The sequence below is a fragment of the Eikenella sp. NML99-0057 genome, assembly GCF_001648535.1.
Lineage (GTDB): Bacteria > Pseudomonadota > Gammaproteobacteria > Burkholderiales > Neisseriaceae > Eikenella > Eikenella exigua.
Genome location: NZ_LXST01000002.1, coordinates 112,952 through 169,640, shown reverse-complemented (window position 1 = coordinate 169,640; position 56,689 = coordinate 112,952). Strand labels below are relative to the sequence as shown.

The window sequence follows — 56,689 nt, the reverse complement described above, 5'->3', positions numbered from 1 at the left end:
TCGAGGTCGTTGGACGGTTCGTCCAGCAGCAACACATTGCCGCCGCTCAACAAGGTTTTCGCCAAGTGCAAACGCCCGCGTTCGCCGCCGGAGAGCTGCCCCGCGATTTTGCTTTGGTCGCTGCCTTTGAAGTTGAAGCGTCCCAAATATTGGCGGGCGGGGATTTCAAATTGCCCAACCTGCAAAATATCGCGGCCTTCGGCGATGTTGTCGAACACGGTTTTGTCGTTTTGCAAACCTTCGCGGCTTTGATCGATCAGGCTCATTTTCACGGTTTGCCCGATTTTCACTTCGCCGGAATCAGGCTGCTCTTTGCCCGCAATCATTTTGAACAGCGTCGATTTACCCGCGCCGTTCGGGCCGATGATACCGACAATCGCGCCCGCAGGCACTTTGAAGCTCAAATCGTCAATCAGCACTTTATCGCCGAACGATTTGGAAACGTTCACAAATTCAATCACTTCATTACCCAAACGCTCGGCGACGGGAATAAAGATTTCCTGCGTTTCATTGCGTTTTTGGTATTCGTAGTTGCTCATTTCCTCAAAACGCGCCAGACGCGCTTTGGACTTGGCTTGGCGGCCTTTGGCATTTTGGCGCACCCATTCCAATTCCTGCTTCATCGCTTTCACGCGCGCGGCTTCGGATTTCGCCTCGTTTTCCAAACGCTTTTCTTTCTGCTCCAGCCAAGACGAGTAATTGCCTTTCCACGGAATACCGTAGCCGCGGTCGAGTTCCAAAATCCATTCGGCGGCGTTGTCCAAGAAGTAGCGGTCGTGTGTTACCGCGACGACTGTACCGGGGAAGCGCACCAAGAATTGCTCCAGCCATTCCACCGATTCCGCATCCAAGTGGTTGGTCGGCTCGTCCAGCAGCAGCATGTCGGGCTTGCTCAATAAGAGTTTGCACAAAGCGACGCGGCGTTTTTCACCGCCGGACAGATTGCCGATTTTGGCATCCCATTCAGGTAGCCTCAACGCATCGGCAGCGATTTCCAATTCGTGTTCCGCACCGCCGCCGGTGGACGAACCCGCTGCGATAATCGCTTCCAAGCGGCCCTGCTCTTCCGCCAACGCGTCAAAATCCGCATCGGGATTGGCGTACTCGGCATACACTTCTTCCAAACGTTTCTGCGCGGCTGCCACTTCGCCCAAACCGCTTTCCACTTCCTCACGTACGGTTTTCTCAGGATCAAGCTCCGGCTCTTGCGGCAAATAGCCGATTTTGATACCGCTCATCGGTACGGCTTCGCCCTCAAATTCCTTATCCATGCCCGCCATAATCCGCAGCACGGTGGATTTGCCTGCGCCGTTCAAACCGAGCAGGCCGATTTTCGCGCCGGGGAAGAAAGAAAGGGAAATATCTTTAATGATAGTTTTCTGCGGCGGCACAACCTTGCTCACGCGCAACATGGAATAGACGTATTGCGACATAACAACTCCTCGAAAATAGGGGAAACAGGCAAATAGGTAAATGCCGCCGATTCTAACCGAAAAAAGCATTTCAAGCAGCCGAAAGGCTACCTGAAAATACGGAGTAACAGCGTTTCTAAGAAAAAGAAACTTTCAGGTAGCCTCTAGCCCCTCTGAGGCTACCTGAAAAATTGCATCATCTAACCGGCGGCAAAAAACGGCGTTTGCAGCGCGGTTTGCACGCAGCCCTTTCAGCCCGCCCCCTCTTGCCTTACAATGCCGCCCGTTCTTTTTATTTGCGGTTTCCCCATGCTTGCCAGCCTGATTGATTTTGTTCTGCATATCGACCAACACCTCATCGAGCTCACTCAAACCTACGGCTTGTGGATTTATGCCATCCTGTTTCTCATCGTGTTTTGCGAAACCGGGCTGGTGGTTACGCCCTTTCTGCCGGGCGATTCGCTCTTGTTTGCCGCCGGCGCGGTGGCGGCACTGGGCGGGATGAATGTGCATATAGCGGCCACGCTGCTCTTGGTGGCGGCAGTGATTGGCGATGCGGTAAACTTCGCCATCGGCAAGTATTTCGGCGAAAAGCTGTTTGCCAAACCGGATTCGCGCGTGTTCAAACGCGAGTATCTGGATAAAACCCATGCTTTCTACGAAAAATACGGCGGCAAAACGATTATCCTGGCGCGATTCGTGCCGATTGTGCGCACCTTTGCGCCTTTTGTGGCGGGCATGGGCAATATGCATTACGGCCGCTTTATCCGCTACAATATCATCGGTGCGCTGATGTGGGTGGGGCTGCTCACTTATGCGGGCTACTTCTTCGGCGAACTGCCGGTGGTGAAAAACAATTTCGGGCTGGTGGTGATCGGCATCATCGCGGTGTCCGTGCTGCCGATGGCGGTGGAAATCGCCAAAGCCAAATGGGGGAAGAAGGCGTAGTGCCGTCCCTGCTTCGTTTTCAGGTAGCCTCTTGCCATAGCGGATTAACATGGCGGCGAACCCACGCCGTAGCAGTCTTATTTTCATTCACTCCATTTTTAAACGGCCAATCTCTTTTCAGGTAGCCTTCACGTTTTCCTATGATTTATCCTTGGCATGAATCCGCTTGGCGGCAGTTGGCTGCCCAATGGAGCAACCGCCCCAACGCTTGGTTGCTTACCGGCCGGCGCGATACCGGCAAAACCGCGTTTGCCCACCATCTGGCGCAGGCGCTGTTGTGCGAACAGCCGCAGGCCGAACACCAGCCCTGCGGTAGCTGCCCTTCCTGCCATCTGTTCGCCCAAGGCAGCCATCCGGACTACTACGAACTCGCGCCCGAGTTGCCTGCCGAAGGCGAAAGCGCGCGCAAGCTGCTGCAAATCAAAATCGATGCCGTGCGTGCCGTGCTATCGCCACTGCTGCAAAGCTCCGTGCGCGGCGGGCTACGCGTGGTGCTGGTGCAGCCGGCAGAAACCATGAATACCCAAGCCGCCAACGCGCTGTTGAAAATGCTGGAAGAGCCGCCTGCATCGGTGGTATTCCTTTTGGTGACCCACAACAAAGACCGCCTGCTGCCCACCATTAAAAGCCGCTGCCGCCCCTTCCTGCTGCCCGCCCCAAGCGCCGAAGAAGCCTTAGGCTACCTGAAAATGCAAAACACCCCTCAAGCCGAAGCCCTACTTGCCTTCCACAGCGGCGCCCCACTGTTTGCAGCCGAACCGGAACAAGACACCATGCGCGAAGAGCTGTGCCAACTGCTGGCCAAACCGCGCCTGTTGGCCATGCTGGATTACGCCGCCGCCTTCGACAAACAAAAATGGCCGCTGGCCGTGTTTCTCGACTGGCTGCACAAATGGCTGGCCGATATCGCGCTCGCCCAACAAAACCTGCCCCCGCTCTACTACCCGCAACACCAAGCCGCCATTTTTCAGGTAGCCTCCCGCACCCAGGGGACAACCTTATTCCAACTGGTACACACCCTAAACCGCCTCAGCCCTTACGGCCGGCACACCTTAAGTGTTAGAATGCAGATTGAAAATTTGTTAACCAGTTATCTTGCCTTTTGGCAAAACAAACCACTTTAAGAAAATAACCGCCAAACCACCATTTGGCATTGGCTGAGGCAATAAGCAATTTAGCTATATTTGGCCTTCACTCTACTTACTCACAACAAGGACATACCAATGAGCACCCCCTCCGACAGCGCCCCCGGCCGCATGATGAGCGTTAGCCTCAAAGACAAACCCATCGCCTACTACAGCTACATGCCGTTTCTGGAACATGGCGGCATTTTTGTGCCCACCAACGACGAATTCAAAATGGGCGAAGAAGTGCTGTTGGTATTGGAACTGTTTGACAATCCAGAAAAATTCTTCCTGCGCACCCGCGTAGTGTGGATCAACCTCAGCCGTACCACCAACGGCCAGCCGCAAGGCGTAGGCCTCGCTTTCGGCGACGACGAAACCGGCATCAAATGTAAAAACTACATCGAAGACCAACTGCCCGGCCTGCTGCATACCGACCGTGCCACCTACACCATGTAGCCATGCTGATCGATTCGCACTGCCACCTCAACTTCCCCGACCTCGCCCAAAGGCTACCTGAAGTCCTCGCCAACATGGCCGAGGCCGGTGTGGATAAAGCCATTGCCATCAGCGTGAGCCGGCAGAGTTTCGAAGAAGTGTACGCCATCGCCCAAAATCACCCCAACATCTACGCCACTGTCGGCATCCACCCCGACGATCCAGAAGCCGAAGAATTCAGCCTGGAAGAACTGCTGGAACGCGCCGCCCTGCCCAAAGTGGTGGGCATCGGCGAAACCGGCTTGGATTATCATTGGTGCAAAGGCAATTTGGCCTGGCAGCACCAACGCTTCGCCCTGCATATCGAAGCTGCCAACCGCAGCGGCTTGCCACTTGTTGTCCACACCCGCGATGCTGCTGCCGATACCATGCGCCTGCTGCGCGAACATCAAGCCCACGCCGGCGTTATCCACTGCTTTACCGAAGACGTACACGCCGCCAAACTAGCCTTGGATTTAGGCTTCTACATCTCCTTCTCCGGCATCGTCACCTTCAAAAACGCCACCGCCATCCAAGAAGCCGCCCGCTACGTGCCGCTCGACAGGCTGCTGGTGGAAACCGACGCTCCCTACCTCGCACCCGTGCCAAAACGCGGCAAACCCAATGAGCCCGCCTACGTACGCCATACCGCCGCCTTCGTTGCCCAATTGCGTGATGACAGCTTGGAAAACATTATCCAAGCCACCACCACCAACTGCCTGCGGCTGTTCCACAAAATTAGCATAGCGGCTTGAAACCTGTTTGGTACACGCTGCTTCTACTAAAAATCCGCTGCACCCGTATGGTTTAGTCGTTCTAAATCGGCAAATCTAAGCAGCACCGTATCATTCCTAATTGAAAATGGAATAAAAAGCTACCTGAAATCTTTCAGGTAGCCTTTGCTGATTTTGCATTGGAGATATATAACTGTAAAACTTCACTTCATATAAGGAGGTGAACCGAAGATAGTACAGGCATACGGCAAGGCGAACCAATGCCGTATGAATCAAAGAGTTTTAGCTATTTTCATCGAAACCAAAGCACCCCTCTCCTTTCAGGTAGCCTTAAAATATCAAATGAGCAAAAACCTGCCTCGAAAGAGGCAGGTTTTATTAAGAACCAAACTGGGCTTAATCAGCCTGGCGGCGGATCACCGCCGGAATTTCGAAATCGTCCAACACAGACTGGTTGGCAAAATCAGAAGCAGCCAAATTCATGGTACGGGCAGTGCGGCCGGAGCGGATAACGCTGTCGATTTCCGGGAATGCGCCGTCTGTGCCGGTGGCTTGAGCAGATTTCACCATACGCAGGTTGCTGCTCTGGCTGTTATCGCCCTGCTCTTTCAGGCCGGTGGCAATGATAGTAACGCGGATTTCGCCTTCCTGCATGGCAGCATCTTCGGCTGTACCGTATTTCAATTCGGCATCAGGATGAGCATATTCGCTCACTACCGACATGATTTCTTTGTACTCTTTCATGGTCAGACCATCGGGGGCGGTAGTGATGTTCACCAACACGCCACGCGCGCCTTCCAGCGTTACATTGTCCAGCAGCGGGCTGGCAATTGCCTGCTCGGTAGCCAAACGGGCACGGTCGATGCCTTGTGCGAAACCAGAACCCATCATGGCCATGCCCATGATACCCATTACATTACGTACGTCAGCGAAGTCCAAGTTGATCATACCGGGGCAGGTAATCACTTCGGCAATACCGGCCACCGCGTTGCGCAACACGTTATCGGCGGCACGAAATGCCTGGCGCACAGTTACATCTTCGCCTAGGGCGGTCATCAGCTTGTCGTTCGGGATAACAATGAGCGAGTCTACTTGGTTTTTCAGGGTTTCCAAGCCGTCTTTGGCGATCTGGATACGTTTGCCTTCGTGTTCGAACGGGCGGGTAACCACAGCCACGGTCAGGATACCCAGCTCGCGAGCGATTTCGGCCACCACCGGAGCAGCACCAGTGCCGGTACCACCACCCATACCAGTGGTGATGAACAGCATATTGGCGCCTTGGATGGCATCCGCAATAGTTTCACGATCTTCCAACGCAGCATTGCGGCCGGTTTCCGGATTGGCGCCGGCACCCAAACCTTTGGTCAAGTTAGTACCCAACTGGATACGTTTAGGCGCTTTGCTGCCCTGTAAAGATTGGGCATCGGTGTTGGCACTAATAAACTCAACGCCTTGTACCGTGTTGTCTATCATATTGTTAATAGCATTACAGCCACCGCCACCAATACCGATAACTTTAATGACCGCCGGACTGGCTGCGGATTCGACAACATCATAAACCAACTGCATTTAACACTCCTTTTGCGCCCCGGAAGGCTACCTGAAAACTGAAATCGCCCGTATTATAAAGGTTTGAACGGATTTTGTGTGCAAGAATAAGCAAAAAGCTTAGAAATTGTTTTTCAGCCACTCTTTGAGACGGTAGAAAATAGAATCGCCGTCTGCGGCCTGCCTTACGATGTTGTGCGCGCCATGTTGATTACTGTACTCGGCAGCGGTTTGCAGAAGGCCGATGGCGGTAGCATAGCGCGGATTGCGGATACGCTCTGACAAGCCGCCCATTTCCTGTGGCACTCCAATGCGGGCGGGCAGGTTGAACACGTCTTCGGCTAGTTCCACCACGCCGGAGAGCAAAGATGCACCGCCGGTGAGTACCACGCCCGAGGTGAGCACTTCTTCGGGGAAGCCGGAACGGTGCAGCTCATTGCGGGTTAGCTCCAAAATTTCTTCCACACGCGGGCCGATAACGCTGGCCAACACACGGCGTGAAATCTGGCGCGGGCTGCGATCGCCCACGCTGGGCACTTCAATCATTTCATCCAAACCATCACCAGTAGCCAAGGCCACGCCATGGTTGATTTTGATGTATTCGGCAGCGTTATAAGGGGTGCGCAGGGCTTGCGCCAAATCACGGGTAATCAAGTCTCCGGCCACCGGAATCACAGCAGTATGGCGAATAGCACCGTTGGTGTACACGGCGATATCGGTCGTACCACCGCCGATATCGATGACGCACACGCCCAGTTCTTTCTCGTCTTCAGTCAGCACAGCACGGCCGCTGGCCAAGGGCTGCAGAATCATATTGTCGATGTGCAGGCCGCAGCGTTCGATACATTTTTGAATGTTCTGCATGGCAGTAACCGCGCCGGTTACGATATGGATGCGTGTATCCAGCCGCACACCGCTCATACCGATGGGCTCGCGCACACCGGGCTGGTTATCAATGATGTACTCCTGTACCACAGTGTGCAAAATCTGGTGATCTGGCGGGATATTTACAGCCTTGGCGGTTTCGATGGCACGATCGATATCGGCCTGCATCACCTCGCCTTCCTTAATTTTCACTACGCCCTGCGAATTCATGCTACGGATATGGTTGCCGGCAATACCGGTTACCACACTGCCGATTTGGCAGTCGGCCATCAGCTGGGCTTCTTCCATGGCCTGGGTGATGGCTTGGGCGGTGGCATCGATATTGGTCACCATGCCGGCCTTCAGGCCGTGCGACGGCGTCTGGCCGAAGCCGATAATATGGATTTCGTCGTCGTTTTGCACTTCGCCGATTAAAACGATGGTTTTCGAGGTGCCGATGTCCAGCGCGCCCACCAGTTGTTTGTTGTTTGACATAACTCTGTCTCGCTTATTGTTGAAATGGTTGTTTATAGCTAAAGCACTTATTTCTTCCTACTACATTGGCCCGACTTGCCATATTACTCAATACTGTTTGCAGCTCGCCGCCTGGTAGGAAAAAAATAATTGTTTCAGCCATGCCCGCCCGATTGCGGTTGTTGGTTGCTGTTGTTGTCTTCATCTGCTGTGTCCTGTTTGTAGCGCACAGCGAAACCGTCTTTATAGCGTAAATCCACGTATTGCACGTCTGCTGCGCGTTCTTTCAAAATCTCATGCCACGCCTGCACAAAGCGGCGCAAACGGTTTGGCGCGTCGACGCGGCCAAGATGCAGCCGGATGCCGTTTTCCAAAGTCAGCTCCCGTGAGGAGCGCGAGCTGTAGTCCATGCGGCTGATTTTCAAATTAGTCGGCGCCAAGATGGCTTGGAACTCAAGAAATTCCTCCACCATAATTTTACGCATTCCCGGCGTGCCTGCAAATACGGGAAAGTTTTCATCGGTGGGGGCATCAAAGCCTTTGCCTTCGCTATCTACCAACCCGCCGCCTTCCCAGCGCGCCACAGGCTGCCGCTCTTCCACCCGGATTTGCACCGTATCCGGCCAGATTCGGCGCACCTCCGCCTTGGCCACCCAAGGCAGCGTTTCAAACGCCTGCCGTGCTTCGTTCAAATCGGCTTTGAATATATTGCCGCGGATGTGGAGATGGGCGGTTTGTTGCAGCTGGGCGGCACTTAAGCGGTGCAGGTCGCCGTCGATTTTCACCAGTTTCACCGGGAAATATGGCGAATTCATCATCCACATCACCACCACCGCAATCAGGCCGACGCCAGCCAGAAGATAGAGGCTGCTGTAGATGCGTTTGAGCGCGCCGGCATTATCCCAAAATCGCATGGCTCAATACTTCAACGCATAAGTCGGCAAAATTCAAGCCGGTTTGCGATGCAGCTTTCGGCACTAAGCTGTGGCTAGTCATGCCCGGCACTGTATTGATTTCCAACAAATAAAGCTTTCCGCTTCGGCTGCGCAGGAAATCCACCCTACCCCAGCCGCGCCCACCGATGGCTTCAAAGCCCGCTTTGGCCAAGCGGCGGATTTCCTCCTCACCAGCTTCGTCCAGATCGCTGGGACATTGGTACACCGTGTCGTCGCGGAAATACTTGGCATCGTAATCGTAAAACTCAGTGGCCGGGATGATGCGGATGCTGGGTAGCGCCTGTTGGCCGAGCACGGCACAGGTGTATTCGCCGCCGTCGATAAAGCGTTCGGCGATGATTTCGCCGTGCAGGCGGCGTTCGTGCAGCTCACTGTATGCTTTAGGTAACTCACCAGGCTGTTTCACTTTCACCACACCCACGCTGCTGCCCTCAGCGGCGGGCTTCACAAACATCGGCAGGCCGAGTTCGGCTTCCACGGCGGCAAAATCGGTATCATCGTGCAACACGGCGAAATCGGGTACAGGCAGGCCGAGCGCCTGCCAAATCAGTTTGCAGCGGTATTTGTCCATGCCCAGTGCGGAGGCAGCCATGCCGCAGCCGGTGTAGGGGATGCCGATGGAATCGAGTAGCGCCTGCACGGTGCCGTCTTCGCCATAAGTGCCGTGCAGCACATTGAAGGCTACCTGAAAACCCTGCGCTTTCAGTTGCAGGATATCTTGCTCTTTCGGGTCGAACCGGTGGGCATCGATGCCCCGGCTCTGCAAGGCGGCCAATACGGCCGCGCCGCTATCGAGCGACACTTCGCGCTCGCTGGAGAATCCGCCGTTCAATACGGCCACCTTGCCAAACTGCTTGTTCATTTGCTTTGCTTCTTTCTTGCTTCTACTTTCAGGTAGCCTCATCAAACGCCCGTCTGAAAGGCTACCTGAAAACTTAAAACCGGTAATGCCGCCAGCTCGGGTCGTATTCGCACGCAGCCTGCGGCTTGAGCTCGGCAAACTGCTCGCACAGTGCCTGCGCTTTTTCCATGAGGCGCTCCGGCTCGCCGGTAGCGGCAAATATGGTGCGCTCACCCCGCGTGAGGTTGGTTACGGCAATCGTACCGATGCCTTGCTGCTGGTGGCAGGCTTCGGCGTCGAATTCGTCTTGCAGCCGGTAGGCTGCCATCAACGCGTCTTCGCCGTTGATTTCGCAGCGCACGGAAACGCACCAGCCCATATCCGCCCGGCCCAGCAGGCCATTGGCCGATTCATTACGCAGCAGCACCAGGGCATCTTGTTCATGTTCTTCGTCTTCATCGCGCTGATAGGCAGTATACTGCCATTCCGGCTCGGGATAGAGCGCATCACGCCCCAAGGCTTTCCATACTTCGTCTAATTTTTCAGGTAGCCTGTGCAGCGGCACGGCTTCCGGCAGCGCGGTATCCACAAAATCCAGTGCGCCCACTTTCACCACCGCATCCCACTCGCCCAATACATGGTCGAGCATAATCAGCGCCAGACGCTGCGCGACTTCCAAATCTTCTGCCTTGGGCGGCTTGGCAAAAGCCACGTCCAGCGCGGGCAGGCCGCGCCATTCTTCGCAGCGTACCAAAATATCCGCCGCCTGCATTTCCACGCCGCCCATGCGGATGGCGAACTGCTCCGACGAGCCCAGCCGCTGGCGGAAACACAGTACCGAACGCTCGGTGGATTCCGCTGCCGTGGCAATCAGCGTCAGCACTTGCGGAAAGTGTTCCAAATCGCCGTTGGCGCTGAACACCAGCGCGCCGTCGGCCGGCTGTCCTTCCAACTCCACCACCACTCCGGGGCAGTATTCGTGCAGCAGGCTGTTGGCCTCGGTAACGAAAGCTACCGGGGCTTCCAACGCTGCAAGCCGCGCCTCTTCGCACCGCCACACCGTCCAGAAACAATGGGCATTATCTTGCCATTCGCTCAGGCTGCGCTGGCCTGCGGCTTCGTTGGTATCTGATTTTGTCATCTTTTATCCTTGCAGGCGGTAATGCCGCCATGACGGGTCAAACACACAGTTGGCCCGTGCGTCCAGCCGCTCATAACGTGCGGTGATTTCCCGCACCTTTTCCCACAATCCTTCCGGCTCGGTCACCATGGCAAAGGCGATGTATTCGCCTTTTTCCGCATCAGCCAGCATGGCGGTGAGGATACCCTGCTCGTGCTGCCCGACGCAGCCGGAAAACTCGTGTGCCAATTCCTGCGCCAGAGCCTGGCTCATGTCGTCGTACACTTCACAGCGCACGCTCAAACACCAGGCCAAATCGGCACGCCCCAACAGCGAAGCAGCCGATTCGTTGCGCACCAAAATCTTGGCCGGCTCGCCATCATCGTTTTCCGCGCCATACACGCGGAACTCAGCCTCGCCGCTCGGATACACGCCGTTGTGCCCCAGCTGGGCACGCCACAACTTATCAAAAGCAGCGGGCAGCCTGGCCAGCGGCAGCGCACCCCGAGGCGGTTGCTCCACCAGCTCCACATAGCCGGTTTTCACGTTTAAATCCCACTGCCCCAAGGCCTGCGCCAAAAGCAGCCACACCGCCAGCCGGCGGTCGTCGGCATCCGTGCCAACAGGATTATCGTTCACAAAAACCTGCAAATGCACCAGGCCATCGCTGCCTGGTGCGCAGGCTACCTGAAACTGGCTGCCGGAAAGCTGCGTTTTGCCGAAACCGGCCTTGCGCTGCGGCAGTTCGTCAGCCCGGCAGCGCCGCAGCAGCGCCTGCACGCCGAAAGGCAAACCCGGTGGCGCAGCCTCGGCCAGCAATACCGCGTCGGTCATCGGCTCCAACCGCCCGCCGCTGCTGAAGGCTACCTGAAACTTCGAACCAGCATCAACAGCATAATCCGAAACGGTCTGCAAAAATACGCCGGGGAAATAGTGGTGCAGCAGGTAGTTGCCGCTGTTCACCAACGCCACGCCACCGCCAGACTGCCAGAACTGTTCCCACTGCCAGCTCTGCCAAAAAGCAGCGGCACGCTGCCGCGCCTCTTGGCGGCGTTTCAGGAAATTATCCATACGCCGCCAAATCCTGCAAGGCCTGCGGTACTTTGTTGATGCTGCCTGCGCCCATATTCAGCAGCAGGTCGCCATCTTGCAGCATATTGAGCAGGGTGGCGGGCATATCAGCCACGTCGGCGCAGTAAATCGGCTCCAGTTTGCCAGCCACACGCAGGGCACGAGTGAGTGCACGGCTGTCGGCGGCCACGATCGGCTCTTCGCCGGCGGCGTATACATCGGTGAGCACCACTGCATCTGCGGTGTTCAGCACGCGTACGAAGTCTTCAAACAAATCGCGGGTGCGGGTATAGCGGTGCGGCTGGAATGCCAACACCAGGTGGCGTTCGGGATAAGCGCCGCGTGCGGCGGAGAGCGTGGCAGCCATTTCCACCGGATGGTGGCCGTAGTCGTCGACCACCAAGGCGCTGCCGCCTTGCGGCAGCTTGATTTCGCCGTAGCTCTGAAAGCGCCGTCCCACGCCGCCGAAACCGGCCAGGCCGCGCTGGATGGCTTCCACATCCGCACCACACTCCAGCGCCACACCGATAGCAGCCAGCGCATTGAGCACATTGTGCCGCCCCGGCGCATTCAGCCGCACTTCAAACGGCGCGATCAGGCGTTTGTTCAGGTGCACGGTAAAGCACATCTGCGCGCCTTCGCTGTGCACATTATCGGCGTAAATATCGGCGGTTTCGTCTAAACCATAGGTGGCAAACGGTTTCTGGATCTCCGGCAGGATGGCGCGCACATGCTCGCTGTCGATACATAAAAATGCCTTGCCGTAGAACGGCATACGGTGCACAAATTCCACAAAGGCCTGGTGCAGCTTGTCCACACTGTGGTCGTAGGTGTCCATGTGGTCGGTGTCGATATTGGTCACCACAGTAATCACAGGCGTGAGATACAGGAATGAGGCGTCTGATTCGTCGGCCTCGGCCACAATATACTGCCCGCCACCAAGCTTGGCGTTGGTGCCGGCAGCGGTAAGCTTACCGCCAATAACGAAGGTCGGATCGAGGCCGGCAGCAGTGAGGATGGAGGCAGTGAGACTGGTGGTGGTGGTCTTGCCGTGCGTGCCGGCAATGGCGATGCCCTGGCCGAAGCGCATAATCTCCGCCAGCATCATGGCGCGCGGAATTACCGGAATGCTTGCCTCGCGGGCAGCCAACACTTCCGGATTATCCGGCTTGATGGCGGTGGAGGTAACCACCACGTCCACGCCTTCGATATGCTCTGCCGCATGGCCGTGAAACACCTTGATGCCCATATCGGCCAGCTGGCGCGTTACCGCGCTTTGTGCCTGATCCGAGCCGGATACGTCGAATTCTTTATACAGCACCTCGGCCAGGCCGCACATGCCCGAGCCACCGATACCGACGAAATGAATGCGTTTTACTCGTTGCTTCATATTTATCACTTTTATCACTGCTTCCCGGGCAGCCATTGCAGACAAAATTGTTATTGTATAGCGGATAAACATTTTTTGATACAACACGAGCGGGAGAAAAGCCCATATTGCTGCTGAGGCTACCTGAAAATAGCCGCCCGGAGCACAAACCAAGCAAAGCCTTTAAGCCATCTACCATGCCAATCATCAAGCAGGCTTGCCAATAGCACATTCAATTGCCCGGTTTGGCAGCGGCTTTTGCTTTTCAAGCAATCGAACATTGGGTTCCATTTGTTATTTGAGGCTACCTGAATCTTCAAAACCGCTTTTCAGGTAGCCTCAACCAATCATCCGCCCACCGCCGCCAGTGCCGCTTCCGCCACCTTGGCCGCACTGTCCGGTTTGGCCACCTGGCGGGCGTTTTGCGCCCATTGGCGGCAAATGTCGCGGTTTAGGCCCAAGAGTACGGAAGCCAGCTTCTCGGCAGTCAGCTCGCTCTGTGGCAAGAGCAGCCCGGCCTCGCTGGCAGCCACGAAGCAGGCATTAGCGGTTTGATGGTCGTCCACCGCATAGGGATAGGGTACAAGCAGCGCACCCACGCCGGCAGCAGCCAGCTCGGCAATGGTAAGCGCACCGGAGCGGCACACCACCAAATCCGCCGCGCCGTAGGCCGCGGCCATGTCATCGATAAACTCGCTACATTCAGCCTGTACGCCGGCTTCGGCATAACGCTGGCGCAAACCTTCCAGCTTACCGCGCCCGCTTTGGTGGCACACTTCCGGACGTTGCTCGGCAGGCAGCAAAGCCAGCGCTTCGGGCAGCAGGCGGTTGAGAATATCCGCACCCAAACTACCGCCAGTAACCAGCAGCTTCAGGCTACCTGAACGCTCGGCAAACCGCTCTTGCGGCGCAGGCAGTGCGACAATATCAGTGCGCACAGGGTTGCCCACCAACCCGTTTTCATCACTAAATACCTTGGGAAAGGCATACAGCACGCGGCTGGCCAGCTTGGCTAAAATCCGGTTGGAAAGCCCGGCCACGGCATTTTGCTCATGAATCACCAACGGCACGCCGCACAGCTTGGCCGCCATGCCGCCGGGCACGGTAACGAAGCCGCCGAAGCCGATGGCGCCGTCCACCTGATGCTTGCAGATGATGCGCCGCGCCGCACGGATGGTGTGCCACAGCGTGAACGGCAGCATCAGCTTGCGCTTGAGGCCGTTGCCGCGCACGCCTTTGATGGCCAGGGTTTCAATTTCGATGCCATGCTGCGGCACAATGCACATTTCCATCGCGCCCTCGCTGCCCAGCCACACCACCTTGTGCCCGCGTTCGCGCAGTGCGGCGGCCACCGCCAGCGCGGGGAAAATATGCCCGCCGGTACCGCCGGCCATCAGCAAAAAGGTTTTCACGCCCATATTCGGCTCCTCACACTTCAAAACCGCGCATTTTGCGCCGGTTTTCATAATCCACCCGCAGCAGCAGCGCCACAGCTATTAGCATGGCCACCAGCGCCGAGCCGCCGAAGGAAATCAACGGCAGGGTCAGCCCTTTGGTGGGCAAGAGGCCGATGTTCACACCGATATTGAAAAAACTCTGAATGCCCAGCCAGATGCCCACGCCGCTGGCCACAAACGCACCGAAAAACTGCTCCAAGTCGCGCGCCATCTTGCTAATAGAAAACGCGCGCCACACCAGCCACAGATAGCAGGCAGTGAGCAGCATCATGCCGAGAAAGCCGAATTCCTCGCCGATAACGGCGGTGATGAAATCCGTATGCGCCTCGGGCAGGTAGAAGCGTTTTTCCAGCCCCGCGCCCAAACCCACGCCCGTCCAACTGCCACGCCCGATGGCCATCAGCGCATGGGTGAGCTGGTAGCCGCTGCCCAGCGGGTCGGCCCACGGATCGAGGAAGGCGGTCACACGCGCCATGCGGTAGGGCGAAATCAACACCAATGTTACCATGCCGCTCAAGCCGGCCAGCACCACCACGATAAACCAGCGAAACGGCAGCCCCACCAAAAATAACAATCCCACGCTGATCACCGACACCACCACAAACGAGCCGAAATCTGGCTGCAGCATAATCAGCCCCAGCCCGCAACCCACCGGCAGCGCCACCCAGCACACTTTCTTCAAATGCTGCAACACTTCGGCACGGCGCATAAAAAAGCCGGAAAGATAAAGAATCACCGCCAGCTTGAAAAATTCGCTCGGCTGCAAATTGGCTACACCCAAAGGAATCCAACGCCGTGCGCCGTTCACATCGCGCCCCACCAGCAGCACCGCAATCAGCATCAGCAGGCTGATTACCAGCAACACCATCGAATACTTCTGCCAAGTACGCATCGGCACCCGAAACGCCGCCCAGGCTGCCCCGCCGCCCACGCTGATATAAGCTGCCTGGCGGATGAGAAACGCCCACTTATGGCCGCCGCCCAGCCCGGCAAAGGCCACCGAGGCGGAATACACCATCACCAGGCTGAAGCCTAGCATCAGCACCACCAGCCACAGCAGCGATTGATCGATGGTGTGGCCGTGGCGCAGGATTTTGCGGTCGAGGAGTTTGGATTCGGTAATCATCGGGTACTTCAAGTTGCTTCAAAAAATCAATAAAACAGGGTTTCAGGTAGCCCTTTGGCCTTAGCAAAGGCTACCTGAAAACATCACAAAGCCTCAAACGCCTCAATAAACACCTGCGAGCGGTGTGCATAGCCTTTAAACATATCGAAGCTGGCGCAGGCGGGGCTAAGCAGCACGATGTCGCCGGGTTCGGCCAGGCGGTAGGCGGTTTGCACGGCCTCCTGCAGGGTGGCGCAATCCATCATCTCCACGCCGCAGCCGGCCAGGTCGTGGCGGATTTGCGGCGCGTCTTCGCCGATGAGCAGTACGGCACGGGATTTGCCGGGCAGCACGTTTTTCAGCGGGGTGAAATCCTGCCCTTTGCCCTGCCCGCCGGCAATCAGAAACAGCGGGCTTTGCAGGCCGGCGATGGCGGCTTCAGTGGCGCCCACATTGGTACCTTTGCTGTCGTCGATAAACACCACGCCGTTTTTCTCGCCGATTTTTTCCACGCGGTGCGGCAGACCTTTGAAGGTGCGCACATGGCGCAGCAGCTGCTCGCGCGGCAGGCCGATTGCTTCGCACAAAGCCAGCGCGGCCAGCACGTTGGCGGCGTTGTGCAGGCCTTGCAGCGGAATATCGGCGGCGGCAATCAGCATTTCCGTGCCGTGTTTCAGGTAGCCCGATGCGGCGTCAAACCAATAATCGGTTTCCTGCTGCAGCGAAAAGCGGCGCACTTCGCAGCCGCTGCGTTTCATGGCGCGGCACAGCGCATCGTCGGCATTGATTACCTGCACGCCGCTGCCACGGAAGATTTTGTCTTTGGCGTGGGCGTAGTCGAGCAGGTCGTCGTAGCGGTTGAGGTGGTCTTCGGAAATATTGAGCACGGCGGCGGCGGCGGCGTTCAAATGGTCGGTGTTTTCCAGCTGGAAGCTGGAAAGTTCGAGCACCCACATATCGGCACTCTGCTCCTGCCGGTCTTCATAGGCTTCGAGCACGGGCGTGCCGATGTTGCCGGCCACCACGGTATCCAGCCCGCATTCGCGGCACAAATGGCCGACTAGGCTGGTTACGGTGGTTTTGCCGTTGCTGCCGGTGATGGCGATGATTTTGTCGCGCTTGCCGGAAAGCTCGTGCGCCAAGATCTCCACATCACCCAGCACACGGCCGCCGGCCTGTTTGAAGGCTTCGATTTCAGGCGTGCGCTCGCTGATGCCGGGGCTGAGTGCAAGAATGTCGAAGCCTTCGGCCAATGCGGTTTTCAGGTAGCCTGTGTGGCAGGCCAGGCCGGGGAAACGCTGTTGCAATTCGGCCCGTTTGGCGGCGGGGAAGTCGGCATCATAAGCAGCTACCGCCGCGCCTTTGCGGCGCAGGAAATCCAACATGGAAATGCCGCTGCCGCCCATCCCGGCCACGAGGATTTTTTGGTTTTGCCATTCGCTTTTCATTCTATTCTCCATGCCACCCGGTTTACCTGCGGGCGGCTGCTTTCTCAGCTTTAGCTTCGCTTATTTTCACTTCGTTGAGGCTTGCGCTTTCAGGTAGCCTTTACTGCACGGCTGTATTAGCCAGCAACTTCAGCAACAGCAGCCACGGCAGCATAATCCCGCCGATGCACACCATCAGCCACAAAATCAAACTGTCTGCCATCTGCCGCAGCAGGGCGAAATAGCCCCATGAATACAAGCCCCAAATCACGGCGGAAATAACTGCCGCAATCAGGGGCCGCCAAACAGGCCGAATAAAAAAGTTACAACGGCAAAAGCCAGCGCCCATTGCCAAGCACAGGAATCCTCAGCGAAATCCTGCATTTTGGCAAAGGCCAGCAAAATTAGCATATGTAGCAGCATAACCTGGGTTCTTTAAATTGGGTTGCAACGGGTTTTGGCTTCACAGCAGCTTACCGTATCTGCTTTCAGGTAGCCTCTCTTTAACCCGATAAGGCTACCTGAAAACCGTTTAACGAATTTTCAATGTGCTCAAGCCCACCAGCACCAGCACGATGGTGATGATCCAAAAGCGCACCACCACCTGCGTTTCCTTCCAGCCCTTCTGCTCGAAATGGTGGTGGATCGGCGCCATCAGGAAGATGCGTTTTTTGGTTCTCTTATACCAACCCACCTGCAGCATCACCGACAAAGCCTCCACCACAAACAGCCCGCCCATAATCACCAGCACAAATTCCTGCCGCACAATCACCGCCACTGTGCCCAGCGCCGCGCCCAGCGCCAACGCGCCCACATCGCCCATAAACACCTGCGCCGGCGCCGCGTTGAACCACAAAAAGCCCAAACACGCGCCGCACATGGCCGCGCAGAACACCATCACCTCGTTCGCCCCCGGCACAAAAGGCAGCTGCAGATAGCGTGCAAACTGCCAGTGCCCGGTGGCATAGGCAAACACCGCCATCCCGCCGGCCACCAACACCACCGGGAAAGCCGCCAGGCCGTCCAGGCCGTCGGTCAGGTTTACCGCGTTGGACGTGCCTACAATGGTGAAATACGACAACACCACAAAGCCCACCACGCCCAAAGGCAGCGCCACCTGCTTAAAAAACGGCACGATTAAAATATTGTTTGCCGAATTGCTCGCCACATAAAACAGCAGCACCCCTGCCGCCAGCGCCACGCTGCTCTGCCACACCATCTTAAATTTGGCCGACACGCCGTGCGGATCTTTATACACCACCTTGCGCCAATCGTCGTAGAACCCCAGCGCGCCCGTGCCCAGCAACACGCCGAGCAAAATCCAGATATACGGGTGCGACACATTGCCCCACAACAGCGTGGACACCGTAATCGACACCAAAATCAGCACCCCGCCCATAGTGGGCGTGCCCGCCTTGGCCAAATGGGTTTTCGGCCCGTCGCTGCGGATGGCCTGACCGGCTTTAAGCTCGGTGAGCTTGCGGATGGTCCACGGCCCCAGCATCAGGCTGAACGCCAAAGCCGTGAGCGCCGCCATCACCGCGCGGAAAGTGGTGTATTGGAAAATGTTCAGCGCCGAAATCCAGTTGCTGAGCTTGGCCAACCATAAAAGCATAAAACTTCCTTAAATCATTTTATTAACTCAAGTTGCCCAGGGCGGGAAAGGCTACCTGAAAATCACAATTGCCCGTATTGCATCCACTGTGAAACAAGAAAATATGGCATTATAAACCAAGCCGCTACCCAAGAGAGGCTACCTGAAAACCGAAATTCCCACTGCCATGCGAGGTACAAACTATGCAAACCATGCACTCCCACAGCGCACGCTGCCGCATCCGATTTATGGATCTACCAGCCCATGCAGGCAGAAACAGTATCCCTTGCCTATTTATCCACGGCCTAGGCTGCGCTGCCAGCTACGAGTACCCCCGCATCGCTGCCAGCCCGGCCTTGGCAGGCCGCCGCACTATCCTGCTTGACTTGGCAGGTCACGGCTACAGTGAACGCCCACAGGATTTTTCCTATTCCACCAGTGCGCAAGCCGCAATCGTATCCGAACTGGCCAACCATCTTAACTTGCCGCACTTCTATCTCTATGGGCACAGCATGGGTGGCAGCATCGCTATTGAAGCCGCCGAACAGCTCGGCAGCCGTGTGCGCGGACTCATGGTAAGCGAATGCAACCTGATTGCTGGCGGCGGCATATTCAGCCGCAACATTACCGCACAGAATGAAGCGTATTTCATCCACAATGGCTATGCCGAACTGCTAAATAACGAACCCTCGCCGTGGGCGGGCAGCCTACAAAGTGCTGCCCCGTGGGCATTGTGGCGTAGTGCATATCATTTAGTGAACGGTATATCGCCCGATTGGCTGCACCGCCTCTCCTCCCTGCCCCAACGCAAAATTTATTTAGTTGGCGATCGTTCCCTGCCCAACACAGACTACGACCTTATCCTTCAATACGGTATTCCCTGCGCCGTGATTGCCGATGCCGGGCACTCGATGTCTTGGGAAAATCCGGAAGGCTTGGCTACCGCTTTGGCGGAATTTATGTGCGCTTGAGCTTGGGTTACCAACATGGCTGTTTTTGTTTCAGCCCACTTTGAACCAGTAAGGCTACCTGAAAGCAAACGAAGCCGAATTTGTCCGAACCGCTCACACCTCTTCCCACCACAATTCAGTTTCCATATCCGCATCAAACACCTGCCCGATTAGCGGCGTGAGCACCGGCAGGCCGCGCTCGATGGCCAGCGGGATGCTGCGGCGCACGGGTTCGTTCCAATCGTGCATGGCCAGGCTGAAGGCGCCCCAGTGAATCGGCATCATGCGGCGCGCGCCCACGTCGATGGAGGCCTGCACGGTTTGCCCGGGGAACATGTGGTTGTCCGGCCAGCGGCGGTCATATTGGCCGTTTTCCATAAAGGCCAAGTCGAAGCCGCCAAAATGCCGGCCGATGTCGGCGAAGTGGCTGCCGTAGGACGAATCACCGCTGAAATAAAGCCGCTGCCCGCCGCCTTCGATAGCCCAGCCCGCCCACAGCATACGGTTGTGGTCGGCCAGGTTGCGCGAGCTGTCGTGGCGGGCGGGAGTGGCGGTGAATGTTACGCCGCCGACGGTATGGCTCTGATACCAATCCGCCGCCGAAATGTTTTCCGCCTTCACGCCCCAGCGGCGCAGCAGCACTTCCATGCCCAGTGGCACCAGGAAATGCACCCCGCTGTCTGTCACGCTGCGCACAAAGGATTCCTCCAAATGGTCGTAGTGGTTGTGGCTGTAGAGGATGATATCGAGTGGCGGCAGTTCGTGCGGTGCGGCGGGCGGCGGCTGGAAGCGGCGGAACATTTTGTTGTTCGGTGCGGCGCTCATACCGAACACGGGGTCAGTGATGATGTTCAACCCGGCCACGCGCATCAGCAGGGTGGAATGGCCGAACCAAACAAACCGTGCCTTTTGTTCGTTTTTGCTGCGCAGAAACTCGCTCTGCTCGTTTTGGCGAAACTCGCTCCGCTCGTTTTGGCGAAACTCGCTCCGCTCGTTTTCAGGTAGCCTTTCCTGCCGCACGAAGGCGGCAAAATCAGGCTTGGCAAACGGCAGCGGCTGCGCGGGAAAGCGGCCTTGGCGGCTGAGCATTTTGAACGCCCCGCCGAAATCCAGCGGCTGCAGCCGGCGTTTGGGCTCGGGGTTGAAAAACCGGCGGCGGATCGGGTCGTAGTGGTTGCTGGCCGGATATAGCGGATAACCGCCGTGCGGCCTACGCTTCATGGCCCTGCAAGGCGGCCACCACCTCTTCCATCTGCATAAAACGCGAACCTTTCACCAACACCGAAGCCTGCTCCGGCAATTCGTGCACCAGCACCTGCTGCAACGGGTCTTTGGCGGCAAACCACAGCCCGGCCGCGCCGAAAGCCTCGGCAGCCTCCACGCTGAAATCGCCCACAAAATAAGCGGCTTCGATGCCCTTATCCCGCGCATAGCGGCCGATTTCGGCATGCAGGGCGGGGGCTTCGCCGTCGCCCAATTCGCCCATATCGCCCATCACGAAAATGCGCGGCGCAGGCAGCCCGGCCAACACATCCAGCGCGGCCTTCATGCTGTCGGGGTTGGCGTTGTAGGTGTCGTCGATAATCGTGCTGCCGCGCAGGCCGGCCTTGCGTTGCAAACGGCCTTTGATATTGGCAAACCCGGCCAGCGCGGCGGCGCTTTCAGGTAGCCCCACGCCCGCCTGCAAAGCCAGCGCGGCCGCAGCCACGGCATTGGCCACGTTGTGTTTACCCGGCACCGGCAGTTCTACCGCCGCACGTTGGTTTTGCCACACCAAATCGAAGCGGCAGCCCAAGGGCAGCAGCCGGACGTTTTCGGCATGCACTTCGCCCTTGTCCACGCCGAATTCGATTTGGCGCAAATTCAGGGCGCGGCAGGCGGCGCGGAACACTTCGGCATATTCGTCTTCCGCCGGAATCAGCGCCGTGCCGCTTTCAGGTAGCCCGCGGTAGATTTCGCTTTTGGCGCGGGCAATATCGCCCACGCCGTCGAAACCGCAGCCGATATGCGCGCGCAGGGCGTTATTGACCAGCGCGGCATCGGGGCGGGCGATTCGGGTGAGCGCATCAAGCTCGCCGAAATGGTTCATGCCCATTTCGATAACGGCATAACGCTGCTGCGGCCGCAGGGCAAGCAGGGTGAGCGGCAGGCCGATGTGGTTGTTGAAATTGCCGGCGGTAGCCAACACGGCCGCTTCGCCGAACTGGCGGCGCAGAATGGCGGCCAGCATTTCCTTCACCGTGGTTTTGCCGGAAGAACCGGTGATGCCGAGCACCAGCGGGTTCACCGCTTCGCGCCAAGCGGCAGCCAGGGTTTGCAGTGCCACCAACGTATCGGCCACCGGCAGGCTACCTGAAAGCGCGGCGCAGTCTTGGCGCGATACCAGTGCCAAAGCGCCCTGCGCCAACACGGCAGGCACAAAATCGTGGGCATCGTGTTTATCGCCCACCAAGGCAACAAACAAATCAGTGCCGCGCTCGTCGGCAGCAGCGGCTTGGCGGCTGTCGGTGATAACGCGGCGGATGGGGCGGTTGTGCTGCGGCGCGGGCAGGTTCAGGGCGCGGCAAACAAAGGCTAAATCAAGTGTGGGCATGGGAATTCCATTGAAAATATTACGGGGCGGCAGGCTACCTGAAAAGGTATTAATACTTTCAGGTAGCCTGTGGCAAGCTCAAAAGGCTACCTGAAAATCCGATACGCCTGTTTTCAGGTAACCTCATCCAGCGCGGCTTCGGCGATTTCAAAATCGGAGAAATGGTGCTTCTCGCCCTGTACGTCTTGATAGGTTTCGTGGCCTTTGCCGGCAATCAGCACGATATCCTGCGGCATGGCGCGGCGGATGGCGGTTTGGATGGCGACGCGGCGGTCGGCCTCCACCAGTGCGGGCTGCGGCACGGCAGGCAGGATGTCGGCGATGATGTCTTGCGGCTCTTCCATGCGCGGGTTGTCGCTGGTGATCACCACTTTATCCGCGCCCTGTGCGGCGGCGCTGCCCATCAGCGGGCGTTTGCCGCGGTCGCGGTTGCCGCCGCAGCCGAACACGCACCACAGGTTCGCGCCCTGCGGTTTGATTTCGCGCAGGGTAGCCAGCGCTTTTTCCAGCGCGTCGGGCGTGTGGGCATAGTCCACCACCACCAGCGGGCGGCCTGCACGGCTGATGCAGTCCATACGGCCGGTGGCGGGACGGATTTGTGCGAGCACGTGCAATACGTCGGGCAGCGCATAGCCTTCGGCGCACAAAAGGCCGACGCAGGCGGCAAGGTTTTGCGCATTGAACCGCCCTAAGAGCCGGCTGTGGATTTCGCCGCTGCCCCAAGGCGTATCGGAGGCGACCTGCATGCCTTGGGCGGAAGCGGCAAAGCGGGTGATGCGGATATCGGCTTGTTCATTGAAGCCGTAGCCGTACACGTTCAGGCTTGGGCGGTCGGCACGCAGCCCGGCAGCCAGTTCGCGGCCGAATTCGTCGTCCGTATTGATGATGGCGTGCCGAAGGCTCTGCCAATAGAACAGCTTGGCCTTGCTGGCACCATAGGCGGCCATGCTGCCGTGGTAATCGAGATGGTCGCGGGTGAGGTTGGTGAAGATGGCGGAGGAGAAGGGCGTGCCGACCACGCGGTTTTGGTCGAGGCCGTGGCTGGACACTTCCATCGCCACGGCTTTTGCACCCTGCTGTTTGAATTGGTGCAGCAGGGTTTGCACGCGCACGGGGTTGGGCGTGGTGTGGGTGGTTTCTTCGAGCCGCCCCCAGAAACCGTTGCCCACCGTGCCGATGATGGCGCAGGGCGTGCCGAGCAAATCGGCGGCTTGGGCAAGCCATTGCGAAATCGAGGTTTTGCCGTTGGTGCCGGTTACCCCCCAGCAAGAAAGGCTACCTGAAAAATTGCCGTAGAGCTTGGCTGCCAGCAGGCCGGCGTTTTGCTTCAGGTGCGGCACGCCGAGATTGGCGATTTGCCACTCCGGCCGCCAGGCGAAACCGTCGCCGCTGTCCCAAAACACCATTGCTGCGCCATTGGCAATCGCGGCGGGAATATAGTTTCGGCCGTCGGCATATTCGCCCTGGCAGGCCACGAATACGTCGCCCGGCTGCACCAGGCGGCTGTCCATACGCAAAATGCACCCCGCCGCCACATTGGGCGGCAGGGTGCAGTTGTCGGGCAAGTCAAACTGTTTGTCCTTCAAGCAATACATGGTCGGCTCCAAGCACCGATTTATTTGGCAGCGACTTGCTGCACAGGTTTGGTGGGCGTTACGCCCAGAATATTCAGCGAACCAGCCATGATGTCTTTAAACACCGGCCCGGCCACCAGGCCGCCGTAATAGCCGTTTTGGGTAGGCTCGTCGATGTTCACCGCCACAATCACGCGCGGATGCTCGGCAGGGGCGAAACCGATGAAGGTGGCCATGTGTTTGTTGTCGGCATAGCGGCCGCCCACCAGTTTGCGTGCAGTACCGGTTTTCGCGCCCACGTTGAAACCGGGCACAGCACCCTGCGTACCGGTACCGCCGGGCTCGGTAACGGATACCATCATGCGGCGGATGGCACGTGCGGTTTCAGGCTTAATCACCTGTTCGCCCTGCGGCGCGGTACTCTGGCGCAGGAAGCTCACCGGCAAAAGTTTGCCGTCGCTGGTGAAGATGGTGTAGCTGTGTGCCAGCTGCAGCAGGCTCATCTGCAAGCCGTAGCCGAACGACATGGTAGCCTGCTCGATGGGCCGCCAGTTGCGCCAGTCGCGAACCAAGCCAGGCGATTCGCCGGGGAAACCGGAGTGCATGCGGCGGCCGAAACCGACTGATTTATAAAAATCGTGCATCTCTTCTGGCTTAAACATGGCCGAAAGCTTGCTCACGCCCACGTTAGAAGATTTCTGCATGATGCCGCGCAGGGTGAGCGAAGGGTAGTTGTGCGTATCGCGCACGGTAGCCGGGCCGATATTATAAGTATTGGTGTTGAACACCATATTCTCGTTCACTTTGCCCGAATCCAAGGCTTTGGCAATCGGGAAAGGTTTCATGGCCGAGCCAGGCTCGATCATATCGGTTACCGCGCGGTTGCGGCGCAGGGCGATTTCAGCACCGCCGGGCTGGTTTGGATCAAAATCCGGCAGGTTTACCAGAGCAAGGATTTCGCCGGTTTGCGCATCCAACACCACAGCGGTGCCGGCTTTGGCCTGATGATAGGCAACAGCCTGCGCCAATTTATCGTGCGCCAGCGATTGAATGCGCTGATCCAGCGAGAGCACCATATTGCGCCCGTCTACCGCATCGCGGTTGCGCGGCGAATCCAATTGATCGACATAATTGCCTTTATTGTCACGCAGCACCACGCGCGCGCCGTCTTGGCCGCGCAGGTCGTCTTCGCGCGAGAGCTCCAAACCTTCTTGACCCTTGCCGTCGATATTGGTGAAGCCGATAACGTGGGAGAACAAATTGCCCATCGGATATTGCCGCTTAGGCTCGGTTTGGAAGGCCAAGCCCTCAATTTTCAAAGCACGTACTTTGGCAGCGGTTTCCGCGCTCATTTGTCGTTTCAAAAATACGAAGTCGCTATTGGTGCGCGCCAGGCGGTCGGCAATGGTTTCCACCGGCACTTCAATGATTTCGGAAAGCTGCTCCAGCTGCTCCTGGCTGGGCATTTTTTCCATGGCAGAAGGGATGGCATACAGCGAATCGGTGGGCGCGCTTAAGGCCAGCACTGCGCCGTTGCGGTCGGTAATCGTGCCGCGATTGGCCTGTTGCACCAAAGTGCGCACAAAACGCTTATTGCCTTCGGTTTGCAGGCGGTCTTGCTCCACCGTATGCAAATGTACGCTCCAGCCTGCCGCTGAGACGAAAGCCAAAGCAAAAACCAGCAAAACAAAGGCAATCCGGCCATTGGTGCTCACCGGCTTCTTCTGCTTAACTGGCTTCTGCCGCATCTGCGGCTTGTAATCGCTTTTAATCAGCATGGTATTTACTCTCTACGCTGCCGCCCACACGGCAGCAAAACTGCTTTTTAATATTATTCAACTACTTTATTAGCTTCATTCGCCTTTTAATATTGCAGACGCACGATTTTGGTGTTCTGCATGGTGGGCGGCTGCAACTGTTGCTGCTGAGCCGCCTCTTTGATGAAACTATGGTTAGCCAACTTGGCCTGCTGCCATTGCAGGCGGCGGTATTCCTCTTCCAAATCTGCCTGCCGCTGGTGCTCTTTTTCCAGCACAATAAACGATTCGCGCGAGCTGTCCTGCACCGACACCACGCCCAACGCGGAGAGCACCACCAACACAAACAGCATGATATTCAGCTTATTCATCTACAAACTCTCCCGCCGTCCGCTCGGCCACGCGCAACACGGCGGAGCGTGCACGTGGATTGGCTGCGGTTTCTGCTGCCGAAGCCCGCTGCGCTTTGCCGATTTCCCGCAAGGGCGGCTCGGGGCGTTCGCTTTCGCGCACCATCACCCACTTGGGCAGCGGCGCCGGACGGCTGTGGCGGCGGATAAACTGTTTCACTATCCGATCTTCCAACGAATGGAAGGCAATCACTGCCAAACGCCCGCCGGTTTTCAGGTAGCCTGCGGCCTGCGGCAACACCGCGCTTATTTCTTCAAGCTCACGGTTGATGAAAATCCGAATGGCTTGAAACGTCCGCGTCGCTGGGTCTTGGCCGCGTTCGCGAGTACGGACGGCTTGTGCCGCCAACTGCGCCAGCTGGCCGGTTGTAAGGATGGGGCGCTCTTGCCGCTGCTGCACAATGGCGCGCGCAATCTGGCTGTTAAACCGCTCTTCACCATAATCTCTGATTACCTCGCGAATCTCTTCTTCGCCGGCCTCGGCCAGCCATTGCGCGGCGGTTTGGCCGCGTGTGGTATCCATCCGCATATCCAGCGGCGCATCGTAGCGGAAGCTGAAGCCGCGTTCGGCATCGTCGATCTGCGGCAAAGACACACCCAAATCAAACAGCGCACCGTCCACCGCTTCAATGCCCAATTCTTTTAAGGCTACCTGAAAGCCGGAAAACCCGCCGTGCACCACTTGTACGCGTTTGTCGGCTTCCGCCAGCTGCCGTGCCACGGCAATGGCCTGCGGGTCTTTATCAAACACCACCAGCCGGCCGTTTGCGCCCAGCTTCGATAGAATCAGGCGGGAGTGCCCGCCGCGGCCGAAAGTGCCGTCCACATACACACCGTCCGGCTTCACTGCCAAAGCGTCCACCGCCTCGTGCAAAAGCACGGTAACGTGTGCCAATTCCTGTGCGCTCATAGGCGGAACCCGGCTTTGTCGAGCTGTTCGGCCAATTCGTCCGGATCCATATCCAGCACTGCATTCATATTGGCTTCCCAACGTTCGCGGTTCCACAGCTCCAGCCGGTCGGCACGGCCCACCAGCGTTACTTCTTTATCGAACTGCACGCGGCGGCGCAGGCTCGGCGGCAGCAAAATTCTGCCCGAAGCATCCAAATCCAGCGTTTCGGCGTGGTTTAGCATCAAATCGCGGAACATCCTGGCGGCCGGATTGCCCGACACATTCATCGCCTGCAAATTTTCCGCCGTTTTCTGCCATTCCGCTTCCGGATACATCACCAGATGCGTACGCGCTTCCACGGTAACCACCAAAGACGGCGTGTAGTGGCGCGCAAGCAAGTCGCGGAACTTGGCCGGAATCGCCAAGCGCCCCTTGCTGTCGATGCTCAATTCATGTACGCCGCCAAACACTTTTTCCCACCTTCGGTTGATTTTTGGAACTGAAAAGGCACTTTGCCCCACAATTCCCCACGAAGCGACACTATACGGCAAAGCAGCGGCATCGGTCAATTACAAACACCGTAAAAATCCACGATTAACAAACTGTTTTTACATAAGATAGTTAGTCTCAATCATCATGCCTGTCGTTTTCCACGCAACCCAAATTTTGCCTCCCAGCAGCAAGCCTTTATAATTGCGCACGTTTTCCAGATTATTCGCATAATTGCTCTATGAACAGCTCTATATGTCTGCCCCGGCCCCAAAGCCCTCGGCGCCTCACAAACACTGTGTGGCCTGATACAACATCAGCACCAAATCACATGGCTCACCGAACTGCCCGTAGAATTCGACAGCCTCGTCATCGGCAACGAAGTGCTCGATACTATGCCCTGGACATCGTGCGTTATCAAAGCGGCCAATGGCAACTGATGGGCGTGGGGCTGGATGCAAACCAACAATTCCAATGGCAAAGCGCCCCTACCCGAAAAACTCCTACTCTCCGCCTAAGAGCTGCTGCCCGCCATTGACGGCCACACCAGCGAACTGCACCTGCGCTAGAAAGCCTTTATCCGCACCCTCGCCCAACGCCTCACGCGCGGCGCCCTGCTCTTTATCGACCACGGCTTCGACGCCGCCCAGTATTACCATCCCCCCAGCGCAGCGGCGGCACCCTCATAGGCCACTACCGCCACCACGCCGTGCACAACCCCTTCGAACACATCGGCCTCACCGACCTCACCTGCCACATCAACTTCACCGCTATCGCCGAAGCTGCCTGCCAAGCCGGGCTCGACCTCATCGGCTACACCACCCAGGCCGCCTTCCTGCTCAACCTCGGCCTTACCGACCTGCTTGCCGCCCAAGGCGAACCCGAAAGCGAAGCCTACATCCGCACCGCCGCCTGCCAAACCCTCCTTGCCCCGCAGGAAATGGGCGAGCTCTTCAAAGCCATCGCCTTCAGCCGAAATATCGACCCAGATTGGCAGGGCTTCGCCATCGGCGATTTGTGCCACAAGCTGTAGCTGTCGGTTTGGCGCCGGCACTTTCAGGTAGCCCCTAGCCCGCGCCCTCCAACAACAAAACGCTTGCGGAGCATGATTCCGCAAGCGTTTTGTTTGTCTTGATGGTGTTACCGGAAGCCCGGAGGCTACCTGAAAGCCGCAAGTACTCGGTTTTTCAGGTAGCCTTTGGGTGGAGTGTCGGATTCAAGAATCTGACCTACGGTTGTTGCCGCTGTTCGAGCCGGTGGAGTTTTTGGGCGGTGAGGGCGTGGCGGTGCTTTGAAAACGGGCGGGAGCATTTTTCAAGCAGCCCGAAAATTTCCGGACGTGCCGAAAAAACCGCCCTGCACATTCAAACCGGATTATCGGGCGTATAATGGTTTTCGGAAAAACCGAAATTACCAACCTCGTTAAAGAAGGAGCGTTTTCATGAAAAACGAATCAGCGGAAGTATTTAAAACTTATACGGAAGCCTTGGCAAAAGGCGATTTCGATGCCGTATTCGGAACCTTGGCCGACAATATCGTGTGGCATATGGGCGGCGAAAGCCCGCTTTCGGGCGATGTTGCGGGAAAACAGGCATTGGGCAGACGCTTGGCCGAATTTTCGGAAAGAAGCAACGGAACATTCCGCGTGGTGACGAACTGGTTTGCAGGCAACGGCTGCTTTGTCGCCGCAAGCGTTGTCTCCCTAGCCGAAAAAGGAGCCGAAAAGCTAAACAATCCAGGTATCGATTTATTCAGAATAGAAAACGGGAAAATACAGGAAGTGTGGACTTTCTCCGAACGTCAGGCGGAAGAGGACAAATTCTGGAGTAAACCGTAAACCGCAAAAAGAAAAGAATGTATAAGGCAGCCTGATAAAGCACATAACGGCTTTTCAGGCTGCCTTTATTTGTTCAAACCGCCAAACTCAAAACATCGGCTTATACGTAGCCAGTCAATAAATGGTGCAGAGGCAGCCGGTGGAGAGGGCGTAGCCGATCCACCATTTGGTGGATCGCGGCGGGCTTTTCAGGCAGAACATGCCCACCAGCACATACAGCACCACCAAAATTCAGCTTCACGCCCAGCCAGTTTGCGTTACCGAAAGGCACGTAGCGGGTAATGGTCATCAGTATCATGCCGGTGAAGAGCAGTAAGGTGTCGTCGTTGGCCTGTTGGATGTAGGGAAACAGGGCAGGCGGTAAGGCGGAAATACTCGGTTTGCGCTTTTTAGCCATCGGTTTCAGGTAGCCTTTGGGTTGGTAGATGTGTTGTGCTTTTCAATCGCTAGCAAATAAGGCGGGCGGTTGCGGCGGTTGATGAAGCCGTAGTGCAGCACGGCAAACTGCTGCTGCGGTAGGGCCGCCGCCCATTCGGATACGGCCTGGGCTTCGAGCTCGCCCGCTGCATGGCCGGGATAAAGCACCACAGCCAACAGCCCTCCGGGGCGCAAAATGTGCACGGCTTGTGCCAGAGCGGAAAGGGTGCTGCCGGTTTCGGTGGTGAGCGCTTTATTGCCGCCGGGCAGGTAGCCGCAGTTGAACACGATGCTGTGCACAGGTTCGTTTACATATTGCGCCAAATCGGCGTGGCTCTCGGCAATCAGGCGCACCTGCCGCGCAGCGCCGTCTTCCTGCAGGCGTGTTTGCGTGGCGGCCAAGGCCTGCGTCTGGATATCGAAGGCATACACGCGGCCGCCACTGCCCACGCATTGTGCTAAAAACAGTGTGTCGTGGCCGTTGCCGGCGGTGGCGTCCACGGCAATGCCGCCTTCGGGCGTGGCTTGGGCGAGCAGGCGGTGGGCGAAAGGGAGGATGTTGTCGAGCATAGATTATAGAATGGAGTAAGATAGCCTGATGGTATGTTGGGAAATTCACTGTGGCAGCACGGGCTTGGAGTATAATACCTGCCACCTGCACACGCCGTTTGAAAGGAGATCAGCATGGGTATTCCGGTTATTTCCCCGCAATACGCGCAATATTTGCTGGATTTTGAAACACTCATCCTGCAAAAGCAAGCCGAAATCGAAGCCTGGTTCCGCAGCCAGTGGAAACAGCACAAGCCGCCGTTTTACGGCTCTGTCGACATCCGCAACAGCGGCTACAAAATGGCCAGCATCGACATGAACCTCTTTCCTGGCGGCTTCAACAACCTGAATCCCCAATTCAGCCCGCTGGCCGCCGCCGCCGCCACCGACGCGGTGGAACGCTATTGCGAAGCGGCCAAATCCGTGCTGATCGTGCCGGAAAACCACACGCGCAATACGTTTTACTTGGAAAACGTGTATGCCCTGAGCAATATCCTGCAACAGGCCGGCTTTGCCGTGCGCCTGGGCAGCCTGAATCCCGAAATCACCGAGCCGTCCGAATTCAAAACCGCGCTGGGGCACACCATTTTGCTCGAGCCCCTGCTGCGCACCCGCGAGCGCGTACACCTGGCCGACGGCTTCTCGCCCTGCCTCGTGTTGTTGAACAACGACCTCTCCGGCGGCGTGCCCGAAATCCTGCAAGGCATCCGCCACACCGTGCTGCCGCCCCTGCACGGCGGCTGGACCACGCGCCGCAAAACCGCCCACTTCGCCGCCTACAACCAAGTGGCCGCCGAATTTGCCGAGCTCATCGGCATCGACCAATGGCAGATTAACCCCTATTTCGAAAAAGTATCCGGCCTCAACTTCCACGAACGCGAAGGCGAAGACGCCCTGGCCGCCGCCGTGGAACGCGTGCTGGCCAAAATCCAGGCCAAGTACGACGAAAAAGGCATCACCGACAAACCCTTCGTCATCGTCAAAGCCGACGCCGGCACCTACGGCATGGGCGTGATGAGCGTGAAATCCGCCGACGAAGTGCGCGCGCTCAACCGCAAAAACCGCAACAAAATGGCCACCGTGAAAGAAGGCCTGGCCGTAACCGAAGTGATTGTGCAGGAAGGCATCTACACCTACGAAACCCTCAACGGCGCCGTGGCCGAGCCGGTGGTGTATATGATCGACCGCTTCGTGGTGGGCGGCTTCTTCCGCGTGCACGAAGGGCGCGGTGCCGACGAAAACCTCAACGCCAGCGGCATGCACTTCGTGCCACTGAGCTGCAACGTACCGCAAACCGACAGCAGCGGCGACGACCCGGAATTCCTCGCCGGCAGCAAGCGCGTGTTTGAACAATGGCAAACCCTCGGCCTGCCCGACCGCAGCCAAACCTGCGACTGCGCCAGCAACCGCCTGTATGTGTACGGCGTGATGGCCCGCCTCTCGCTCCTGGCAGCTTCGATTGAGTTGGATAACTGATATCGCCAGCAAAGGCTACCTGAAACTTTCGCTATGCAGCGTTTTAACTGCGTTGAAGCCCACGCTTTCAGGTAGCCTTTTTTGCAGACATCTAAATGGTACAACTTATTGCCCACACAGAATTTCCACCTTTCAGGTAGCCCTTATCCACACATAAAGAGGCTACCTGAATTTTTCCCGCCTCCCCGCCCTTGCACTATAATCTGCCATTTTTCAGGCAGCCCCTGCGCCGCCTCCCTATTTCCGCCAAACAACAGAAAGCCATCCATGAAAAAACGAGTCCTCACCGGCGTAACCACCACCGGCATCCCGCATTTAGGCAACTACGTCGGCGCCATCCGCCCCGCCATTGCCGCCGCCGCCGACCCCTCCGCCGAATCCTTCCTCTTTTTGGCCGACTACCACGGCATCATCAAATGCCACGACCCCGAAGTCATCCACGCCTCCACCCAGGCCGTGGCCGCCACCTGGCTCGCCTGCGGCCTTGACCCCGAGCGCACCACGTTTTACCGCCAAAGCGACATTCCCGAAGTGCCCGAGCTCAACTGGATACTCACCTGCATCACCGCCAAAGGCCTGATGAACCGTGCCCATGCCTACAAAGCCGCCATACAGGCCAACCTCGATGCCGGCCAAACCGACCAAGACCACGGCGTGGAAATGGGCCTCTACAGCTACCCCATCCTCATGAGCGCCGACATCCTCATGTTCAACGCCCACGAAGTGCCGGTAGGCCGCGACCAAATCCAGCACGTGGAAATGACCCGCGACATCGCCCAGCGTTTCAACCACCGCTTCAAAGAGCTGTTTGTGCTGCCCGAAGCCAAAGTGGACGACAACGTAGAACTCCTCGTCGGTCTCGACGGGCGCAAAATGAGCAAGAGCTACGGCAACACTATCCCGCTGTTTGAAAGCGAGAAAAAGCTGCAAAAAGCCGTGAACAAAATCATCACCAACCTCAAAGAGCCCGGCGAGCCGAAAACCCCCGACGAGAGCCCGCTGTTTGACATCTACAAAGCCTTCGCCACCCCCGCCGAAACCGCCGAATTCACCCAAATGCTCGCCGACGGCCTGGCCTGGGGCGAAGCCAAAAAACTGCTCGGCGCCAAACTGAACGAAGAGCTCGCCCCCAAACGCGAACGCTTCCACGAGCTCACCGCCCAACCAGCGCAAATCGAAGACATCCTGCAGGCCGGCGCTGCCAAAGCCCGCAAACAAGCCCGCGAACTGCTCGACCAAGTGCGCGACGCCGTAGGCATCCGCCCCTTACGTTAAGCGGTATCGTCGGCTGAAAAGCATAAATTAAGGCTACCTGAAAGTTTTAGCTGCGCAGAAGAAACTCTGCGTCGCTATGCTTTCAGGTAGCCTTTGTATTGCAGCGGGCATGGGTAAGCTGCTCCTATAAGCTTCAGGTAGCCTACCCTTTGCAGGGCGTATCGGGTGCGTGCGAAATGCACGCACGCAGTTTGGAATAATGAGCGCAACAACGTGCATGCCCTGGCACACACCCTACTCATGCTGAAAAGGCTACCTGAAACAGGATTCAGGTAGCCTTTGGCATTATGACGAGCAAGCATCAAACCCTGTATTTCGTTCCGCCTCACGGCAGCAGCAGTTGGCTCATTTCCGTCCAGGCTTGGCGGACTTCGGGCAGGTGCAGTGGCAGGTCGCGGCTGAAGAAGTAGTTCATGCTGCCGAGAATGAGGGTGGCAAGCATGTCGGCTTGGTAGTCCCAATCTTTGCCGGGGGAAGCGTTGGGCAGGGTATGGGCGAAGTGGAGGAATTGCTGCTTAATCAGCTTGTGCATATCGCGGTAGAGATGGTGGCGGCGGGTGTCCACTTTCCACAGGGCGAGGATGAGGCGGCGGCGGCTGTGTATCCAGTCGGAGGCTTCAGGCATCATGTTGAGGAACACATCAAAACTGCCTGCTTGGAAACGGGTGAGGATGTATCGGCTGTATTCGGCTTTGAAGTCGGCAATCATCTTGCCGGCCAGGTCGCTTTTGCCGGAGTAGTATTTGTAGAAAGTAGAGCGGTTTACCGGAGCGCGTTCAAGAATATCTTGCACCGCAATTTGGGCGAAGGGTTTTTCGTGCAGCAAATCCACAAAGGCTTCGCGGATGGCACGGTGGGTTTTGATGATGCGGGGGTCGGTATAGCTTTCGTTTTCGCTCATATCTGCTCTTTCGCTTCAGGTGGCATCTGGGGTATTTTGCGTTTTCTTGTGTGCTTAAGCAACTTTTTTGCCAATTTTGTGTGCTTAATAGTACGCGGAATTGTTTTTTAATGGTATGCAGCCCTGTGCCGTAGACTTACACTTAAATCATTCTTATTTGTGAGGTATTCATGATGAAACGCCTGCCCAAATCCCTGCTTTTCCTGCTGCCGCTTGCTGCATTTATCGGCATCGGCTTTTTTGCGTTCCGCCAATATGCCGCGCCCGATCCTCTGGCGGGCATCGCGCATGCCAACGGGCGGCTGGAATTTGCCCGCATGGATGTGGCCAGCCTGTATGCCGGGCGGGTAGAGGAAATAACGGTGAGCGAAGGACAGTTTGTGGAAGCTGGCACGGTGCTGGCGCGGATTTCTTCGCAAACCGCCGAGGCGCAGCTTTCGGAAGCGCAGGCGGGAAAGGCACAGCTGGAGCAGACAGTACGCCGCGCGCAGGCGCAAATCGAGGCGCAACGCCAGCAACTGCGAACCGCGCAGATGGAGGCAGACAACGCCCGCCAGCTGTTCCGCGACAATTTAATCTCGCAGGCCGAACTCAACACCCGCTTGGCGCAGCGCGATGCGGCGCGGGCGGCGGTGCAAGCGGCAGAAGCGGCGCGCAACGAGGCGCAGGCCGGCGTGGGACAGGCACGGGCGAAAATGGCGCAGGTGTCTTCCGTTATCGGCGATTTATCGGTGCGCGCGCCGCAGGCCGGGCGGGTGGAATACCGGCTGGCCGAGCCGGGCAACGTGCTGCCAGCCAGCGGCAAAGTGGTGAGCCTGTTGAACCTGAACGACGCAAGCATCAGCCTGTTCCTGCCCGCACCCACGGTAAACCAAATCCCGCTGGGCAGCGAGGCACGGATTAAGATGGACGGGCTGGATGCGGTGTTCCCCGCCAAAGTTACCTATATTGCCTCAGAGGCGCAGTTCACGCCCAAATTTGTGGAAACAGCCGAAGAGCGCACCAAGCTGATGTTTCGGGTAAAATTGCAGATTCCGGCCGACGTAGCGGCCAAATACCAGGGCTACCTGAAAGGCGGCATGACGGCCACCGGCTTTGTGCGCACCGACTCCAAGCTCGCTTGGCCGGCCGATTTGCAAACCCGCCTGCCGCAATAGAGTAAAGCCATGCCGAAAGAGTAAAGCCATGCCGAACGCCATCGAAATCAGCCGACTCTCGCACGCCTACGGCAAAGTGCAGGCCTTGCGCGGCGTGTCGCTTGCCATCGGGCGCGGCGCCACCGTCGGCTTGATCGGCCCCGACGGCGTGGGCAAATCCACCCTGCTCTCGCTGATTGCCGGCGTGCGCACGCTCCAGAGCGGCGAAGTGCGCGTGCTCGGGCACAATGTGGCACACAAGGCCGAACGCCAAGCGCTGCTGCCGCGCATTGCCTTTATGCCGCAGGGCTTGGGCAAAAACCTCTACCCCACGCTTTCGGTGTATGAAAACATAGATTTCCACGCCCGCCTGTTCGGCCTGAACAAACACCAGCGCAAGCAGCATATCGAGCGCCTGATGCTCTCCACCGGCCTGGCACCCTTTGCCGGCCGTGCCGCCGGCAAGCTCTCCGGCGGCATGAAGCAGAAACTCAGCCTGTGCTGCGCCCTGGTGCACAACCCCGACCTGCTGATTCTGGACGAACCCACCACCGGCGTCGACCCGCTTTCCCGCCGCCAATTCTGGACATTGGTGCGCGAGCTGCGCGCCGAAAATCCCGGCATGACCGTGCTGGTGGCCACCGCCTACATCGACGAAGCCGAACAGTTCGAGCAGCTGCTGGCCATGGACGACGGCCGAATCCTCGCCCACGGCCGCACGCAGGAAATCCTCGCGCAAAGCGGCTGTGCCACGCTGGAGCAGGCCTATATCCGGATGCTACCTGAAAGCAAGCAAACTCATTGGGACGACTCCCAACTGCCGCCCTTTATCCCCGACGATTCCCTGCCGCCCGCGATGGAGGCGCACAACCTGAGCAAACGCTTCGGCGATTTCACGGCGGTAAACAAAGTCAGCTTCCGCATCCGCCAAGGCGAAATTTTCGGCTTCCTCGGCTCCAACGGCTGCGGCAAAAGCACCACCATGAAAATGCTCACCGGCCTCTTGGACGCCAGCGAAGGCGAGGCCACGCTCTTGGGCGAACCAATCGACGCAGGCAGTACCGCCGTGCGCCAGCGTGTGGGCTATATGTCGCAGGCGTTTTCGCTGTATGAAGAGTTGAGCGTGCGGCAAAACCTGGTGCTACACGCCCAGCTCTACCAGCTCGGCGAAAACAGCCACGCCGCCATCGAGGCCGTGTTGCAGCAATTCGAGCTGGCCGATTTGGCCGACGCCACCCCCGCCGCCCTGCCCTTGGGCGTGCGCCAGCGCCTGCAGCTGGCCGCCGCCTGCCTGCACCGCCCGCAGGTGCTGATTTTGGACGAGCCCACCTCCGGCGTCGACCCCGCCGCGCGCGATATGTTCTGGCAATACCTGTTCCGCATGGCGCGGGAAGAGCGTGTAACCATTTTCGTGTCCACCCACTTCATGAACGAAGCCGCCCGCTGCGACCGCATCTCGCTGATGCACCGCGGCCGCGTGCTGGCCGTGGGCGAACCGGAAGAACTGCGCCGCCGCCAACACGCCGATACGCTGGAAGAAGCGTTTATCCGCTATTTGGAGCAAGACGAAGCCGCCGAAGCGGCGGAAAGGCTACCTGAAAACCAAGGGCTACCTGAAAACCATGCCGCTCCATCCGGCCTGCTCTATTGGCTTTCCGCCGTATTCACCTTCGCCCGCCGCGAAGGCAAAGAGCTCCTGCGCGACCGCATCCGCCTGATGTTTGCCCTGCTGGGCCCCTTGGTGTATCTGATTTCAGGTAGCCTCGGCGTATCGTTCGACGTAAACGAAATGGATTTCGCCGTGCTCGACCAAGACCAAAGCCACTACAGCCGCGAGCTAACGCAGGAATTCGACGGCTCGTCCTACTTCCGCCAACGGGCCAGCCTCGCCACCCGTAACGACATCAACGCCGTGCTCACCGACGGCAGCGCGCGTATGGTGATTGAAATCCCGCCCGGCTTCAGCAAAGACCTCACCCTCGGCCGCCGCCCGCAGCTGGCTTTCTATTTCGACGGCTCGTGGCCGTTTGTGGGCGAAAACCTCCATGGCTATGCCCAAGGCATCCTCAACCGCTATATGACCGAGCTCTACCGCGAACGCGGCATCCGCATCAACACCGACGGCGGCCTGCAAACCCGATTCATCTACAACCCCACCTTCAAAAGCATCAACGCGCTCACGCCGGGCTTTTTAATGCTTTCGCTGATGATGATTCCTGCCATGCTCACCGCCCTATCCGTGGTGCGCGAAAAAGAAATCGGCTCCATCATGAACCTTTACAGTTCGCCCGCCTCCTCCTTCCAATATCTTTTCGGCAAGCAACTGCCCTATGTGCTGCTCTCGTTCTTAAGTTATCTGGTGTTGCTCGGCGTGGTGGTGTTCGGGCTGGGCGTGCCGCTGAAAGGCTCGTTTATCGCGCTCACGGTAGGCGTGCTATGTTTCGTGTTCGCCTCCACCGGCTTCGGGCTGTTGGTGTCCACCTTCGTGCGCACGCAGGTGGCGGCGATTTTCGCAGCAGCGATTCTATCCATGATTCCGGCGCTGGATTTCTCCGGCATGATTTATCCGGCATCCACCTTGAGCGGCGCCGGCAAATGGATCGGCATCTTCAGCCCCACCAGCTGGTTTCAAACCATCAGCCTGGGCGTTATCACCAAAGGCCTGGGCTGGCGCGATGTGAATACGCTGTGCGGCACGTTGTTGCTGTTTTTCGCTGCCTATTGGCTCGCTGCCGGGCTGCTTTTGAAAAAGCAGGAGAAATGATATGCGCCAATGGATAAGCAACGTTTGGTATCTGGGCGGTAAGGAAATCCGCAGCTTCTTCACCGATTACGCGCTGTTTGCGCTGTTGGTGTTCATGTTCACCTTTTCCGTGTATTCCGTGTCGCAAAACGTAACCACCGAAGTGAAAAACGCCGCGCTGGCCGTCTATGACCAAGACCGCAGCGCGCTCACCTACCGCATCCGCGACGCCATGATCGCCCCGCAGTTCAAGCAGGTGGACGACATCGACGGCAGCCGCATCGACCGCGCCATGGATTTGGGCGAATACAGCTTCGTGCTGGTTATCCCGCCCAACTACACCGCCGAGCTCCTGGCCGGCAAACGCCCCGAGCTGCAATTATTGGTGGACGCCACCGCCATGTCGCAGGCCGGCGTGGGCTCGGTGTATATCGGCCAAATCGTGAACCGCGAAACGGCGGCCTATCTGGGGCGGCACGGCAACGCCGCGCCCTTCGAGCCGGTGGTGAACGTGCTGTTCAACGAAAACCTGCGCAGCGAATGGTTTATGCCGCTCAACCAACTGGTGGGCAACGCCACCCTGCTCACCATCCTGCTGGTGGGCGCGGCCGTAATCCGCGAGCGCGAACACGGCACGATTGAGCATTTGTTGGTGATGCCGGTGGACACAAACGAAATCGTGATGGCCAAAATCCTGGCCAACGGCCTGATTATCCTGGTTTCCTCTCTGCTCTCGCTGCTCTTGGTGGTGCACCGCGCCGTAGGCGTGCCGATTAACGGCTCGTTGGCGCTGTTCGTGTTCTGCGAAGCCGTGTATCTGTTTGCCATGGCCGGGCTCGGCGTACTGCTCGCCACCCAGGCGCCCACCATGCCGCAGTTCAGCCTGCTGTGCATCATCGTGTATATCGCCGTATTCCTGCTCTCCGGCAGCACTTCGCCCATCGAAAACCTGCCGCCCTGGCTGCGCAGCCTTTCCGAGCTCTCGCCCATGACCCAATTCACCGCCCTCTCCAAAGACATCGTCTTCCGAGGAGCAGGCTGGAGCGTAATCCGCCACCGCGTGGCCATCACCGCCGTGTCCGGCATCCTCTTCACCGCCCTCGCCGTGATCCGCTTCCGCCGGATGCTGGCGCAGCAGAATTAAAAAAGGCTACCTGAAAAAAGAAGACGGGTTTTCAGGTAGCCCAAACAGCAGCCTGCCCAAGAATCATGCCCGCCACCTAGCCGAAAGGCTACCTGAAAAACCACCCGTACATTTTCAGGTAGCCCCACACCAAGGAAACCGCCATGCCCAAACTCCTCCCCATCGCCCTCACCCTCCTCTTCACCGCCTGCACCGCCACCCAAATCGACCGCCAATCCAACATCACGCTACCTGAAAACTTCCAACACACCGGCCAGGCCGATTCCGCCCGCAATCTAGCCCGCTGGTGGCAGCAATGGCCCGACCCCCAGCTTGGCCGCCTCATCGAACAAGGCCTGCAACACAACCACAGCATCGCCATTGCCCGCAGCCGGCTTGAAGAAGCCCGCGCCACCTCCCGCCTGGCCGAAGCCGACCTCCTCCCCAGCGCCGGCCTCGCCGCCGATGCCAAAGGCTACCGCAACCACCGCCGCGACCCCTATCTCGGCAACGGCGGCAACCTCACCTCCGCCAGCTTCCGCGCCGCCTGGGAGCCCGACATCTTCGGCCAAAAACGCAGCGATGCCGATGCCGCCCGCGCCGCCGCCCTCGGCAGCCAAGAGCAGCTCCACGGCAGCCGCCTGCTCGTCTCCGCCCAAATCGCCGAGCACTACCTGCGCGCCGCCCATATCCAGCAGCAGCAAGCCCTCGTTTCCCAACAGCTCGCCACCCTGCACGAACTGGCACGCTACGCCGCCGGCCGCTTCAACGCCGGCCACGCCACCGCCCACGACACCACCGCCATTACCGCCCAAATCCAAGCCCTGCAAGCCCGCCAAAGCACCCTCCAAGCCCAATTCGACGCCCAGCAGCGCAGCATCGCCGTGCTCATCGGCCAAACCCCGCAAACCTTCCGCTTCGACAGCGGCGCCATGCGCCAAGCCGCCCTGCTGCAACACCTTCCCAGCCCGCCGCAAGGCATCCGGCCCGGCAGCCTCCTCAACCAACGCCCCGACCTGCGCGCCTGCGCCGCCGAAATCCAAGCCCGCAGCGCCCAGCTCGCCAGCGCCAAAGCCGACCTCCTCCCCCGCTTCGACATCCAATTCCTCTGGCAAACCGGCCGCATCGAGCTCAACAGCGACCTCGCCCCCTTCAACCGCGCCCGTAGCGGCAACGGCGGCCTCTTCAGCATCGGCGTACAGCTCCCCCTCTTCACCGCCGGCCGCATCCGCGCCAACATCCAAGCCGCCGACGCCCGCCTACAAACCGACCTGCTGCAATACGACCAAACCCTGCTGCAAGCCCTCGCCGACGTAGACAACGCCTACCAGGCCCAACACGCCCTCAGCGCCCAGCAGCAAGACTTGCAGCAGGCCGAACGCACTGCAAAGCAGCAAGTGCGCAACGACCGCCAGCTCTTCCGCTACGGCCGCAAAACCCTCGACACCGCCCTGCAATCCCAGCTCACCGCCCACAGCTTCAGCCAAAACCTGCTCGACAACCAGCTCGCCTCCGGCCTCAACCTGCTCAACCTCTACAAAGCCATCGGTAGCGGCTGGCAGGAAGAAGGCAAAGTACCCACCGAAGAAAAATAGGGCTACCTGAAAGCTAATTTGAGTTAAATGCGGCAAGCTATGGTTTAGTATGGTATGCTTACATTTACTTTTTTTGACACTTGCAGAGGTTTTTATGAACGCAGCATTTCGTGAAAGATTACTTGCCCATACTGAGCACGTGAAAAAAGTTGGGCACATGTGTGCAACGGAAGAAACTACCAAACAAGCACTCATCCTACCTTTGTTGGATATTTTAGGTTTTTCTGCATTTGACCCAAGTAAAGTTCGAGCTGAGTACCAGGCTGACTTTGCAGGTATAAAATCAGGAGAAAGAGTTGATTATGCACTTTTTTGCCAAAACACTCCTGTCATGTTTATAGAAGCCAAATCCTTTAATGAAGATTTAGACAATCATTGCCCTCAACTTTCCAGATATTTCAATGCCACTCCAGACGTAGCAATCTGTGCTATTACAAACGGAAGAGAATGGCGTTTTTTTACTGATTTAGCTAATAAAAATATTATGGATGAGGAACCTTTTCTCACTATCAACATAACCGATATACGAGAAAATGATATGGTACAGCTATATCAATTCAGACATGATCAATTCCAGCCAGAAGCACTACGCACCTTAGCAGAAGAAAGCATTTATCTAATGGCGTTTACCGATGTCATCACTGAAAGTTTAAAAGAAGTAGATTTAGATTTCGTCCGTTATGTAGCTGGGCGGGCAGATATCCAGCGCCAATTTACTCAACGCTTCCTTGAAAGTATTCAACATATCGTTAAGCAGGCAGTTCAAAATACAGTTAGCTCAATGGTTGTATCTGGTTTATCCTCACTCAAACTACCTCCCGAATCCGCCCCAGAAAAACCAGAGAAAACCGACCCATACGCCCCTATAATTGATCCTGATAACAATAAAATTGTTACCACCTATGCGGAACGACAGCTTTTTGACTTTGTGCAGGCAATTCTTCCGGAAGAGGAAAATATTGAGGCAAAGGATACACAAAGTTACTTCAGCATATTGTTTGAAGGGAAAAACAATCGATGGCTTCTCCGTTATTTCGACAGTAGGCAGCATCCATCTGTTGTCTTCCCTATCGAACTTACTAAAGAGGATGCCTTAATCATAGAACGTAGTGGCTTGGAGCTATCTGGCAATCAAATTATTATTGAGACTCCTGCAAATATTCTACGTTTAGCATGGTTGGTTAAAGAATCTCTTGAATTCTGTAAGAATGACGAGAATTTTAGAATCAAAAAACAGTCCAACTAAACTGCTATATTCAACAACAAAACAGGCTACCTGAAACTTTTCAGGTAGCCTGTTTCTATTCCACCAACGCCGCCTAGCGCTCCTCCAGCCCGGCCAAAATCGCACAATCCGGGCAATCGTCTCCCGCGCAGGCGTCGTGCCAGCGTTGCAGTTCGGCCACCATGCCCTGCAGGTGTTTGATTTTGGCTTCCAGCTCGGCAATGTGCCGCGCGGTAAGCGTTTTCACTTCGCGGCTGGTGCGCCGCGGGTTGTGTTGCAGGCTCAAAAGCTGCCCGATCTGCAGCAGCGAAAAGCCCACTTCCCGCGCATGACGGATAAAGCGCAGCCGGGCAAGGTCGGCTTGGCCGTAGCGGCGGTAGCCCGCTTCGCTGCGCGCAGCCGGGGCAAACAGGCCTGCTTTTTCGTAGTCGCGGATTTGCTTGGCAGAAAGGCCGCTCTCGGCAGCGGCTTGGCTGATGTTCATCATGATGTTTGACTTTAACTCTGCGTTAAGGTTTATAGTGGCGGCACTCGGTGCGAAAGCAAGAGCACACTCATTATTTAATGGCCACCTGAAAACTTTAGCTTCAACGAAGTCAAAACCTTAGCCTCACTCCAACAGGAAGGAAACCCTATGCAAACCATCACACTAAACATCGAAGGCATGACCTGCGGCGGCTGCGCGAAAAGCGTTACCCGCATTCTCGAAGGCGTAAACGGCGTGGCCAAGGCCGCAGTGAGCCTAGAATATAAAAACGCCGTCGTGGAATTCGACCCTGCCCAAACCAACCCCACCGCGCTGATAGAAGCGGTGGAAGACGGCGGGTTTGATGCGGCTTTGTAAGCCTAGCCGGTGCAACCATCATGCTGTTTTTTCGCAAGCACTATTTAAACCGAGACTTCCCGCTAAACCGTTTTCAAGCGGCTGATTGGCCGGCATGGCTGGCCTCTGCCCGCTGGCAGCCGATTGATGATATCGGCCATCGCGGCATGAGCATAACCATCCCGCAGGATAACGGCGAATTTGCGTTTGATATGCCTGCCGCCTGGGTGAAAAACAACACGCTGCCGCCGCTGTTGTTGGATATCCTCACGCAGCTAAACGATATCGACAACATCATGCAGCAATCCTGCCGCCGCTTCGCCGAGCGGCATAAACGGCACAGCCGGGAATACGAGCTCTATCTTTTCGACCCGCCGGATGCGCTGTACGTTACCCAAGGCGGTGTGCCGTATTTGGATTACACCGCCACACGGGTAAACAAAAGTTTCCGCGCATATCTGAAGCCGAGCGGCGGCAAGTGGCTGCCGTATGACGACGAGGCCTGTACCAAACCGTTAGCGGCCGACTAAGCTACCTGAAAGCTTTGACTTCATTGAAGCTAAAGTTTTCAGGTGGCCTCACACCAGCCAAGGGAAAAACATGCAACAAAAAGTCCGTTTCCAAATCGAAGGCATGACCTGTCAGGCCTGCGCTTCGCGCATTGAGAAAGTGTTGAACAAAAAAGACTTTGTCGCCGAAGCGGGGGTGAACTTCGCCAATGAAGAAGCGCAGGTGGTGTTTGATGCCGACAAGGTATCGGCGCAGGACATCGCCGCCATCATCGAAAAAACCGGTTTTTCGGCGAAAGAGAAAACCGACGAGCTGCCGCCGCCTGAAGAAACCGCGCATGTAAGCTGGCGGCTGTGGCTTTTGCTTGCGATCAATATTCCGTTCCTTATTGGCATGGCGGGGATGATGGTTGGACAGCACGATTGGATGCTGCCGCCGGTATGGCAGTTCGCGCTGGCGAGCGTGGTGCAGCTTTGGCTGGCGGTGCCGTTTTACAAAAGCGCGTGGGCGAGTATTAAAGGCGGGCTGGCGAATATGGACGTGCTCGTTACCATTGGCACGGTGTCGATTTATCTGTATTCCGTTTATATGCTGTTTTTCAGTCCGCACGCGGCACACGGCATGGCGCATGTGTATTTTGAAGCGGGCGTGATGGTGATCGGTTTTGTGTCGCTGGGCAAATTTTTGGAACACCGCACCAAAAAATCCAGCCTGAACAGCTTGGGCTTGCTGCTGAAACTTACGCCGACCCAAGTCAATGTGCAACGCGATGGCAAATGGAAACAACTGCCCATCGACCAAGTGCAAATCGGCGACCTTATCCGCGCCAACCACGGCGAACGCATTGCCGCCGACGGCATTATCGAAAGCGGCAGCGGCTGGGCGGACGAGAGCCATCTCACCGGCGAATCCAATCCCGAAGAGAAAAAGGCGGGCGGCAAAGTGTTAGCGGGCGCGCTGATGACCGAAGGCAGCGTGGTGTATCGCGCCACGCAGCTCGGCAGCCAAACCCTGCTCGGCGACATGATGAACGCGCTGTCCGAAGCGCAAGGCAGCAAAGCGCCGATTGCGCGCGTGGCGGACAAGGCGGCGGCGGTGTTCGTGCCTGCCGTCGTGGGCATCGCGCTTTTGACCTTTATCGCCACTTGGCTGGTTAAAGGCGATTGGACGATTGCGCTGATGCACGCCGTTGCTGTTTTGGTGATTGCCTGCCCGTGCGCACTCGGTCTGGCGACGCCCGCCGGGATTATGGTCGGCATGGGCAAGGCGGTGAAACACGGTATTTGGTTTAAAGACGCGGCGGCGATGGAAGAAGCCGCCCACGTCGATGCCGTCGTGTTGGACAAAACCGGCACGCTGACCGAAGGCAGGCCGCAGGTTGCCGCCGTTTATTGCGTTCCCGACAGCGGCTTTGACGAAGACGCTTTGTACCGCATCGCTGCCGCCGTCGAACAAAACGCCGCCCACCCGCTCGCCCGCTCCATCGTCTCCGCCGCCCAAGCGCGCGGTTTGGACATCCCCGACGCACAAAACGCGCAAACCGTCGTCGGCGCAGGCATTACTGCCGAAGTCGAAGGCGTGGGCTTGGTGAAAGCGGGCAAACTTGATTTTGCCGAATTAAGGCTACCTGAAAACCTTTCAGACGACGTCTGGCACATCGCAAGCATCGTCGCCGTTTCTGCCAACGGCAAACCTATCGGCGCATTCGCACTCGCCGACGCATTGAAAACCGATACCGCCGAAGCCATAGGCCGTCTGAAAAAACACGGCATCGACGTTTACATCATGAGCGGCGACAACCAAGGCACGGTCGAATACGTCGCCAAACAACTGGGCATCACACACGCCTTCGGCAACATGAGTCCGCGCGACAAAGCCGCCGAAGTGCAGAAACTCAAAGCTGCCGGCAAAACCGTGGCAATGGTTGGCGACGGCATCAACGACGCGCCTGCGCTCGCCGCCGCCAACGTCAGCTTTGCCATGAAAGGCGGCGCGGACGTTGCCGAACACACTGCGTTCGTCACGCTGATGCAGCATTCGGTCAACCAGCTCGCCGATGCCTTGCTGGTGTCGCAGGCTACTTTGAAAAACATCAAGCAAAACCTGTTTTTCGCTTTCTTCTACAACACCTTGGGCATCCCGCTCGCCGCACTTGGCTTCTTAAACCCCGTCATCGCAGGCGCGGCGATGGCGGCAAGCTCGGTTTCGGTGCTGGGCAATGCCTTGCGCTTGAAACGGGTGAAGGTGGAGTGAAACGTAGAAAAAGCTACCTGCAACGCCAACGCCATACGCCCAGTTTCATTTTTCAGGTAGCCTTTGAGGCTACCTGAAAAATGCCGAATCCTGGGCCTGCCGTTTCAGCCAAACCCGCGCCACCGGCCTGATTATCCACAGCAGCGCCGACGGCCGCGTGCGCAGCTTCACTCCGCCGCACAGCCCCACCAGCCTGCTCCAAGCCCGCAGCCCCGGCGGCCACACCAGCGTGCAAACCCTCCCCGGCCAAATCGAACGCCTGCACACCCTCCGCCTCAGCGGCTACGGCCACGCCTACCTCCTGTTCACCGAACACACCGATGGCGACCACACCGAAAAATCCCTCGTCCTCCTCCACTTCGCCACAGAGCAGCTCCAACCCCTACCCATCATCCAAACCGCCCCCACCGCCGAGCCTACCCACCGCCTCAACATCGCCTACAGCGGCCAACACGCCAACAACTACTTCTTCTATGAACCCGGCAGCCACACCATCAGCCAGCCACAAATCAGCAGCCATACCCACACCCCCACCAACCGCCGCCTCAAATACCGCTTCAACGGCCAACTGTTCGTGCCGCACAGTTAAACCAACAATGAGGCTACCTGAAAACCAAGCAACAGTTTTCAGGTAGCCTTTTTATACAATTAAGACAATACCACCTTATTGCAGCTGCTGCCCGGTCATGGCTTCGATTTCCATACCGAACAGGGCTTGCACGTCGGTGTCGTCGAACACATATTTTTCGCCACAGAAATCGCAGTCGATGGCGATACTGCCTTGTTCGGCCACGATGTTGCCCACTTCCTGCCCGCCCACAAGCAGCAGCATATCGCTCACTTTGCCACGCGAGCAGGTGCAGGCGAATTCGATTTGTTCAGGCTCGAATACGCGCGGCGGGGTTTCGTGGAACAGGCGGTAGAGCAGGTGTTGGGCGTCGAGCTCGATCAATTCCTGCGGGGTAACGGTGTCGGCCAGGGTGGTGTAGTACGTCCAGGCGTCGGCGTCGATTTGCTGTTCGGGCAGCCTTTGCAGCAGCAGGCCGGCGGCGGCGTGTTCGGAGGCGGCAAGGCTGATGTGGGTGTCGAGCTGTTCGGAGCGGCGCATGTAGGCGCTGAGCATTTCGGCAATGCTGCTGCCTTCGAGGGGCACAATGCCTTGCCAGGGTTCGCCTTCGTTGGGCTGGAGGGTGATGCCGAATACGGCGTTTTCGCTGAGCAGCTCAATCAGGCTGCGGCCGTCGTCTAAATTGGCTTGTTCGTTCCAGCGGGCGGTGGCGCGGCAGCTGTGGTTGGAATCGGTTTCGGCCACAAGCATTTTGAGGTCGCCCTGCCCTTGGATTTGCAATATGAGCTTGCCGGGCAGTTTGAGGTTACTGGAAAGCAGGGCGCCGGCGGACAGTAGTTCGCCCAGTGCGCTGCGGATGGCGGCGGGATAGGGTTTGCGCTGTACGATGTGCTGCCACACGCTTTGCAGCTGAACATGCAGGCCGCGCACGGGTTGGTTGTCGAAAATAAAGCGGGTGCGTAGGTTGGCGGGCTGGGTGGTCATGATGCTTTCCTTATTGTTATCTTGATCAGGCTGCTATATGGTTTCCAAGGGCGGATATTCAAGTTTCAGGTAGCCCGAAATCGGTTAAAATATATGCCAACCCTTTATCAGGAGACCCCCATGACCATCATCGTTACCGGCGCTGCCGGCTTTATCGGCAGTAACATCGTGCACGCGCTCAACCGGCGCGGCATCACCGACATCATCGCGGTGGACAACCTCAGCCGCGCCGACAAATTCCGCAATCTGGTGCAGGCCGATATTGCGCACTATCTGGATAAACACGAATTCATCCGCCAAGTGCGCGCCCACCAAATCAACGGCGGCAACATCGAAGCTATCTTCCACCAAGGCGCCTGCTCCGACACCATGAACCACGACGGCGTGTACATGATGGATAACAACTACCAATACACGCTCGACCTGCTCGACTGGTGCCAAGACGACCGCATCCGCCTGATCCACGCCTCCTCCGCCGCCGTATACGGCAAAGGCCAAACCTTCCGCGAACAGCGCGAATTGGAAGCCCCGCTCAATGTGTATGGCTATTCCAAATTCCTGTTCGACCAAGTATTGCGCCGCCGTATGGCGCAAGGGCTGCACAATCAAGTGGTTGCCCTGCGCTATTTCAACGTATACGGCCGCCGCGAGCAGCACAAAGGCCGCATGGCCTCCGTGGCCTACCACCACTTCCACGAATACCGCGAGCACGGCCGCGTCACCCTGTTCGGCAGCTACGACGGCTACCCCGACGGTGCGCAAAGCCGCGACTTTATCTGCGTGGAAGACGTAGTAAAAGTAAACCTATTTTTCTACGACCATCCCGAAGTATCCGGCATTTTCAACTGCGGTACCGGCCGCAGCCAGCCCTTCAACGACCTGGCCGCTGCCACCGTAAACGCCTGCCGCGCCCGCGAAGGCAAGCCCGAGCTGCTGCTGGAAGAGCTGGTACAACAAGGCTTGATTGTGTATAGCAAATTCCCCGACGCACTCAAAGGCAAATACCAAAGCTTCACCCAGGCCGACATCAGCGCCCTGTGCGCCGCCGGCTATGCCGAAGAATTCGACGACGTAGCCACTGGCGTACGCCGCTATGTGGATTGGCTGGCCGGACAGGATTAGCCGCCACAACGCTATTTGATGTTCGCCTCGTTGCAGCTTATGTCTTCAGATAGCCTTTCTAACCGTGCTGGAGTTTTCGCTTTCAGCCAGCCTCAACGCAGCCACTGCCAGGTGCTGCCCGGCGGCACGTGTGCCTGATGCAGCATGGTTTTGAAGTCCAGCCCGTATCGTTCGCTCAGTTTGGCGGCTTTTTTCTGCAGGGCCGCCAGCGGCTGGGGCGCTTGGTTTTGGAAGGCGAGCACGGCCACGTTGCCGTGGGTTTCGGCAGGCACGCACAACACGCGCTGATCAAACACCTGCGCGAGCCGTTGCAGGAAAAGCGGGTAGCGTTTGTCGCCACTCCACCAGTTGGTGACGAAAATGCCATTTTCGCTCAGGGCTGTGCGGCAGTCGGCAAAGAAGGGCTCGGCCACCAGGGCATCGATAATCTGCACGCCGTCGAAGCCGTCCACCAGCAAAATATCCGTGCCGCCGCGCAGGGTTTTGATGTATTCCGCGCCGTCGGCCTCGATGATTTCAAACTTTTCACCCTCAAACGGCAGCTCAAACAGGCTGCGCGCCACGCTGATCACCTGTGGGTTGATCTCCACCGCCGTTTGCGCCACATCGGGCAGGTAGGCATCTATCCAGCGCACAAACGAGCCGCCACCCAACCCGATTTGCGTGATGTGGCGCACGTTTTCGGCAAACAGGAGCCAGGCCATCATGGCACGGCTGTAGGAGAGCACCAGCTCGGCGGGGTAATCCACATTCATCGAGCTTTGCACCGTTTCGCTGCCCAAATGCAGCGAGCGGATGTTACCGTGTTCGGAAATGCCAACTTCGGGCAGGGCGAAACGTGCCGAACGCAGGCGGCGGTAGGGATGACGTGCCATATCAACAAGCCTTTGGCCAAAATGCGAAAGGCGGGCATTCTAGCACGGTTTTCAGGTAGCCTTATACCGCCGCCCGCCTCTATTGGGCAGAATACGGCGCTCTGCCCGAGGCTACCTGAAAATATATTGGATTAGAAATAAGAATGGGACAAGGTGGCAAACCGCAGACAGTACAGGCAGTACGGCAAGGCAAACCAACGCGATAGCGAAAGTTAAGTTGGCTTGCTATAGCCTTGCTGCCATTTTAAAGCTGCCGGCAAGCTGCCGGTGTTATACTATGGTTTTTAGCCAAAGCCGTTATTTCTTCCTGCAAGGCGAGCCAATGCCATAGGAGAAGTAAGTGCTCCGGCTCTATCCAGTAATCCAGCTCAACGGAGGCAATCATGAGCATTTTGGTAACCGGCGCATCGGCCGGTTTCGGGCGGGCCATCTGCCGCACGCTTGCAGCAGCGGGCTACCACGTGATCGGCGCGGCGCGGCGTACCGACAAACTGGACGAACTATGCGTGGAATTGGGTGCCAACTTCCTGCCGCTGCAAATGGACGTGGGCGATACCGCCTCGGTGGACGCCGCACTCAAAGGGCTACCTGAAAACTTTGCCCGGATCGACTGCCTGGTGAACAACGCCGGCCTGGCATTGGGTTTAGACCCAGCTCATCAAGCCGATTTTGCCGACTGGCAAACCATGATTCAAACCAACATCATCGGCCTCACCTACCTCACCCGCCAAGTGCTGCCCGGCATGGTGGCGCGCGGCAGCGGCTATGTGATCAACCTCGGCTCAGTGGCTGGCACCTACCCCTACCCCGGCGGCAATGTGTATGGCGCCACCAAAGCCTATGTGCGCCAATTCAGCCTGAATCTGCGCGCCGATTTGGCCGGCACGGGCGTGCGCGTGAGCAATATCGAGCCCGGCTTGTGCGGCGACACCGAGTTTTCCAACGTGCGCTTCAAAGGCGACGACCAACGCGCCGCCGATTTATATAAAAACGTGGACTACATCCGCCCCGAAGACATCGCCGATACCGTGCTGTGGCTCTACCAGCGCCCCGCGCACATGAACGTGAACAGCATCGAAATCATGCCGGTGGCGCAGAGCTTCAACCCGCTCGCCGTTGTACGCCATCCCAGCCAATAATAATAGGAGGCAGCCATGACCAAGCACTCCGCACCCGACTACAAAACCACCATCATTGCCCGCGCTCGCGAACAAGGCCTGCAGATTACCGCCCTGCGCGAGCAGGTACTGGATATCGTTTTGCGGCAGGAAGGCGTGATTAAAGCCTACACCGTGCTGGCGCAAATGCAGCAGCAGAGCAACGGCGTGGTGGCGCCGCCTACCGCCTACCGCGCGCTCGATTTCTGGGCCGAACACGGCGTGCTGCACAAAGTGGCCGCGGTGAACGGCTACATTTTATGCAGCCACGCCCGCCACCATTGCGATGCCCACTGCCACAGTAGCGACGAACAGCAACGCCACCACAGCGCCTTCATTTTGGTGTGCACCGAATGCGGCAACACCGATGAGCAAACCCTCTCCCGCGAATGGCAGGCACTTTGTGCCGGCGTAGCCGCAGGTGGGTTTAGATTAAAAGAAGAACATGTTGTTTTAACAGGAATATGCAAACAATGTCAGAAATAAAGAAAGCAAAAGTACATCTGTTTTCCGGCTTTTTGGGAACAGGTAAAACCACCGCCCTGCGCCACCTGATGGAGCAAAAAAAACCCGATGAAAAATGGGTGATCGTGGTAAACGAATTCGGTGAGATTGGCATCGACGGCGCCGTGTTGAGCGACAACGGCATCCCCGTGGCCGAAATCGCCGGCGGCTGCCTGTGCTGCGTGGCCGGTGCGCAAATGGGCACCACCATCAACCGCATGGTGAGCGGCAACAAGCCAGACCGCATCATCATCGAAGCCAGCGGCCTAGCACACGCCGCCAGCGTGATCGACGAGCTGCGCGCCAAGCCCTTCGACCAAATGCTGGATATCGGCGCCGTGTTTACTCTGGTCGATCCGCGCCAATTCACCAACCCCGACTACGCCAACCAGCCGCTCTACCGCGACCAAGTGAGCGTGGCCGACGTGCTGATTGCCAACAAAACCGACATGTGCAGCCCCGAAGAAATGGCCGCCTTCCGCAGCAAAGCCGCCCAGCTCTTCCCGCCCAAAGCCGCCGTGCTGGAAACCACCGACGCCTATTTAGACATCGCCCTGCTGGAAACCCCGGTGGTGGGAAAAAGCCGCTACCGCATCAAAGAGCTGCCCGACAACAGCATGGGCCTGCAATCGCAAGGCTACACCTTCCCTACCGGCAGCAGCTTCGACGGCGAAAAGCTCACCAAATTCTTCAACGACCTGCCCAAACTGTGCGAAGGCCTTGTGCGCGCCAAAGGCGTGTTCCAAGTTCTCGGCAGCTGGGTGTGGCTCAACTGGAGCGAAGACCAATGGGGTGCCAACCAAGTGGCCTGGCGGCGCGACAGCCGCTTTGAAGTGATCGCCAAATCCTTCGACAGCGACACGCTGGAACAAAGATTGCAAGCCACGCTGGAGAAATAAAACGGAAAGGCTACCTGAAAAAGGTTTCAGGTAGCCTTTTATCGTATGCCTAATAAAACACGGATGCCCCGTTCCCATTTCCCGTTCAAAAACCGATTTCAGGCAGCCCCAACATTCATTGAGGCTACCTGAAACCCCATTTTTCAGGTAGCCTTTCCACTTTTCTTGCCAGCCGCCAATCCATCATGCTCACCCCGCAAAGCTGCGACCTGTTCCAACGCCCGTTTTTCCAGTTCGCCCAAATCCGCCAATACCAGCCCGAAACCGAGGCGCAAACCAAGGCCGACTACAAAGCCGCGTGGCAAGTGTGGCGCACGCTGGCTTTTCAGGTAGCCTCAGAATTGGGCGCAGGCTTTGCCCCGCCGCATATCGAACGCTGGTGCAACGGCTGGCAGGTGCGCGCCCACTTTTTCGCCTATTTCAAATATCAAACCCATGCCGATACGGCGGTCATCCTCTCGCTACTGCTCAACCGCCGCAGGCTCACCGCCAGCCTCGAATGGCACGAATACCGCGCCGCCCGCTCCACCCTGCCGCTGGCCTGCTACCAACAGGCTTTGGCCGATTTCCCGCACGCCGAGTTTGCCGACTTCCAAATCTGGCACGGCAGCGACAGCGAATACGCCGACTACCCCGCCATCGCCACCGCCCCGCCAGAAGCCACCGCCCCGCCAGAAGCCACCGCCCCGCCAGAAGCCACCGCCCCGCCAGAAGCCTTCGCCCCGCCAGAAGCCTTCGCCCTGCGCAGCCCGCAAGACTTCCTCTGCCTCGGCCGCCACTTGGAGCGCGACCAACTGGAACAGGCCGACAGCGCGGCCTGGCTAGTCGAAACCCTGCGCCGCCTGCTGCCGGTGTACGAAGCCTGCCACAACGTGCGGCTGTGAGCGGAAGCAAGGGCTCCTAATCACTACTGTCAAAGGCTATATTACATAAGCGAAGAGAGTGCAAATCTATTCATACAACGTTTCAGGTAGCCTCCACCTGCCTAAACCTAGCACGCCAAAATAGAATAATCACAATCTAATTGGCGGGCTGGCTTCCCGTCTGCTGGCGCAGCCGAACGGAGCGCGGCTTTTCGGGAAACAAGGGCTTGCATGTTCGAAGCGGCGCAGCCGCAAGTTGCGAGCCCGCCCGAAAAACCGAGTGAAGTGAGGGAAGTTTGGCGAAGCCAAACCTGTGCCCGCAGTCGCCTTTCTTTGCTTCCTTTCTTTGGCGAAGTAAAGAAAACGAGGTCTCCGAAGGGGGGCGAGTTTCTGTGAAGCAAAAACGAAGCCTTCGTTAGAAGGATTCGTTTTAACGAAGTTAAAACAAGGCCTCTGCAAGAGGGTTTGTTTTTGCGAAGCTAAATTGAGTGCCCGCGCGGGCATGAAGCGCAAGGATAAATAGAGCGCAAATATAAAGGCTACCTGAAAATGCTTATTTCGAAAATTCAAACCAAACGGCGGCGTGGCAATGCCGCCCTACCCCATTATCAACGGAGAAACCCATGGAGCTTTCCTTTATCCTGCTGCTCATCACAGGCTTTTTGGCCGGGCTGATGGATGCGGCCGTTGGCGGCGGCGGGCTGTTGCAGCTGCCCGCGCTGTTCGGCGTGCTGCCTCCCGCCACGCCCGTGCCCACCGTGCTGGGCACCAACAAGGCGGCTTCGTTCGCCGGCACCTTCACCGCCGCCGGCCAATTTGCCCGCCGCCTGAAGCTGCCGTGGAAAATGCTGCTGCCCGCCGGCGCGCTGGCTTTTACCGCCTCGTTCGCCGGCGCGAAGCTAGTGGCCTATGTGCCGGTGCAATATATGAAACCGGCCATGCTGGTGATTATGGTGGCGATGTTTGTGTACACCTTCTTCCGCAAAGATTTGGGGCAAACCGAGCGCACCCACGCGCTCACGCGGGGCGAAATGCTGCTGGGCACGGCGTTTGGCGCAGCTATCGGCTTTTATGACGGCCTGTTCGGCCCGGGCACGGGCAGCCTGCTGGCCTTCGTGTTCGTGCGCTTTTTTGCCTACGATTTCCTCACTGCCACCGCCTGCGCCAAGGTAATCAACCTGATGACCAATCTGGCCGCGCTGAGCTTTTTCATCCCCAGCCAACATGTGCTATGGCACTGGGCGCTGCCGCTGGCGGCAGCCAACCTAAGCGGCGGCTTCTGCGGCGCACGGCTAGCAGTGCTCGGCGGCAGCCGCTGGCTGCGTTATGGCTTTATGGCTTTGCTGTGCCTATTGATTGGCAATTTTGCCCGCCAGCTGTGGTCAGCCTAAGAGATAGCTGAAGCAATTATTTTTTCCTACAAGGCAGCAAGTCGCAGACAGTACGGAAGTACGGCAAGACGAACCAATGCAGTAGCGAAAGTGAAGTTAATCCGCTATGCCTGAAACCCAACAAGGAAACCCCATGCCAATCAAACTCATCGTCGGCCTCGGCAACCCCGGCACCGAATACGAAGACACCCGCCACAACGCCGGCTTCTGGCTGCTGGACGAACTCGCCCGCAAATGGCAGGCCAGCTGGCAGGACGATAAAAAATTCTTCGGCAGCCACGCCCGAAGCACACAGCCCGAAGGCGAAATCCGCCTACTCAAACCGCAAACCTATATGAACCTCTCCGGCCAATCCGTGCAGGCACTCGCCGCCTTTTATAAAATCAAACCCCAAGAAATCCTCGTGATCCACGACGAACTCGACCTCGAGCCCGGCCGCATCAAATTCAAGCTCGGCGGCGGTAACGGCGGCCACAATGGCCTCAAAGACATCCAAGCTCGCCTCGGCACACCCGACTTCTACCGCCTGCGCCTAGGCATCGGCCACCCCGGTGATCGCAACGAAGTAGTGAATTATGTGCTGAAAAAACCCCGCTCCGAAGACCGAGACCTCATCAACCAAGCCATCATCAAATCCATCCACGCCCTGCCCGACATCCTCATCGGTAAAATCGAAGCCGTCCAACGAATGCTGCATAGCAAATAGCGGCGCAGTATACCTGAACGAATAAAGGCTACCTGAAAAATTAGCGCAGTACGCAAACCAATCCACCCGACCAAACCAATCTTTTCAGGTAGCCTTAACCTTTGCACCCCCATCCCTCATCTCGGCCATCCCCCCCTAAGGAGATTACAATGTTGCGTCATTCACTATGGTTGCTACTGTTGCTCGGCAGTAAGCTGGCCGCTGCGCCTATTCAAGGTTTCTACACCACGCAGGGCGATTGGGAGCTGGCCTGCGACAACACTGGCACGTGCCGTGCCGCAGGCTATGCCAACGAAGAAGACTCTCACGGGCTGCCGGTTTCCCTGCTGCTGCAACGCGCCGCCGGCGAGCGGGCTGTCGTGTCTAGCCATCTGCAAATTAGTTATCAAGATAATTTGGCTCGGCAGCAAACCGTAACTGAGTTACGTATCGACAACCACACAGTTGGCCGAGTTGTATTCACTGATCAGGGTGAAGGTGTAACCAAATTACCTGCCTCGCAAACGCAAGCTCTGTTGGCAGCCTTAAAACGCCGAACTGCCATCAGTCTACACACAACAAACGGCACGGTATGGCGGCTGTCGGCCAATGGTGCCACTGCCATTTTGCGCCGCATGGATGCGTTCCAACGCCGCAACGGCACTCCCTCTGCTCTCATCAACCCCGGCCACAGCCGCCGCCCCGTGTTGCAGCCGCAACCCTTACCGATAATCCATGCGGCAGCTGTACCGGAAATGCCACGCATTCAGCCAAATAGTGCGCTGGCAAACAGTAATAGCCCGTCTATGCCGATGGTGCGCGTATTAAAACGCCATACCCCGCGATACCGTGCATTGGTGCAAAAACTGCGTCGTTTGCCGCAGGCAAAATTCTGCGAGTTTGTTGATTCAACAGAGGAGACCCCAAAAATCGAAGCCTACCGCTTGAGTGGCGGCCATATACTGATACGAGCCGACTGTATGCATACGGCTTCGAACGGTGTAACCCAATTTGTTACAGTAACCAACAGGGATTTTTCACGAATCGAATCAATACTTGGCAATAAAATTAACGAAAGTTATAGATATGACGGCATCATATCCAACAACTGGAAAGAACGCGGTTTCGGCGATTGTTGGGGGCATGAAAACTGGATTTGGAACGGCAGAAAATTTAGCCTGACTTATTCCGCCACCGATCAAATGTGCCGTGGATTTGCCGGCGGTGCGTGGACAATGCCCACCTTCATCTCCCTGCCCACCGGCACGCCTGCAGCCGAAAAAAGAGCGGAGTGGATTAGGGAGTGGCTGAAAGAATATGCCGACTGAACTCTTCTCAATCATCCCAAAGCTATATATCATTTTCAGGTAGCCTTTAAATGAAATAACCTACGCGACTTTATCTTCATGCTTGAGCAGTAGAGCAAACTCAAGCATTTCGCCCATCCCGTTTCCCTGCATTTGGAAATGGCTGAAATCGCCGACCGCATGCTGCGCGCCGAAAGGTTGGTGTTGCTGTTTGAAAACTCGATTAAGCCCGACGCACGCCCGAACACGTGGCGACGGGCATGGGTACGGACAGCGTGTCCAAGTTGCGCGAAATCGGGAAGATACTGGCGTATCTAAAAGAACCCGAGCCGCCCAAGGGCATCAAAGACGCGTTTTCCAAACTGCCACTGTTGAAAGACATTTAGAGCATGGCATCGAATGTGGTGAAAATGCCCCATCGACTATCTCGACTTTGCCAGACCCGTCAGCGGACTTGGCAGCAAAATGGGTTTGGACGCGACCAACAAATGGCCGGGAGAAACCGACCGCGAATGGGGACGGGTGATTAAAAAAGACCCTACGGTTACGGCTAAAATTGATGAGATTTGGGGGGAATTGGGGTTGTAAACCAAAGTGCAGGCTGCTTTTTGCATCTTCCAAACACAGGAAAGCAGCCTGCACTTTGCAGAGGCCGTCTGAAAGCAGCGTTTTAACAAAATTTCCAAACAATATAAACAATATTAGGTATTTTTGAGCATGGAAACACGAAAAACAGCAGTCGTAAATCAGATTCTCGAATCCGATATGTTCGGCATAACGGTTTGTCGGATATAAGTATCCGACCTACGGCTGCTGTTTTAAATAAATTATGAATAATACTTTATATACGTTCGATATCGTTCAGTTTTTATTTTAAAGGATAGTCGATGGATTCTTTTCATTTTTTTGCTCAAGGCAACTTTAAAAAAATTGCAACCGAACAAGGTTTAGACCGTAAATATTTTATATTCCAATTTATCGTATGTAATTTATCTGCCGCTTCCACTTTTTGTTTAATGAAGATTATTCATACCTATACTATTCTCTATATATTAATAACGGCAACTGGTGTTATTAATGGTTTTCTCTTGAGAAGTAGGGTTCTATCTATAGTAAAAAATAAACAAAAGTTTTTATCTGACATGTTTCCCTTGGATATACCTTTCTTTTTTATAGAATATAAAATACCTATCTTGGCCAGATTTTGGAATAGGGGAATGAAATGGCTTTACCCCCTAAGTTTTTTCTGTTTATTTAGTATTTGTTTTTCGATATATATTCTTAA

At 57.2% G+C, this 56,689-nt stretch carries 54 protein-coding genes and 1 pseudogene (2 of these 55 cut by a window edge); 28 read left to right on the top strand and 27 right to left on the bottom strand.

Annotated features, from left to right (window positions below; all coding sequences use genetic code 11):
• Positions 1-1,433, bottom strand: the 5' portion of a protein-coding gene (ettA, locus tag A7Q03_RS04280) for an energy-dependent translational throttle protein EttA (RefSeq protein ID WP_067447650.1). It extends 241 nt beyond the left edge of the window; the window shows 1,433 of its 1,674 coding nt (coding positions 1-1,433); its start codon is at positions 1,431-1,433; the stop codon falls past the left edge of the window.
• Between the two features lie 288 nt (positions 1,434-1,721).
• Between ettA and A7Q03_RS04275 the strand changes: the two genes are divergently transcribed.
• The 4 genes from A7Q03_RS04275 to A7Q03_RS04260 all read left to right on the top strand — a co-directional run bounded on the left by A7Q03_RS04275 (position 1,722) and on the right by A7Q03_RS04260 (position 4,716).
• Entirely contained in the window at positions 1,722-2,360 is a 639-nt protein-coding gene (locus A7Q03_RS04275) for a DedA family protein (RefSeq protein ID WP_067447648.1), read from the top strand.
• 140 nt (positions 2,361-2,500) lie between these two features.
• On the top strand, positions 2,501-3,484 hold the full coding sequence (gene holB / locus A7Q03_RS04270) for a DNA polymerase III subunit delta' (RefSeq protein WP_067447646.1): 984 nt from the start codon (positions 2,501-2,503) through the stop codon (positions 3,482-3,484).
• A 99-nt stretch (positions 3,485-3,583) separates the two neighbouring features.
• Positions 3,584-3,943 carry a PilZ domain-containing protein gene (locus tag A7Q03_RS04265; RefSeq protein ID WP_067447644.1) on the top strand — a complete coding sequence of 120 codons (360 nt, stop codon included), beginning with the start codon at positions 3,584-3,586 and terminating at the stop codon, positions 3,941-3,943.
• A gap of 2 nt (positions 3,944-3,945) precedes the next feature.
• Positions 3,946-4,716: a TatD family hydrolase gene (locus A7Q03_RS04260; RefSeq protein WP_067447642.1), complete on the top strand. Its 771-nt coding sequence runs from the start codon at positions 3,946-3,948 to the stop codon at positions 4,714-4,716.
• A 375-nt stretch (positions 4,717-5,091) separates the two neighbouring features.
• Here A7Q03_RS04260 and ftsZ read toward each other — a convergent pair whose 3' ends face one another.
• The 12 genes from ftsZ to mraY all read right to left on the bottom strand — a co-directional run bounded on the left by ftsZ (position 5,092) and on the right by mraY (position 18,542).
• A complete protein-coding gene (ftsZ, locus tag A7Q03_RS04255) occupies positions 5,092-6,264 on the bottom strand; it encodes a cell division protein FtsZ (protein ID WP_067447640.1) in 1,173 nt (390 codons plus the stop codon).
• A 99-nt stretch (positions 6,265-6,363) separates the two neighbouring features.
• On the bottom strand, positions 6,364-7,602 hold the full coding sequence (gene ftsA / locus A7Q03_RS04250) for a cell division protein FtsA (protein ID WP_067447637.1): 1,239 nt from the start codon (positions 7,600-7,602) through the stop codon (positions 6,364-6,366).
• Between the two features lie 134 nt (positions 7,603-7,736).
• Complete coding sequence (locus A7Q03_RS04245; protein WP_067447635.1) at positions 7,737-8,495, bottom strand: cell division protein FtsQ/DivIB; 759 nt, start codon at positions 8,493-8,495, stop codon at positions 7,737-7,739.
• The gene (locus A7Q03_RS04240; RefSeq protein WP_067447633.1) at positions 8,479-9,399 is read right to left on the bottom strand and encodes a D-alanine--D-alanine ligase; all 921 of its coding nucleotides are present in this window, start codon (positions 9,397-9,399) and stop codon (positions 8,479-8,481) included. The genes A7Q03_RS04245 and A7Q03_RS04240 overlap by 17 nt, the downstream gene beginning before the upstream one ends.
• A 73-nt stretch (positions 9,400-9,472) precedes the next feature.
• Positions 9,473-10,519, bottom strand: a complete 1,047-nt coding sequence (locus A7Q03_RS04235) for a hypothetical protein (protein ID WP_067447631.1) — start codon at positions 10,517-10,519, stop codon at positions 9,473-9,475.
• A 3-nt stretch (positions 10,520-10,522) separates the two neighbouring features.
• Positions 10,523-11,569: a hypothetical protein gene (locus A7Q03_RS04230; RefSeq protein ID WP_067447629.1), complete on the bottom strand. Its 1,047-nt coding sequence runs from the start codon at positions 11,567-11,569 to the stop codon at positions 10,523-10,525.
• Complete coding sequence (gene murC / locus A7Q03_RS04225) at positions 11,562-12,959, bottom strand: UDP-N-acetylmuramate--L-alanine ligase (protein ID WP_067447627.1); 1,398 nt, start codon at positions 12,957-12,959, stop codon at positions 11,562-11,564. Before murC ends, A7Q03_RS04230 begins: the two co-directional genes overlap by 8 nt.
• A gap of 326 nt (positions 12,960-13,285) precedes the next feature.
• Positions 13,286-14,356, bottom strand: a complete 1,071-nt coding sequence (gene murG, locus A7Q03_RS04220; RefSeq protein WP_067447625.1) for an undecaprenyldiphospho-muramoylpentapeptide beta-N-acetylglucosaminyltransferase — start codon at positions 14,354-14,356, stop codon at positions 13,286-13,288.
• A 10-nt stretch (positions 14,357-14,366) separates the two neighbouring features.
• On the bottom strand, positions 14,367-15,521 hold the full coding sequence (ftsW, locus tag A7Q03_RS04215) for a putative lipid II flippase FtsW (RefSeq protein WP_067447623.1): 1,155 nt from the start codon (positions 15,519-15,521) through the stop codon (positions 14,367-14,369).
• A gap of 83 nt (positions 15,522-15,604) precedes the next feature.
• Positions 15,605-16,948 carry a UDP-N-acetylmuramoyl-L-alanine--D-glutamate ligase gene (gene murD, locus A7Q03_RS04210; protein WP_067447621.1) on the bottom strand — a complete coding sequence of 448 codons (1,344 nt, stop codon included), beginning with the start codon at positions 16,946-16,948 and terminating at the stop codon, positions 15,605-15,607.
• A 100-nt stretch (positions 16,949-17,048) separates the two neighbouring features.
• On the bottom strand, positions 17,049-17,198 hold the full coding sequence (locus tag A7Q03_RS10585; RefSeq protein ID WP_231863728.1) for a hypothetical protein: 150 nt from the start codon (positions 17,196-17,198) through the stop codon (positions 17,049-17,051).
• 261 nt (positions 17,199-17,459) lie between these two features.
• Positions 17,460-18,542, bottom strand: a complete 1,083-nt coding sequence (gene mraY, locus A7Q03_RS04200; protein WP_064088707.1) for a phospho-N-acetylmuramoyl-pentapeptide-transferase — start codon at positions 18,540-18,542, stop codon at positions 17,460-17,462.
• 182 nt (positions 18,543-18,724) lie between these two features.
• On the opposite strand from mraY, the gene A7Q03_RS04195 reads away from it, so the two are divergent.
• The gene (locus A7Q03_RS04195) at positions 18,725-19,492 is read left to right on the top strand and encodes an alpha/beta fold hydrolase (protein WP_067447620.1); all 768 of its coding nucleotides are present in this window, start codon (positions 18,725-18,727) and stop codon (positions 19,490-19,492) included.
• 93 nt (positions 19,493-19,585) lie between these two features.
• On the opposite strand, the gene A7Q03_RS04190 is transcribed toward A7Q03_RS04195, so the two are convergent.
• From A7Q03_RS04190 to A7Q03_RS10580, 8 genes are all read right to left on the bottom strand, one after another.
• Positions 19,586-20,692, bottom strand: a complete 1,107-nt coding sequence (locus tag A7Q03_RS04190) for an MBL fold metallo-hydrolase (protein WP_067447619.1) — start codon at positions 20,690-20,692, stop codon at positions 19,586-19,588.
• Complete coding sequence (gene murF / locus A7Q03_RS04185; RefSeq protein ID WP_067447618.1) at positions 20,682-22,064, bottom strand: UDP-N-acetylmuramoyl-tripeptide--D-alanyl-D-alanine ligase; 1,383 nt, start codon at positions 22,062-22,064, stop codon at positions 20,682-20,684. The genes A7Q03_RS04190 and murF overlap by 11 nt, the downstream gene beginning before the upstream one ends.
• 113 nt (positions 22,065-22,177) lie before the next feature.
• Positions 22,178-23,659 carry a UDP-N-acetylmuramoyl-L-alanyl-D-glutamate--2,6-diaminopimelate ligase gene (locus A7Q03_RS04180; protein WP_067447617.1) on the bottom strand — a complete coding sequence of 494 codons (1,482 nt, stop codon included), beginning with the start codon at positions 23,657-23,659 and terminating at the stop codon, positions 22,178-22,180.
• Between the two features lie 20 nt (positions 23,660-23,679).
• Positions 23,680-25,416, bottom strand: a complete 1,737-nt coding sequence (locus A7Q03_RS04175; protein ID WP_067447615.1) for a penicillin-binding protein 2 — start codon at positions 25,414-25,416, stop codon at positions 23,680-23,682.
• Between the two features lie 86 nt (positions 25,417-25,502).
• A complete protein-coding gene (gene ftsL / locus A7Q03_RS04170) occupies positions 25,503-25,766 on the bottom strand; it encodes a cell division protein FtsL (RefSeq protein WP_023887048.1) in 264 nt (87 codons plus the stop codon).
• Positions 25,759-26,715, bottom strand: a complete 957-nt coding sequence (rsmH, locus tag A7Q03_RS04165; protein WP_067447614.1) for a 16S rRNA (cytosine(1402)-N(4))-methyltransferase RsmH — start codon at positions 26,713-26,715, stop codon at positions 25,759-25,761. The genes ftsL and rsmH overlap by 8 nt, the downstream gene beginning before the upstream one ends.
• Positions 26,712-27,167: a division/cell wall cluster transcriptional repressor MraZ gene (mraZ, locus tag A7Q03_RS04160; protein ID WP_023887050.1), complete on the bottom strand. Its 456-nt coding sequence runs from the start codon at positions 27,165-27,167 to the stop codon at positions 26,712-26,714. The genes rsmH and mraZ overlap by 4 nt, the downstream gene beginning before the upstream one ends.
• Before the next feature lie 522 nt (positions 27,168-27,689).
• On the bottom strand, positions 27,690-27,845 hold the full coding sequence (locus tag A7Q03_RS10580) for a hypothetical protein (RefSeq protein WP_231863727.1): 156 nt from the start codon (positions 27,843-27,845) through the stop codon (positions 27,690-27,692).
• Between the two features lie 50 nt (positions 27,846-27,895).
• Between A7Q03_RS10580 and A7Q03_RS10575 the strand changes: the two genes are divergently transcribed.
• Positions 27,896-28,219, top strand: coding sequence for an SAM-dependent methyltransferase (locus A7Q03_RS10575; protein ID WP_067447611.1), 324 nt, complete (start codon positions 27,896-27,898; stop codon positions 28,217-28,219).
• 408 nt (positions 28,220-28,627) lie between these two features.
• Entirely contained in the window at positions 28,628-29,023 is a 396-nt protein-coding gene (locus A7Q03_RS04150; RefSeq protein WP_067447609.1) for a nuclear transport factor 2 family protein, read from the top strand.
• Between the two features lie 100 nt (positions 29,024-29,123).
• On the opposite strand, the gene A7Q03_RS04145 is transcribed toward A7Q03_RS04150, so the two are convergent.
• Together A7Q03_RS04145 and A7Q03_RS04140 are read right to left on the bottom strand one after the other, a co-directional pair.
• The gene (locus A7Q03_RS04145) at positions 29,124-29,420 is read right to left on the bottom strand and encodes a hypothetical protein (RefSeq protein WP_067447607.1); all 297 of its coding nucleotides are present in this window, start codon (positions 29,418-29,420) and stop codon (positions 29,124-29,126) included.
• Positions 29,421-29,425: 5 nt separating this feature from the next.
• Entirely contained in the window at positions 29,426-30,010 is a 585-nt protein-coding gene (locus A7Q03_RS04140; RefSeq protein ID WP_067447606.1) for a class I SAM-dependent methyltransferase, read from the bottom strand.
• Between the two features lie 114 nt (positions 30,011-30,124).
• Here A7Q03_RS04140 and gshA point away from each other — a divergent pair, with 114 nt between their 5' ends.
• The gene (gene gshA, locus A7Q03_RS04135) at positions 30,125-31,465 is read left to right on the top strand and encodes a glutamate--cysteine ligase (RefSeq protein ID WP_067447605.1); all 1,341 of its coding nucleotides are present in this window, start codon (positions 30,125-30,127) and stop codon (positions 31,463-31,465) included.
• Positions 31,466-31,732: 267 nt separating this feature from the next.
• Positions 31,733-32,740, top strand: coding sequence for a tryptophan--tRNA ligase (gene trpS / locus A7Q03_RS04130; protein WP_067447603.1), 1,008 nt, complete (start codon positions 31,733-31,735; stop codon positions 32,738-32,740).
• 325 nt (positions 32,741-33,065) lie between these two features.
• On the opposite strand, the gene A7Q03_RS04125 is transcribed toward trpS, so the two are convergent.
• Entirely contained in the window at positions 33,066-33,641 is a 576-nt protein-coding gene (locus tag A7Q03_RS04125; RefSeq protein WP_067447600.1) for a TetR/AcrR family transcriptional regulator, read from the bottom strand.
• Between the two features lie 170 nt (positions 33,642-33,811).
• Between A7Q03_RS04125 and A7Q03_RS04120 the strand changes: the two genes are divergently transcribed.
• The 5 genes from A7Q03_RS04120 (at position 33,812) to A7Q03_RS04100 (ending at position 41,484) form a co-directional block, all read left to right on the top strand.
• Positions 33,812-34,798 carry an HlyD family secretion protein gene (locus tag A7Q03_RS04120; RefSeq protein WP_197474743.1) on the top strand — a complete coding sequence of 329 codons (987 nt, stop codon included), beginning with the start codon at positions 33,812-33,814 and terminating at the stop codon, positions 34,796-34,798.
• A gap of 28 nt (positions 34,799-34,826) precedes the next feature.
• Complete coding sequence (gene rbbA, locus A7Q03_RS04115; protein ID WP_067447598.1) at positions 34,827-37,541, top strand: ribosome-associated ATPase/putative transporter RbbA; 2,715 nt, start codon at positions 34,827-34,829, stop codon at positions 37,539-37,541.
• Between the two features lies 1 nt (position 37,542).
• Positions 37,543-38,664 (top strand): ABC transporter permease, encoded by a 1,122-nt coding sequence (locus A7Q03_RS04110; RefSeq protein ID WP_067447596.1) that lies wholly within the window; start codon positions 37,543-37,545, stop codon positions 38,662-38,664.
• A gap of 143 nt (positions 38,665-38,807) precedes the next feature.
• Positions 38,808-40,238, top strand: coding sequence for an efflux transporter outer membrane subunit (locus A7Q03_RS04105; RefSeq protein WP_067447591.1), 1,431 nt, complete (start codon positions 38,808-38,810; stop codon positions 40,236-40,238).
• A 94-nt stretch (positions 40,239-40,332) separates the two neighbouring features.
• Entirely contained in the window at positions 40,333-41,484 is a 1,152-nt protein-coding gene (locus A7Q03_RS04100) for a type I restriction endonuclease (protein WP_067447851.1), read from the top strand.
• Between the two features lie 73 nt (positions 41,485-41,557).
• Here the strand turns inward: A7Q03_RS04100 and cueR are convergent, their stop codons facing one another.
• On the bottom strand, positions 41,558-41,950 hold the full coding sequence (cueR, locus tag A7Q03_RS04095; RefSeq protein ID WP_067447589.1) for a Cu(I)-responsive transcriptional regulator: 393 nt from the start codon (positions 41,948-41,950) through the stop codon (positions 41,558-41,560).
• Positions 41,951-42,097: 147 nt separating this feature from the next.
• Between cueR and A7Q03_RS04090 the strand changes: the two genes are divergently transcribed.
• From A7Q03_RS04090 to A7Q03_RS04075, 4 genes are all read left to right on the top strand, one after another.
• Positions 42,098-42,307, top strand: coding sequence for a heavy-metal-associated domain-containing protein (locus A7Q03_RS04090; RefSeq protein WP_067447587.1), 210 nt, complete (start codon positions 42,098-42,100; stop codon positions 42,305-42,307).
• Between the two features lie 20 nt (positions 42,308-42,327).
• Positions 42,328-42,816: a hypothetical protein gene (locus tag A7Q03_RS04085; RefSeq protein WP_231866521.1), complete on the top strand. Its 489-nt coding sequence runs from the start codon at positions 42,328-42,330 to the stop codon at positions 42,814-42,816.
• 70 nt (positions 42,817-42,886) lie between these two features.
• Positions 42,887-45,049, top strand: a complete 2,163-nt coding sequence (locus A7Q03_RS04080; protein ID WP_067447585.1) for a cation-translocating P-type ATPase — start codon at positions 42,887-42,889, stop codon at positions 45,047-45,049.
• A gap of 157 nt (positions 45,050-45,206) precedes the next feature.
• Positions 45,207-45,638, top strand: coding sequence for a hypothetical protein (locus A7Q03_RS04075; protein WP_067447583.1), 432 nt, complete (start codon positions 45,207-45,209; stop codon positions 45,636-45,638).
• A gap of 75 nt (positions 45,639-45,713) precedes the next feature.
• Here the strand turns inward: A7Q03_RS04075 and hslO are convergent, their stop codons facing one another.
• The gene (gene hslO, locus A7Q03_RS04070) at positions 45,714-46,601 is read right to left on the bottom strand and encodes an Hsp33 family molecular chaperone HslO (RefSeq protein WP_067447581.1); all 888 of its coding nucleotides are present in this window, start codon (positions 46,599-46,601) and stop codon (positions 45,714-45,716) included.
• A 120-nt stretch (positions 46,602-46,721) separates the two neighbouring features.
• Here hslO and rfaD point away from each other — a divergent pair, with 120 nt between their 5' ends.
• Positions 46,722-47,723 (top strand): ADP-glyceromanno-heptose 6-epimerase, encoded by a 1,002-nt coding sequence (gene rfaD / locus A7Q03_RS04065; protein WP_067447579.1) that lies wholly within the window; start codon positions 46,722-46,724, stop codon positions 47,721-47,723.
• A gap of 92 nt (positions 47,724-47,815) precedes the next feature.
• Here the strand turns inward: rfaD and A7Q03_RS04060 are convergent, their stop codons facing one another.
• Positions 47,816-48,598 (bottom strand): polyamine aminopropyltransferase, encoded by a 783-nt coding sequence (locus A7Q03_RS04060; protein WP_067447577.1) that lies wholly within the window; start codon positions 48,596-48,598, stop codon positions 47,816-47,818.
• A 383-nt stretch (positions 48,599-48,981) separates the two neighbouring features.
• On the opposite strand from A7Q03_RS04060, the gene A7Q03_RS04055 reads away from it, so the two are divergent.
• The 9 genes and pseudogenes from A7Q03_RS04055 to A7Q03_RS04020 form a co-directional block, all read left to right on the top strand.
• Positions 48,982-49,737: an SDR family oxidoreductase gene (locus A7Q03_RS04055; protein ID WP_067447575.1), complete on the top strand. Its 756-nt coding sequence runs from the start codon at positions 48,982-48,984 to the stop codon at positions 49,735-49,737.
• A gap of 15 nt (positions 49,738-49,752) precedes the next feature.
• Positions 49,753-50,241, top strand: a complete 489-nt coding sequence (locus tag A7Q03_RS04050) for a Fur family transcriptional regulator (protein ID WP_067440381.1) — start codon at positions 49,753-49,755, stop codon at positions 50,239-50,241.
• A complete protein-coding gene (locus A7Q03_RS04045; protein ID WP_067447574.1) occupies positions 50,229-51,158 on the top strand; it encodes a GTP-binding protein in 930 nt (309 codons plus the stop codon). The genes A7Q03_RS04050 and A7Q03_RS04045 overlap by 13 nt, the downstream gene beginning before the upstream one ends.
• A gap of 185 nt (positions 51,159-51,343) precedes the next feature.
• On the top strand, positions 51,344-52,042 hold the full coding sequence (locus tag A7Q03_RS04040; RefSeq protein ID WP_067447572.1) for an HI_0552 family protein: 699 nt from the start codon (positions 51,344-51,346) through the stop codon (positions 52,040-52,042).
• A 602-nt stretch (positions 52,043-52,644) separates the two neighbouring features.
• Positions 52,645-53,412, top strand: coding sequence for a TSUP family transporter (locus A7Q03_RS04035; RefSeq protein ID WP_067447570.1), 768 nt, complete (start codon positions 52,645-52,647; stop codon positions 53,410-53,412).
• A 133-nt stretch (positions 53,413-53,545) separates the two neighbouring features.
• Positions 53,546-54,118 (top strand): aminoacyl-tRNA hydrolase, encoded by a 573-nt coding sequence (gene pth / locus A7Q03_RS04030; RefSeq protein ID WP_067447568.1) that lies wholly within the window; start codon positions 53,546-53,548, stop codon positions 54,116-54,118.
• 149 nt (positions 54,119-54,267) lie between these two features.
• Positions 54,268-55,425 carry a DUF1176 domain-containing protein gene (locus tag A7Q03_RS04025; RefSeq protein WP_067447566.1) on the top strand — a complete coding sequence of 386 codons (1,158 nt, stop codon included), beginning with the start codon at positions 54,268-54,270 and terminating at the stop codon, positions 55,423-55,425.
• 78 nt (positions 55,426-55,503) lie between these two features.
• Positions 55,504-55,992: pseudogene (locus tag A7Q03_RS10835) on the top strand (hypothetical protein).
• Positions 55,993-56,291: 299 nt separating this feature from the next.
• Positions 56,292-56,689, top strand: partial view of a hypothetical protein gene (locus A7Q03_RS04020; RefSeq protein WP_067447562.1) — the 5' portion only. The gene runs 112 nt beyond the window's last position; 398 of the gene's 510 nt are visible here — the first part of the coding sequence; its start codon is at positions 56,292-56,294; its stop codon lies off the right edge, out of view.

Excerpts from the sequence above, each read along its gene's own strand:
- A7Q03_RS04175 (WP_067447615.1), bottom strand. The coding sequence starts at position 25,416 with ATGCTGATTAAAAGCGATTACAAGCCGCAGATGCGGCAGAAGCCAGTT.
- A7Q03_RS04265 (WP_067447644.1), top strand. The coding sequence starts at position 3,584 with ATGAGCACCCCCTCCGACAGCGCCCCCGGCCGCATGATGAGCGTTAGC.
- A7Q03_RS04260 (WP_067447642.1), top strand. The coding sequence starts at position 3,946 with ATGCTGATCGATTCGCACTGCCACCTCAACTTCCCCGACCTCGCCCAA.
- A7Q03_RS04035 (WP_067447570.1), top strand. The coding sequence starts at position 52,645 with ATGGAGCTTTCCTTTATCCTGCTGCTCATCACAGGCTTTTTGGCCGGG.
- murD (WP_067447621.1), bottom strand. The coding sequence starts at position 16,948 with ATGAAAAGCGAATGGCAAAACCAAAAAATCCTCGTGGCCGGGATGGGC.
- A7Q03_RS04125 (WP_067447600.1), bottom strand. The coding sequence starts at position 33,641 with ATGAGCGAAAACGAAAGCTATACCGACCCCCGCATCATCAAAACCCAC.
- A7Q03_RS04080 (WP_067447585.1), top strand. The coding sequence starts at position 42,887 with ATGCAACAAAAAGTCCGTTTCCAAATCGAAGGCATGACCTGTCAGGCC.
- holB (WP_067447646.1), top strand. The coding sequence starts at position 2,501 with ATGATTTATCCTTGGCATGAATCCGCTTGGCGGCAGTTGGCTGCCCAA.
- ftsW (WP_067447623.1), bottom strand. The coding sequence starts at position 15,521 with ATGATTACCGAATCCAAACTCCTCGACCGCAAAATCCTGCGCCACGGC.
- A7Q03_RS10580 (WP_231863727.1), bottom strand. The coding sequence starts at position 27,845 with ATGGTAATACTGGGCGGCGTCGAAGCCGTGGTCGATAAAGAGCAGGGC.
- A7Q03_RS04090 (WP_067447587.1), top strand. The coding sequence starts at position 42,098 with ATGCAAACCATCACACTAAACATCGAAGGCATGACCTGCGGCGGCTGC.
- A7Q03_RS04110 (WP_067447596.1), top strand. The coding sequence starts at position 37,543 with ATGCGCCAATGGATAAGCAACGTTTGGTATCTGGGCGGTAAGGAAATC.
- gshA (WP_067447605.1), top strand. The coding sequence starts at position 30,125 with ATGGGTATTCCGGTTATTTCCCCGCAATACGCGCAATATTTGCTGGAT.
- rsmH (WP_067447614.1), bottom strand. The coding sequence starts at position 26,715 with ATGAGCGCACAGGAATTGGCACACGTTACCGTGCTTTTGCACGAGGCG.
- A7Q03_RS04050 (WP_067440381.1), top strand. The coding sequence starts at position 49,753 with ATGACCAAGCACTCCGCACCCGACTACAAAACCACCATCATTGCCCGC.
- ftsA (WP_067447637.1), bottom strand. The coding sequence starts at position 7,602 with ATGTCAAACAACAAACAACTGGTGGGCGCGCTGGACATCGGCACCTCG.
- A7Q03_RS04195 (WP_067447620.1), top strand. The coding sequence starts at position 18,725 with ATGCAAACCATGCACTCCCACAGCGCACGCTGCCGCATCCGATTTATG.
- A7Q03_RS04180 (WP_067447617.1), bottom strand. The coding sequence starts at position 23,659 with ATGTATTGCTTGAAGGACAAACAGTTTGACTTGCCCGACAACTGCACC.
- A7Q03_RS04190 (WP_067447619.1), bottom strand. The coding sequence starts at position 20,692 with ATGAAGCGTAGGCCGCACGGCGGTTATCCGCTATATCCGGCCAGCAAC.
- A7Q03_RS04055 (WP_067447575.1), top strand. The coding sequence starts at position 48,982 with ATGAGCATTTTGGTAACCGGCGCATCGGCCGGTTTCGGGCGGGCCATC.
- cueR (WP_067447589.1), bottom strand. The coding sequence starts at position 41,950 with ATGATGAACATCAGCCAAGCCGCTGCCGAGAGCGGCCTTTCTGCCAAG.
- A7Q03_RS04140 (WP_067447606.1), bottom strand. The coding sequence starts at position 30,010 with ATGCTCGACAACATCCTCCCTTTCGCCCACCGCCTGCTCGCCCAAGCC.
- A7Q03_RS04040 (WP_067447572.1), top strand. The coding sequence starts at position 51,344 with ATGCTCACCCCGCAAAGCTGCGACCTGTTCCAACGCCCGTTTTTCCAG.
- pth (WP_067447568.1), top strand. The coding sequence starts at position 53,546 with ATGCCAATCAAACTCATCGTCGGCCTCGGCAACCCCGGCACCGAATAC.
- A7Q03_RS04145 (WP_067447607.1), bottom strand. The coding sequence starts at position 29,420 with ATGGCTAAAAAGCGCAAACCGAGTATTTCCGCCTTACCGCCTGCCCTG.
- murG (WP_067447625.1), bottom strand. The coding sequence starts at position 14,356 with ATGGGCGTGAAAACCTTTTTGCTGATGGCCGGCGGTACCGGCGGGCAT.
- murF (WP_067447618.1), bottom strand. The coding sequence starts at position 22,064 with ATGCCCACACTTGATTTAGCCTTTGTTTGCCGCGCCCTGAACCTGCCC.
- A7Q03_RS04045 (WP_067447574.1), top strand. The coding sequence starts at position 50,229 with ATGTCAGAAATAAAGAAAGCAAAAGTACATCTGTTTTCCGGCTTTTTG.
- A7Q03_RS04060 (WP_067447577.1), bottom strand. The coding sequence starts at position 48,598 with ATGGCACGTCATCCCTACCGCCGCCTGCGTTCGGCACGTTTCGCCCTG.
- rfaD (WP_067447579.1), top strand. The coding sequence starts at position 46,722 with ATGACCATCATCGTTACCGGCGCTGCCGGCTTTATCGGCAGTAACATC.
- A7Q03_RS04245 (WP_067447635.1), bottom strand. The coding sequence starts at position 8,495 with ATGCGATTTTGGGATAATGCCGGCGCGCTCAAACGCATCTACAGCAGC.
- A7Q03_RS04240 (WP_067447633.1), bottom strand. The coding sequence starts at position 9,399 with ATGAACAAGCAGTTTGGCAAGGTGGCCGTATTGAACGGCGGATTCTCC.
- trpS (WP_067447603.1), top strand. The coding sequence starts at position 31,733 with ATGAAAAAACGAGTCCTCACCGGCGTAACCACCACCGGCATCCCGCAT.
- ftsL (WP_023887048.1), bottom strand. The coding sequence starts at position 25,766 with ATGAATAAGCTGAATATCATGCTGTTTGTGTTGGTGGTGCTCTCCGCG.
- A7Q03_RS04100 (WP_067447851.1), top strand. The coding sequence starts at position 40,333 with ATGAACGCAGCATTTCGTGAAAGATTACTTGCCCATACTGAGCACGTG.
- hslO (WP_067447581.1), bottom strand. The coding sequence starts at position 46,601 with ATGACCACCCAGCCCGCCAACCTACGCACCCGCTTTATTTTCGACAAC.
- A7Q03_RS04085 (WP_231866521.1), top strand. The coding sequence starts at position 42,328 with ATGCTGTTTTTTCGCAAGCACTATTTAAACCGAGACTTCCCGCTAAAC.
- ftsZ (WP_067447640.1), bottom strand. The coding sequence starts at position 6,264 with ATGCAGTTGGTTTATGATGTTGTCGAATCCGCAGCCAGTCCGGCGGTC.
- murC (WP_067447627.1), bottom strand. The coding sequence starts at position 12,959 with ATGAAGCAACGAGTAAAACGCATTCATTTCGTCGGTATCGGTGGCTCG.
- A7Q03_RS04150 (WP_067447609.1), top strand. The coding sequence starts at position 28,628 with ATGAAAAACGAATCAGCGGAAGTATTTAAAACTTATACGGAAGCCTTG.
- A7Q03_RS04235 (WP_067447631.1), bottom strand. The coding sequence starts at position 10,519 with ATGACAAAATCAGATACCAACGAAGCCGCAGGCCAGCGCAGCCTGAGC.
- A7Q03_RS04230 (WP_067447629.1), bottom strand. The coding sequence starts at position 11,569 with ATGGATAATTTCCTGAAACGCCGCCAAGAGGCGCGGCAGCGTGCCGCT.
- A7Q03_RS04275 (WP_067447648.1), top strand. The coding sequence starts at position 1,722 with ATGCTTGCCAGCCTGATTGATTTTGTTCTGCATATCGACCAACACCTC.
- A7Q03_RS04105 (WP_067447591.1), top strand. The coding sequence starts at position 38,808 with ATGCCCAAACTCCTCCCCATCGCCCTCACCCTCCTCTTCACCGCCTGC.
- A7Q03_RS04120 (WP_197474743.1), top strand. The coding sequence starts at position 33,812 with ATGATGAAACGCCTGCCCAAATCCCTGCTTTTCCTGCTGCCGCTTGCT.
- mraY (WP_064088707.1), bottom strand. The coding sequence starts at position 18,542 with ATGCTTTTATGGTTGGCCAAGCTCAGCAACTGGATTTCGGCGCTGAAC.
- rbbA (WP_067447598.1), top strand. The coding sequence starts at position 34,827 with ATGCCGAACGCCATCGAAATCAGCCGACTCTCGCACGCCTACGGCAAA.
- A7Q03_RS04025 (WP_067447566.1), top strand. The coding sequence starts at position 54,268 with ATGTTGCGTCATTCACTATGGTTGCTACTGTTGCTCGGCAGTAAGCTG.